Source organism: Saccharopolyspora galaxeae, from assembly GCF_016526145.1.
GTDB classification, from domain to species: domain Bacteria; phylum Actinomycetota; class Actinomycetes; order Mycobacteriales; family Pseudonocardiaceae; genus Saccharopolyspora_C; species Saccharopolyspora_C galaxeae.
The window spans coordinates 115,344-171,972 of the sequence record NZ_JADDUE010000009.1 but is presented as its reverse complement, the minus strand read 5'-3'; the positions used below and the strand labels follow the sequence as shown (position 1 = coordinate 171,972).

The 56,629-nt window shown below is 71.3% G+C and carries 54 protein-coding genes (2 of these 54 only partly in view); 20 read left to right on the top strand and 34 right to left on the bottom strand.

What is annotated here, in order from left to right; all coding sequences use genetic code 11:
• The 9 genes from INP57_RS20950 to INP57_RS20910 form a co-directional block, all read right to left on the bottom strand.
• Nucleotides 1-689, bottom strand: partial view of an acyltransferase family protein gene (locus tag INP57_RS20950; protein ID WP_200071991.1) — the 5' portion only. It extends 496 nt beyond the left edge of the window; only the first 689 of its 1,185 coding nucleotides appear in the window; it begins with the start codon at nt 687-689; its stop codon lies beyond the left edge, outside the window.
• 13 nt (nt 690-702) lie between these two features.
• Nucleotides 703-1,362 carry an HAD-IA family hydrolase gene (locus tag INP57_RS20945; protein WP_200071990.1) on the bottom strand — a complete coding sequence of 220 codons (660 nt, stop codon included), beginning with the start codon at nt 1,360-1,362 and terminating at the stop codon, nt 703-705.
• Nucleotides 1,362-2,141, bottom strand: coding sequence for a TIM barrel protein (locus tag INP57_RS20940; RefSeq protein WP_200071989.1), 780 nt, complete (start codon nt 2,139-2,141; stop codon nt 1,362-1,364). Before INP57_RS20940 ends, INP57_RS20945 begins: the two co-directional genes overlap by 1 nt.
• On the bottom strand, nt 2,138-2,887 hold the full coding sequence (locus tag INP57_RS20935) for an SDR family NAD(P)-dependent oxidoreductase (RefSeq protein WP_200071988.1): 750 nt from the start codon (nt 2,885-2,887) through the stop codon (nt 2,138-2,140). The genes INP57_RS20940 and INP57_RS20935 overlap by 4 nt, the downstream gene beginning before the upstream one ends.
• Nucleotides 2,888-2,908: 21 nt before the next feature.
• Entirely contained in the window at nt 2,909-3,982 is a 1,074-nt protein-coding gene (locus INP57_RS20930; protein ID WP_200071987.1) for an alcohol dehydrogenase catalytic domain-containing protein, read from the bottom strand.
• Nucleotides 3,979-5,001 carry an ROK family protein gene (locus INP57_RS20925; protein WP_200071986.1) on the bottom strand — a complete coding sequence of 341 codons (1,023 nt, stop codon included), beginning with the start codon at nt 4,999-5,001 and terminating at the stop codon, nt 3,979-3,981. The genes INP57_RS20930 and INP57_RS20925 overlap by 4 nt, the downstream gene beginning before the upstream one ends.
• On the bottom strand, nt 4,998-6,173 hold the full coding sequence (locus INP57_RS20920; RefSeq protein WP_200071985.1) for a sedoheptulose 7-phosphate cyclase: 1,176 nt from the start codon (nt 6,171-6,173) through the stop codon (nt 4,998-5,000). Before INP57_RS20920 ends, INP57_RS20925 begins: the two co-directional genes overlap by 4 nt.
• 320 nt (nt 6,174-6,493) lie before the next feature.
• On the bottom strand, nt 6,494-7,669 hold the full coding sequence (locus INP57_RS20915; RefSeq protein WP_200071984.1) for an MAB_1171c family putative transporter: 1,176 nt from the start codon (nt 7,667-7,669) through the stop codon (nt 6,494-6,496).
• A complete protein-coding gene (locus INP57_RS20910) occupies nt 7,669-8,172 on the bottom strand; it encodes an ImmA/IrrE family metallo-endopeptidase (RefSeq protein ID WP_200071983.1) in 504 nt (167 codons plus the stop codon). The genes INP57_RS20915 and INP57_RS20910 overlap by 1 nt, the downstream gene beginning before the upstream one ends.
• A 1,137-nt stretch (nt 8,173-9,309) precedes the next feature.
• Here INP57_RS20910 and INP57_RS20905 point away from each other — a divergent pair.
• The 3 genes from INP57_RS20905 to INP57_RS20895 all read left to right on the top strand — a co-directional run bounded on the left by INP57_RS20905 (nt 9,310) and on the right by INP57_RS20895 (nt 12,402).
• Nucleotides 9,310-10,281: a metal-dependent hydrolase gene (locus tag INP57_RS20905; RefSeq protein WP_200071982.1), complete on the top strand. Its 972-nt coding sequence runs from the start codon at nt 9,310-9,312 to the stop codon at nt 10,279-10,281.
• A gap of 8 nt (nt 10,282-10,289) precedes the next feature.
• The gene (locus INP57_RS20900; protein WP_200071981.1) at nt 10,290-11,354 is read left to right on the top strand and encodes a PDR/VanB family oxidoreductase; all 1,065 of its coding nucleotides are present in this window, start codon (nt 10,290-10,292) and stop codon (nt 11,352-11,354) included.
• A gap of 166 nt (nt 11,355-11,520) precedes the next feature.
• A complete protein-coding gene (locus tag INP57_RS20895) occupies nt 11,521-12,402 on the top strand; it encodes a nuclear transport factor 2 family protein (protein ID WP_200071980.1) in 882 nt (293 codons plus the stop codon).
• A gap of 33 nt (nt 12,403-12,435) precedes the next feature.
• Here INP57_RS20895 and INP57_RS20890 read toward each other — a convergent pair whose 3' ends face one another.
• From INP57_RS20890 to INP57_RS20845, 10 genes are all read right to left on the bottom strand, one after another.
• Nucleotides 12,436-13,899 carry an amidase gene (locus INP57_RS20890; protein ID WP_200071979.1) on the bottom strand — a complete coding sequence of 488 codons (1,464 nt, stop codon included), beginning with the start codon at nt 13,897-13,899 and terminating at the stop codon, nt 12,436-12,438.
• 168 nt (nt 13,900-14,067) lie between these two features.
• Nucleotides 14,068-15,375: an MFS transporter gene (locus tag INP57_RS20885; protein WP_200071978.1), complete on the bottom strand. Its 1,308-nt coding sequence runs from the start codon at nt 15,373-15,375 to the stop codon at nt 14,068-14,070.
• Between the two features lie 205 nt (nt 15,376-15,580).
• Nucleotides 15,581-16,411, bottom strand: coding sequence for a metal-dependent hydrolase (locus INP57_RS20880; protein ID WP_200071977.1), 831 nt, complete (start codon nt 16,409-16,411; stop codon nt 15,581-15,583).
• Nucleotides 16,412-16,851: 440 nt separating this feature from the next.
• Nucleotides 16,852-17,949, bottom strand: coding sequence for a 1,2-phenylacetyl-CoA epoxidase subunit PaaE (gene paaE / locus INP57_RS20875; protein WP_307850207.1), 1,098 nt, complete (start codon nt 17,947-17,949; stop codon nt 16,852-16,854).
• 23 nt (nt 17,950-17,972) lie between these two features.
• A complete protein-coding gene (gene paaD / locus INP57_RS20870; RefSeq protein ID WP_200071975.1) occupies nt 17,973-18,476 on the bottom strand; it encodes a 1,2-phenylacetyl-CoA epoxidase subunit PaaD in 504 nt (167 codons plus the stop codon).
• The gene (gene paaC, locus INP57_RS20865; protein ID WP_200071974.1) at nt 18,470-19,378 is read right to left on the bottom strand and encodes a 1,2-phenylacetyl-CoA epoxidase subunit PaaC; all 909 of its coding nucleotides are present in this window, start codon (nt 19,376-19,378) and stop codon (nt 18,470-18,472) included. Before paaC ends, paaD begins: the two co-directional genes overlap by 7 nt.
• Before the next feature lie 8 nt (nt 19,379-19,386).
• The gene (gene paaB, locus INP57_RS20860; RefSeq protein ID WP_200071973.1) at nt 19,387-19,686 is read right to left on the bottom strand and encodes a 1,2-phenylacetyl-CoA epoxidase subunit PaaB; all 300 of its coding nucleotides are present in this window, start codon (nt 19,684-19,686) and stop codon (nt 19,387-19,389) included.
• A complete protein-coding gene (gene paaA, locus INP57_RS20855) occupies nt 19,683-20,636 on the bottom strand; it encodes a 1,2-phenylacetyl-CoA epoxidase subunit PaaA (RefSeq protein WP_200071972.1) in 954 nt (317 codons plus the stop codon). The genes paaB and paaA overlap by 4 nt, the downstream gene beginning before the upstream one ends.
• Nucleotides 20,637-20,764: 128 nt before the next feature.
• Nucleotides 20,765-22,792, bottom strand: coding sequence for a phenylacetic acid degradation bifunctional protein PaaZ (gene paaZ / locus INP57_RS20850; RefSeq protein ID WP_200071971.1), 2,028 nt, complete (start codon nt 22,790-22,792; stop codon nt 20,765-20,767).
• An 87-nt stretch (nt 22,793-22,879) separates the two neighbouring features.
• Nucleotides 22,880-23,737, bottom strand: coding sequence for a 3-hydroxyacyl-CoA dehydrogenase family protein (locus INP57_RS20845; RefSeq protein ID WP_255520918.1), 858 nt, complete (start codon nt 23,735-23,737; stop codon nt 22,880-22,882).
• A 293-nt stretch (nt 23,738-24,030) separates the two neighbouring features.
• Here INP57_RS20845 and paaI point away from each other — a divergent pair, with 293 nt between their 5' ends.
• The 3 genes from paaI to INP57_RS20830 are packed head-to-tail and all read left to right on the top strand — an operon-like array spanning nt 24,031 to nt 26,395.
• On the top strand, nt 24,031-24,411 hold the full coding sequence (paaI, locus tag INP57_RS20840) for a hydroxyphenylacetyl-CoA thioesterase PaaI (protein WP_200072138.1): 381 nt from the start codon (nt 24,031-24,033) through the stop codon (nt 24,409-24,411).
• Between the two features lie 47 nt (nt 24,412-24,458).
• A complete protein-coding gene (gene paaK, locus INP57_RS20835; protein ID WP_200071970.1) occupies nt 24,459-25,796 on the top strand; it encodes a phenylacetate--CoA ligase PaaK in 1,338 nt (445 codons plus the stop codon).
• On the top strand, nt 25,796-26,395 hold the full coding sequence (locus INP57_RS20830) for a TetR/AcrR family transcriptional regulator (protein WP_200071969.1): 600 nt from the start codon (nt 25,796-25,798) through the stop codon (nt 26,393-26,395). The genes paaK and INP57_RS20830 overlap by 1 nt, the downstream gene beginning before the upstream one ends.
• Here INP57_RS20830 and INP57_RS20825 read toward each other — a convergent pair.
• Nucleotides 26,358-26,957, bottom strand: a complete 600-nt coding sequence (locus INP57_RS20825; protein WP_200071968.1) for an EF-hand domain-containing protein — start codon at nt 26,955-26,957, stop codon at nt 26,358-26,360. The genes INP57_RS20830 and INP57_RS20825 overlap by 38 nt on opposite strands.
• A 942-nt stretch (nt 26,958-27,899) precedes the next feature.
• Here INP57_RS20825 and INP57_RS20820 point away from each other — a divergent pair.
• The 3 genes from INP57_RS20820 (at nt 27,900) to INP57_RS20810 (ending at nt 30,147) form a co-directional block, all read left to right on the top strand.
• The gene (locus tag INP57_RS20820) at nt 27,900-28,199 is read left to right on the top strand and encodes a hypothetical protein (protein WP_200071967.1); all 300 of its coding nucleotides are present in this window, start codon (nt 27,900-27,902) and stop codon (nt 28,197-28,199) included.
• Entirely contained in the window at nt 28,196-29,494 is a 1,299-nt protein-coding gene (locus tag INP57_RS20815; protein WP_200071966.1) for a nucleotide sugar dehydrogenase, read from the top strand. Before INP57_RS20820 ends, INP57_RS20815 begins: the two co-directional genes overlap by 4 nt.
• 119 nt (nt 29,495-29,613) lie before the next feature.
• Nucleotides 29,614-30,147, top strand: a complete 534-nt coding sequence (locus tag INP57_RS20810) for an EF-hand domain-containing protein (RefSeq protein ID WP_200071965.1) — start codon at nt 29,614-29,616, stop codon at nt 30,145-30,147.
• Nucleotides 30,148-30,240: 93 nt separating this feature from the next.
• Here the strand turns inward: INP57_RS20810 and INP57_RS20805 are convergent, their stop codons facing one another.
• Genes INP57_RS20805 through INP57_RS20780 form a run of 6 tightly spaced genes read right to left on the bottom strand, consistent with a single transcriptional unit; the run spans nt 30,241 to nt 35,994 of the window.
• Nucleotides 30,241-30,690, bottom strand: a complete 450-nt coding sequence (locus INP57_RS20805; protein WP_200071964.1) for a DUF6917 domain-containing protein — start codon at nt 30,688-30,690, stop codon at nt 30,241-30,243.
• Entirely contained in the window at nt 30,687-31,670 is a 984-nt protein-coding gene (locus INP57_RS20800) for a Gfo/Idh/MocA family protein (protein WP_200071963.1), read from the bottom strand. The genes INP57_RS20805 and INP57_RS20800 overlap by 4 nt, the downstream gene beginning before the upstream one ends.
• Complete coding sequence (locus INP57_RS20795) at nt 31,664-32,767, bottom strand: Ldh family oxidoreductase (protein ID WP_200071962.1); 1,104 nt, start codon at nt 32,765-32,767, stop codon at nt 31,664-31,666. The genes INP57_RS20800 and INP57_RS20795 overlap by 7 nt, the downstream gene beginning before the upstream one ends.
• Nucleotides 32,764-34,113: a M20/M25/M40 family metallo-hydrolase gene (locus INP57_RS20790; protein WP_200071961.1), complete on the bottom strand. Its 1,350-nt coding sequence runs from the start codon at nt 34,111-34,113 to the stop codon at nt 32,764-32,766. Before INP57_RS20790 ends, INP57_RS20795 begins: the two co-directional genes overlap by 4 nt.
• Nucleotides 34,110-34,988, bottom strand: coding sequence for a sugar phosphate isomerase/epimerase family protein (locus INP57_RS20785; RefSeq protein ID WP_200071960.1), 879 nt, complete (start codon nt 34,986-34,988; stop codon nt 34,110-34,112). Before INP57_RS20785 ends, INP57_RS20790 begins: the two co-directional genes overlap by 4 nt.
• The gene (locus INP57_RS20780; RefSeq protein WP_200071959.1) at nt 34,978-35,994 is read right to left on the bottom strand and encodes a Gfo/Idh/MocA family oxidoreductase; all 1,017 of its coding nucleotides are present in this window, start codon (nt 35,992-35,994) and stop codon (nt 34,978-34,980) included. The genes INP57_RS20785 and INP57_RS20780 overlap by 11 nt, the downstream gene beginning before the upstream one ends.
• A gap of 456 nt (nt 35,995-36,450) precedes the next feature.
• Here INP57_RS20780 and INP57_RS20775 point away from each other — a divergent pair, with 456 nt between their 5' ends.
• Genes INP57_RS20775 through INP57_RS20745 form a run of 8 tightly spaced genes read left to right on the top strand, consistent with a single transcriptional unit; the run spans nt 36,451 to nt 46,747 of the window.
• A complete protein-coding gene (locus tag INP57_RS20775) occupies nt 36,451-37,677 on the top strand; it encodes a DegT/DnrJ/EryC1/StrS family aminotransferase (RefSeq protein ID WP_374220960.1) in 1,227 nt (408 codons plus the stop codon).
• Nucleotides 37,674-38,810, top strand: coding sequence for a DegT/DnrJ/EryC1/StrS family aminotransferase (locus INP57_RS20770; RefSeq protein WP_200071958.1), 1,137 nt, complete (start codon nt 37,674-37,676; stop codon nt 38,808-38,810). Before INP57_RS20775 ends, INP57_RS20770 begins: the two co-directional genes overlap by 4 nt.
• The gene (locus INP57_RS20765; RefSeq protein ID WP_200071957.1) at nt 38,807-39,763 is read left to right on the top strand and encodes a UbiA family prenyltransferase; all 957 of its coding nucleotides are present in this window, start codon (nt 38,807-38,809) and stop codon (nt 39,761-39,763) included. Before INP57_RS20770 ends, INP57_RS20765 begins: the two co-directional genes overlap by 4 nt.
• Entirely contained in the window at nt 39,760-41,109 is a 1,350-nt protein-coding gene (locus tag INP57_RS20760; protein WP_200071956.1) for an FAD-dependent oxidoreductase, read from the top strand. Before INP57_RS20765 ends, INP57_RS20760 begins: the two co-directional genes overlap by 4 nt.
• 52 nt (nt 41,110-41,161) lie before the next feature.
• Nucleotides 41,162-42,754: a class I adenylate-forming enzyme family protein gene (locus INP57_RS20755; protein ID WP_200072136.1), complete on the top strand. Its 1,593-nt coding sequence runs from the start codon at nt 41,162-41,164 to the stop codon at nt 42,752-42,754.
• Nucleotides 42,755-42,756: 2 nt separating this feature from the next.
• A complete protein-coding gene (locus tag INP57_RS20750; RefSeq protein WP_200071955.1) occupies nt 42,757-43,545 on the top strand; it encodes a methyltransferase in 789 nt (262 codons plus the stop codon).
• Complete coding sequence (locus INP57_RS29750; protein ID WP_233627972.1) at nt 43,542-45,143, top strand: CoA transferase; 1,602 nt, start codon at nt 43,542-43,544, stop codon at nt 45,141-45,143. Before INP57_RS20750 ends, INP57_RS29750 begins: the two co-directional genes overlap by 4 nt.
• Nucleotides 45,140-46,747, top strand: coding sequence for a class I adenylate-forming enzyme family protein (locus INP57_RS20745; protein WP_307850192.1), 1,608 nt, complete (start codon nt 45,140-45,142; stop codon nt 46,745-46,747). Before INP57_RS29750 ends, INP57_RS20745 begins: the two co-directional genes overlap by 4 nt.
• A 114-nt stretch (nt 46,748-46,861) precedes the next feature.
• Here INP57_RS20745 and add read toward each other — a convergent pair whose 3' ends face one another.
• On the bottom strand, nt 46,862-47,869 hold the full coding sequence (gene add / locus INP57_RS20740) for an adenosine deaminase (RefSeq protein ID WP_295139695.1): 1,008 nt from the start codon (nt 47,867-47,869) through the stop codon (nt 46,862-46,864).
• A 222-nt stretch (nt 47,870-48,091) separates the two neighbouring features.
• Here add and INP57_RS20735 point away from each other — a divergent pair, with 222 nt between their 5' ends.
• Nucleotides 48,092-48,418 (top strand): putative quinol monooxygenase, encoded by a 327-nt coding sequence (locus INP57_RS20735; protein WP_200071952.1) that lies wholly within the window; start codon nt 48,092-48,094, stop codon nt 48,416-48,418.
• Between the two features lie 123 nt (nt 48,419-48,541).
• On the opposite strand, the gene INP57_RS20730 is transcribed toward INP57_RS20735, so the two are convergent.
• Complete coding sequence (locus INP57_RS20730) at nt 48,542-48,958, bottom strand: CBS domain-containing protein (RefSeq protein WP_200071951.1); 417 nt, start codon at nt 48,956-48,958, stop codon at nt 48,542-48,544.
• A gap of 4 nt (nt 48,959-48,962) precedes the next feature.
• Here INP57_RS20730 and INP57_RS20725 point away from each other — a divergent pair, with 4 nt between their 5' ends.
• Nucleotides 48,963-49,109, top strand: coding sequence for a hypothetical protein (locus INP57_RS20725; RefSeq protein ID WP_200071950.1), 147 nt, complete (start codon nt 48,963-48,965; stop codon nt 49,107-49,109).
• Between the two features lie 110 nt (nt 49,110-49,219).
• Nucleotides 49,220-50,053 carry an SDR family NAD(P)-dependent oxidoreductase gene (locus INP57_RS20720; protein WP_200071949.1) on the top strand — a complete coding sequence of 278 codons (834 nt, stop codon included), beginning with the start codon at nt 49,220-49,222 and terminating at the stop codon, nt 50,051-50,053.
• Nucleotides 50,054-50,108: 55 nt separating this feature from the next.
• Here INP57_RS20720 and INP57_RS20715 read toward each other — a convergent pair whose 3' ends face one another.
• From INP57_RS20715 to INP57_RS20690, 6 genes are all read right to left on the bottom strand, one after another.
• Complete coding sequence (locus tag INP57_RS20715; RefSeq protein ID WP_200071948.1) at nt 50,109-52,649, bottom strand: helix-turn-helix transcriptional regulator; 2,541 nt, start codon at nt 52,647-52,649, stop codon at nt 50,109-50,111.
• A gap of 77 nt (nt 52,650-52,726) precedes the next feature.
• Nucleotides 52,727-53,212, bottom strand: coding sequence for a PTS mannitol transporter subunit IIA (locus INP57_RS20710; protein WP_200071947.1), 486 nt, complete (start codon nt 53,210-53,212; stop codon nt 52,727-52,729).
• On the bottom strand, nt 53,209-53,664 hold the full coding sequence (locus tag INP57_RS29745) for a hypothetical protein (RefSeq protein ID WP_295146469.1): 456 nt from the start codon (nt 53,662-53,664) through the stop codon (nt 53,209-53,211). Before INP57_RS29745 ends, INP57_RS20710 begins: the two co-directional genes overlap by 4 nt.
• Nucleotides 53,661-54,749 (bottom strand): PTS transporter subunit EIIC, encoded by a 1,089-nt coding sequence (locus tag INP57_RS20700; protein WP_200071946.1) that lies wholly within the window; start codon nt 54,747-54,749, stop codon nt 53,661-53,663. Before INP57_RS20700 ends, INP57_RS29745 begins: the two co-directional genes overlap by 4 nt.
• 510 nt (nt 54,750-55,259) lie before the next feature.
• Complete coding sequence (locus tag INP57_RS20695; RefSeq protein WP_200071945.1) at nt 55,260-56,054, bottom strand: PAS domain-containing protein; 795 nt, start codon at nt 56,052-56,054, stop codon at nt 55,260-55,262.
• 341 nt (nt 56,055-56,395) lie between these two features.
• Nucleotides 56,396-56,629 carry the end of an AAA family ATPase gene (locus INP57_RS20690; protein WP_200071944.1) on the bottom strand. The gene runs 2,613 nt beyond the window's last position, so only the last 234 of its 2,847 coding nucleotides appear in the window; its start codon lies off the right edge, out of view; its stop codon occupies nt 56,396-56,398.

Sequence of the window (56,629 nt, the reverse complement as noted above, 5' to 3'; positions counted from 1 at the left end):
GCGAAGTCGAGCACGCGGGTGGCGGGCAGGAAGTACACCAACCAGAACTGCCAGACCGACCCGGGGGAGTTCGCCTCCGGCAGCGCGGGCTCCGCGGGCAGCAGGAACTGCGCCACGACCGCGACGCCGAACACGGCCGCGATCACGCCCGTCGCCGAAGCCCACAACCAGCGGTCCGGAATCCTGCGGATCAGCGGGAGCAGGGCCGGGAAGGACAGGTAGAACAGCAGCTCGCACCCCAGCGACCAGCTCGGCACGTTGACGCTCAGGAAGGTGTAGTAGTCGGGCATCCACGGGTGCACCAGCAGCAGGTTCGCCAGCGCCGTCCCCGCCGCGACGGTGCTGCCGCTGAACAGCAGCATCGCCAGCACCCAGGTGACCAGGTGGTTGGGCACGATCTTCACGAGTCGGCGGCGCCAGAAATCCGTGACGCTGCCCACGACGTCGCCGGACCAGGTCAGCACGAAACCGCTCAGCACGAAGAAGAAGGCGACTCCGATGCGGCCCGCGTCAGCGGTGATCGCGCTGAATGCGCCTGCTTGCGCCGGGTCGCCGAAGAAGGTCCACGGCGGCGTCGTGCAGGAGGCGTGGAAGAAGAACACGAGCAGCGCCGACAGGAAACGCATACCCGTCAGCGACGGCAATCGGGACTTCCGGTCCCGTTCGGTGATCCCCCAGTTTGCGTTCACAGCAGATCTACTCCTATCTGTTCCGGATCTGCACGAGCAGTCCGTCGTGGGTTCGCCGGTCGGTGGTGACCGAACGCAGGTCTTCGACCCGCGGAAGGCCGACCGCGGCCGGCCCGTCGTGGCCCCCGACCACGACCGGGCTCGCTCCGCTGGAGCGCGCGGCCAGCAATCCGGCGGCGGCGTCTTCGAACACGACCGCCTCCGCGGCGGTCGCTCCCAGCCGTTCGGCGGCGAGCAGGTAGCCCTCCGGATCGGGTTTCCCCGATCGGACGTCGTCGGCGCTCACCACGACGCCGGGCAGGTTCAGCCCGGCCGCGGCCATGCGCCGTTCGGCCAGTTCCCGGCCTGCCGAGGTCACGACCGCCCAGTTCGCGGCCGGCAGTTGCGACAACAGCTCCACCGCGCCGGGAACCGGCACGATTCCGTCCACATCGGACACCTCGGAAGCCACTATCCGGGCGGTCTCCGCGGCCGCGTCGGTGGCGCCCGGCAGGTGCCGGGCGACCGTCTCCGCGGTCGGCCGGCCGTGCGCATCGGCGAGCACCGTCGCACCGTCGAGGCCGTGGCGTTCGGCGAAAAGGCGCCAGGTCCGCTCGACGACCGCGGACGAGTCGACGAGCGTGCCGTCCATGTCGAACAGCAGGATCCGGGCGGTGATGACTCGCTGGTCCATCAGAATTCCTCGCTGTTCGGTGCATCGGTGAATCGGGCGGCGTACCGGCGCAACCGGGCCAGATCGCGCCGAAGCCGCGCCGCGTCGTCGTCCCGGTGGTCGTTCTCCAGCACGAGGGCGCCCACATCGGTCCCGGATCGCGCAACGGCCGCGAGCACCCGCGACGCATCTCCGCCCGGGCCGTCCTTCACGTGGATCTGGTCGGCGAGCAGCTCCGGAACGGCCGAGACGAGCCGCACCGGGTCGCCCCCGGCCGCGACCAGGTTGTAGGTGTCCAGCAGCAGGCGGAAGGAATCCGAGCCGACCGCTGTTGCCATCGCCCGCGCTTGCCGGGAGTCGAGCACGTTCTCGCTCGCCAGCAGCAGGCCGCGCGCGGCGGCTTCGGCCGCTGCCCACCGCAGCACTTCGGCGGTACTGCGCAGCGCCGCGGTTCCGTCGATGGCGCTGCGTCGGAAACTCGGCACGAACACGAGGCCGGCGCCGAGCGCGCCCGCCGCATCGAGCGCACGCAGCAGCGTGCTGCGCACAGCGGCATCGCCCGACATCAGGCCGATGTCGTTCATGGCGTTCACGGCCACTGCGAGCACCGCGACCCCGGCCCGGCAGGACGCTTCCCGGATGCGGCCGAGCCGCCCGGGACCGTCGAGCCGCTCGCCACGCCCCGGCCCTCCGAGATCGAGCTGGACGCCGTCCGCGCCGATCCGCCCGGCCAGCTCGACCGCGGCTCCCCCGCGCACCGGCAGTCGCCAATCGACGACGCCGACCAGCGGCGGGCTCACGTGGCCGGCTCCCTGCTCTGCGATTCGGGCAGACCCGCGTGCACGGAGCGCCATGAACCGTCCGGTTGCACCACCAAGTGGTCACCGTGCTGCTCGGTGCCGCGGGTGCGCAGCAGCTCCGCCGCGAGCGGCGCGAAGCAGGCGGGCCGCATGTATTCGCCGTAGTCGAAGTCCGCGGGCCGCCGACGGCGGATCCCGGGAGTGTCGACCATGCCGGAGGGCAGTACCTGCACGACCCGGAGCGCCTCGGCGCTCTCCTCCTGCGCGAGCGAGTCCAGCAAGCTCGCCGCGGCCGACTTGGTGGCCGCGTAACCGGGTCTGCCCGGGCCCGCGTTGTAGACCACCTCCGACGACACCCCCACGAACAGCCCGGGAGCGGCCTCGCGCAGGGCCGCCGACACGGCGGCCACGGTGCGCCACAGCCCGTTGAGGTTCACTTCGAGCTGGTGCAGCCACTCGGATTCGGCCACGTCGCGCAACGGTGCTCGCTTGTCCCCGTAGTGGACGGCGGAGTAGCAGGCCGCGTGCAGCGGTCCTTGCCGGACCACCTCGGCCAGCGCCCGCCTGGTGCCCGCCGGATCGGACAGGTCGATCTGCAGCCAGCCGAGCGCCGCATCGTCCGGACGGCTGCGGCTGGCCACGATCACTTCCGCGCCGGTTTCCGCCCAGGCGCCGGCGATCGCGCGTCCGATGCCGGTCGAGCCCCCGACGACCAACGCGCGCGCCGGCTCGGAAATCTGCGTCATCAAGTGCTCCTCGTGTCGTTGCTACGGGTCGCCGACGCGAACGGCGAGCTTCACCAGGCGTCTGCCGTCGACGATGCGATCTCCGCCGCGGGCGAGATCGCGCATGATTCGTGCTGCGCCGCCGAGTCCGGTCACGTGCGTGATGACGTCCCGATATCGCCCGGGGTCCCGGACGAGTTCGGCTGCGGCCGCGCGTAGGTGCTCCGCGGAAACCCCGCGATGCCCGAACAACCGCACGTGCCCGCCGTTCGGGGCTCGTCCGGTGTACGTGCTCGGCGGATCGGGGAACCCGGTGCGGTTCGCGGCCCTGACCGCGGCCAGGTCGACCCCGGGCAGCTCCGGCACTTCCGCACCGGCGGACAGCCCGCCGACCAGGTCCACCACCAGGCTGTCCGCGGACATGCCCAGCGCGGCGCGGAGGCACTCGACCGTGCCGTCGCGCGGCGTCGCCACCAGAACGGCCACCAATCCGCGCACTGCGCCGAGATCATCGGTTCGGATGTCGGTGTGCGCTCCGGTGAGCCCCGGTTCGGCACCGCGGTGCACGAGCACGGTGCGCACGGCCGGGCCGAGCCAGCGGTGCGCGGCGCGGATCGCCAACCGGCCCACGGTTCCGCCACCGAAGACGACCAACGTCTCCGGGCGGAACCGCTGCAACGCGCTCAGCGCGTACCGCACCACCGAGAGGGGTTCGAGCAATGCCGCCAGTTCCGGCTCCGGGGCCGTTTCCAGCGGGAGCACGAGGCCAGCTTCGACCGCGTCGCGCGGCACCAGAGTGCGCTCTTGCAGCAGGCCGTTCACGTTGTGCCCCAACAGGAAGGACTCGGAGGACGGGTGGGTCGGGTTCACCACGACTTCGGTGCCCGGCCCCGGCCCCGCACCGGCGCCGGCGGAGATCACGGTCGCGATCCCTTCGTGTCCGATCACCTCGGCGGCGTCGTCGCGCAGTCCCCGGAGCATCTGGATGTCCGTGCCGCACAACCCGGCGAACTTGGTGGCGACCAGCAGCTCCCCTGCGGCAGGGCGCGGCGTCGGCCGGAGTTCCACCGCGATCCTGCCGGAACCGCGCACGAGGGCGCGGTGCCGCCCGCTCACCGCTGCCCCGCCGCGGCGATGCCCGCGCCGACCAAGCAGTCGGCCGATTCCGGGCCGGCGATCTCGATGCGCCGCCGCGCCCAGTCCGGCGCCAGTTCACCGGTCAGGTAGGTGCCCGCCCGGTCCAGGTGCTCCAGCACAGCCGTGCGGTAGTGCTCGTCCAAGCCGACTGCGACCCCGCCGGTGAGGACGATTCGATCGAGTTCCGGGTCCAGGCACAGCGCCGTACGCACCACGTCAGCCACCGGTTCGGTGACCACCGACAGCAGCTCGGTCGCCGCCGCATCGGCGCTGTGCAGCGCCGCGGCGAACGCGTCCTCGAACGCCGCGCCGTCCGCGATCCGCTTCCCCAGCAGCGATTCCTGCCACTGACGGGGCCGGTTCAGCCGCAACAGCTCGGCCACCCGTCGGATGCCGGGGCCTGAGCTGAAAGCGGCGAGGTGCGAAGGCGCACCGCAATCGCACCGCAGCCGCAGCGGCTCTCCGCGCATCGCGGCGTGCGCCGGGAGGTGCCCGATCTCGCCTTGCAGGCCGCAATCGTCGACCGCGATCCGGCCGTCCCGTTGGTCGATCACGCGGCACGCGATGCCGGTGCTGATCGTGGCCAGCAGCACCTTCCGGACCGCTGCGAGTACCGGCGAGGCCGCGGCGTGCAGCAGGGCCGCGGTCACGTCGTTGACCACGTGCCATCGCACATCCGGCCGCGCCGCGCGCAGTTCACCGAGGAGGTCCAACGGCTCGGTGCAGTCCCCCCAGAGCGGCGCCGAGGCGTAAACCGCACCGGTCCGGTGGTCCAGGGCCGCGCCGACGGAGACTCCGGCCACCGCATCCGGCCTGGCCGGGACGGCCTGGCAGATCTCCTGCACCAGGCGTGCCCGCAGCTGCTCCGGCGTCGCATCGGGGTCCCGGTAGCGCCCGGGCGAGGCCGCTTCGGTCCGGTCCCGCAGCCCGCCCCGCGGTGTCCAGGTGGCGCTGCGCAGCCGGGTACCGCCGACGTCGACCACCGCGACCGGGTTCATCGGCTCGCCCGCACCAGGCCGGTGCCCGCCGCCGCGCGCACGAATTCCAGCGCCGCGGCCAATTCGCCGTCGTCGATGTCGTTGACGAACACCGCGGAACCGAGCCCGCTGGTCAGCGGTACCCGCTGCGCACCGTCCCGGTGCCGGACCGCGTCCTGCAACGACTCGGCGAGCAGCTCGGTGGTGAACACCGGGTCGGTGGTCGGCAATCCCAGCGCCTGCAGCAGGGCGAGCGCCCGGTCCGCGCCCTCGTGGCCGAGCAGCCCTCGGTTGTGCGCCACGGCCACGCACACCGCCATGTCCACCGCGACCGCCTCGCCGTGCAGCAGCGGCGGGTCCGCGCGCAATTCCAACGACGGGCTGAACGTGTGCCCGTAGTCCACCACCCGCTCCAGCTCGTGCTCCCACAGGTTGGGTTCGAGCTCGTCGAGCATCCCCCCGATGGCGCGGGTCATGATCTCCAGCAGGTGCGGGCCGGCGTCGGCCAGCGTGGCCGCGCTGACTTCGCCGGCCACCGACTCCAGCAGCTCGAACAGCTCGCGGTCCTTGATCAGCGCCATCTTGGCGATCTCGGCCATGCCGTTGTTGATGTGCCGCTGCGGGACCGTGCGCAGGAACTCCGGGTCGATCAGCGCCTTCTCCGGGGCGTAGTAGCTGCCCAGCCGATTCTTGTGCGTCCCGTAGTTGACGCCGGTCTTGACCCCCACTCCGGCGTCGACCTGGCCGATGAGGGTGGTCGGCACCCGCACGTACGGCACTCCTCGGCGGTAGAGGCTGGCGGCCATGCCGGCCACGTCCAGCACGGCACCGCCGCCGATGGCGATGACCTTCTCGGCCCGGCGCAGGATGCCCATCGAGCTCATCGCCTCGGTCGCGGCCACGACCTGCGCGATGCTCTTGGATTCCTCCGAACCGTTGATCACGGTCCAGCTCGTGTCGATCGACCAGGCGTCGAAGTACGCGCGCAGCGCCTCGCCGTAGAGCACGTCCACGGCGTCGTCGATGAGCACCAGGCACCGCGTCGCAACGCCGTCCGCCCCGCACGCCTGCGCCAGTTCCCGGTTCTGCGGCTCCAGCAGTCCCCTCGCGATCACGACTTCGTAGTCGACGGGCTGCCGGGCGCCGACGCGCCAGGTCGTGCTGGTCCGCCCGGATCCGGTGGATTCCGGCATTTTTCCTCCCCAGGAAAGCAATTGTTCGACCGCGGCCGGTGGCGACCCGGTCGGACGCGGCGCTGCGGCTCACCCCAGGCACACCGCATCCGATCGGAGGGACTCCCGACCATGAACGGGACCGGCCGCAGTGCCGGTGCGCGACGACGAGCGGGACGAACCGCCGACCGTCCGGCGGTGTCGAACTCCCCAGTGACGACATCCATGTCAGCTTGCGTCGCTGCGATCGAGACTAGTCACCCCGATATCAACCGTCAACTGAAATGGATGATTTTGAAATTCGCGTCACCTGCCCGAAACCCGCCATCGGCCGGACCGCCTCAGCGGCCGGGTGCGACAACCGCTTGCGGCGCCCGGCCGAGGGCGAACCGCAGCGCGGGTCCGGATCGGTACACCTCTGCGACTTCGAGCAGGAACCGCTCCTCCTCGTCGAGATCGTCCCCACCGGGCAACGCGGACCCCGCGCCGCAGGCGGGGCCGCCACCGGCGCGTTCCAGGACAGCGCGCCGCAACCAGCAGGCCAGCACCACGGCTTCGGGCCGACCGGTCCGGGACGCGCGTTCTGCGGCGTGCGCTCGCGCCGCGGCGGCGAGCTCGGGCGAGCAGTAGTGGCTCAGCACCAGCACCGCATCGCGGATCTCGATGATCAGCCGATACCGGAGCGTTCCGACGGCCGACGGCGAGCGCAGCAGCGCTCGAATCCTGCTCCGCACCTCGGTGCGGTTCACCTCGGGGACGGCACGGATCATGTCCATCCACAATGGATAGATGGCGTGCAGGCCCCGCCGCTTCCGCAGATCCGCGCACACGGCGGACAGCAGCGGAGCGCCCACTCCGATCGCCAAGCAGCACGCCTGCAACCCCGACACCACCGGGCCGAACTCCCGCAATCCCGGATCCCCCACCGCCGCGCCGACTCCCGCCAGCGGAATCCCGACCCCGGCACCCAGCAGGAAACCCGCGGCGTACGCCGACATTCCGAGCCGGAACGGTGGTGGCCCGCCGCTGCGAACCGCCCGCACGCACAGCAGGCCCGCCGTGAGGTCCGCGGCGAAGTGCAGCGGCAGGAATCCGGACCAGTAGCTGCCCAGCACCCCTTCGGCGACCGGACGGCTCCAGAACCCGACCGCGCGCAGATCGGTGAACAGCAGCGCGCTGGCCACCACCGCACCGAACCCGATCGGCAACGACTTCCGCAGCGGAAACCGCAGATATGCGGTGAAGTTGTGCAGCACCAGGCACGACGCGGCCACCGCGACGGAGTTGCGCAGGACGTGCACCACCTGCGGGTCGCCCGACAACTCCCTCAACAGCGCGCATGACAGATCGGTGTGCAGCGCCATGGCCGCCGCGATCCCGCTGCACGTCGCCCAGAACGACCGCATGTCACGCCGCCGCAACGCATCCGGTACCCGCACGAGCAGAGCCAGCCACAGCGCCGCGATGCCGCCGAGTTCCAGTGCCTGCCCGGCCGGGACCGGCAGCTGGTCGATCATCACGACGCCCGGAAGCCCAGCACTCCCCCGACCGCCGGGACCCTTCTCGGCGGCGCGTCCCGGATGCGCCGTCCCAACGCGGTCGCGATCTCCTCGGCCTCCCGCTCCGCGGCATCGGCGGTGCCGTCGTGCGCGCGAGCCAGCAGCCGCTGCACCACCTCCGGGTCCAAGTCGGGCACCAGACTGCGGAATTCCTCCCGCCCCCGGCCCCGCGCCACTCGCTCGTGCGCCAGGATGTGGCCGATCTCGTGCAGCACGATGTGCCGCCGGTGCAGCGCGCTCGTCCGCGGCTCCACGAAGATGTAGTCGGCCTCCGCGGCTTGCACCCACAACCCGTGCGGTCGGCCGACCCCTCCCGAAACCGGAAGCGGCAACACCTCCAGCCGGCGCCCCTTGCGCGCAGCGACCCTCCCCAGCAAGAACTCCGTCGAAAAGCGCGCGGGCAATGCCAGCTCGTCGACGAGTTCGGCGGCCCATCGACGAGAACGTCGGCAGCTCAACATCGGAACACTCCCCCAGTAAATGCCCCTAGATCAGTACCATCTTCACGAACATCGCGGACACCGGTCAATGCAATCTCACTCACAGGGATCAACGCCGCATCGCGGCGGAAACGCAGCGCACCGACCCGGCCGGGAAATCAAGATCACCCGCCTGCGGATCCTGCCGCACCGACCCCGGAGCAGGCCCCGAATTCCAGCGAGAAACCTGCCCGGAACCGGAAACATGATCAAACGTCGCACGATGCGCGAGGCACAATTCACAATCAGTTCATCCTGATTGCGCTTCCCGGTTCGAGCGTGCTCCTGTCGGCAGCGAAGCACCGGCCGCTTTCGGCGCCCGTTCCGGCCGCGCCTTCTGCGTCGTCGCTGCGCGCGAGCCGGGCGCTGCGGCGGCTGCTCAGCCCGGGGTGCCGTACCGCGACACCTTGCGGCGATCGTCGCCCGGCTCATGCCGAGGAGTTCGGCGGCCCGGGTGACGATGATCCCAGGATTCGCCGGGCAGTGGACGATCTCCTCGCGCGCGACGGTCGATCCGGGCCGCATAGCACTTCGGACGCCAAGTGGTGTCGATCGACGACACCGGAAGAACCATTCCCGAAAGCTTTCGCCGCACGGAGATGTCCGTCCGGGCGAACGGGAGGACACCGTGACCCGGCGACCGAATCCGTACGAGTTCCCGACTCGGTTCCTCCTTCGCGCGCACCCGCTGGCTCGGGGGTGATCTTGCCCGTCTACGAGCGGTCAGGCCTTGGCCCGGCGCGCACCGACCGAGATTCCGCGGGTTCGCGGGGCGTGCGTTCGGTGCCGCCGGACGGCCGAAAACGGCCGGTCCCCGGTGGCGGGACGCGCAGCGAGCACGGCACCTGCCGACCGGAGATCCGACCCGCTGAGGAAGGCGACGCACCGCTCACGGCCGGCCCACGCATCCGTGCGCCGAGCTGCGCCTCGATCGCCCCGCACCCGGCGCACGATGCATCGGGCCGAGCGCGCGTTGACAGCGGCGCGCGCAGCGCTGCATAGTGCCACCTCCAGTACCCGTTACTTCCAGTAACAGGTGGCGGCCGCTCGCCGGATCCGGCCCGCGAACCGGTCGAGCGAGCAACGCCCCGCCGAGCCGCACCGCGAGGAGGTCTTGCGATGACGCACGACGAGCACCCACCGAAGTCCGGTGTGGACGATCCGGAGCGCGTTGCGCTGCAGGCGCGGAACGTGCGGTTCGACTGGTCCGAGCTGCCGATGCACTGGATCCCGGACGAGCCGTTCGCCACCCACGTGATCAACGTGCTGCACCTGCTGCTACCCGAGGGCGAGGACTGGTTCGTCGAGGTCTTCAAGCAGGCGCTGCCGATGATCAAGGACGACCGGCTGCGCGAGGACGTGCAGGGGTTCGTCGGCCAGGAGGCCGTGCACGCCATGTCGCACCAAGGCGTGCTGGACCACTTCAACGCCCACGACCTGGACACCGAGCCATACGTGCGCCAGATCGCCTGGATGTTCCGCAAACTCCTCGGCGACCGCGGCCACACCGGCGCGCGCGCCGAGGATTGGGTGGTGGAACGGGTCGGCCTCATCGCGGGCATCGAGCACATCACCGCGTTCCTCGGCCAATGGGTGCTCGACGCGGAAGCGCTCGACCGCGCGCAGGCCGACCCGACCATGCTGGACCTGCTGCGCTGGCACGGCGCGGAGGAGGTCGAGCACCGCTCGGTCGCGTTCGACCTGTTCATGCACCTGGACGGCCGGTATTCCAAGCGGGTGCGGTTCTTCCTGCTCGCACTGCCGCTGTTCTTCACGCTGTGGGCGCGCGGGGCGAAGTTCCTGATCGCGAACGATCCGAAGCTGCGCGGGCGGTTGAAGCCGCGCTGGCGGGACTACTTCCGCAGCGCCCGGCTGGGCCTGCTGCCCGGACCGCGGCAGACCGCCCGGTTGATGGCACCGTACTTCCGGCCTTCGTTCCACCCGTCGCAGCACGGCTCGACGACCAGGGCGGTGTCCTACCTGGCCAGGTCACCGGCCGCGCAGGCCGCGGAGAACCCGGCCGCACCGGCCTCCGAGCGCCCGGCCGCACCGGCCTCCGACCACCCCGCCGCACCGGCCTCCGACCACTGAGCGCCGCGATGTTCACGCCACCACCGGACGTGCACGGACGGGGCCGGCCGGACCGGTTCATGCGCGGCCTCGCCGCGCTGATGTCGGTCTACAGCAAGCTGATCGCCTTCGACCGGCCGCGACCGCCGGTGCGGGCGGTGGACCGCGACCTGCGGTTGGTCGTCGACGACGCGCGCGCCGAAGCGGACGACGTGCGCAGCCTGCGGCTGGTACCTGCGGATGGATCCGCGCTGCCCGCGTGGTCGCCGGGAGCGCACATCGACGTGGTGCTGCCGTCGGGTCGTCAGCGCCAGTACTCGTTGTGCGGCGATCCGGCGGATCGCGGCTGCTACCGGATCGCGGTTCGCCGGATCGCCGACGGCGGCGGGGGTTCGCGCGAAGTGCATGCGGAGCTGGACGTCGGGAGCCGCATCACCGCGCGGGGACCGCGCAACGCCTTCCCGTTCATCCGGGCGCAGCGCTACCTGTTCGTGGCCGGCGGCATCGGCATCACCCCGATCCTGCCGATGGTGCGTGCCGCAGCTGCCGCGGGCAGCGATTGGCGGTTCGTCTATTGTGGACGGTCGCGGGAGTCGATGCCGTTCTTGGACGAGATCGCCCGGCTGGCCCCGGAACGGGTGTGGGTCCGCCCGGACACCGAGTACGGAGTCCCGGTCTCCAGCGGTGAATTGCTGGAGCACGCACCGGAGGACGCCACGGTGTACTGCTGCGGCCCGGTACCGATGATCACCGGTGTGCGGATGGACCTGGCCATCAGCCGGGCTGCCGAGCTGCACTGGGAACGGTTCTCGGCGCCGCCGATCGTCGACGGGAAACCGTTCGACCTGCATCTCGAGCGCACCGGCCGCACGCTGCACGTCCCCGAAGACCGGACGGCGCTGGAGGTGGTGCGAGAAGCGCTCCCCGATGTCGCCTACTCCTGCAGGCAAGGCTTCTGCGGCACCTGCAAGGTGGGCCTGCTCAGCGGCACCGCCGAGCACCGCGACCACGTGCTCACCGACGATGAGCGGGCCGATTCCATGACGATCTGCGTTTCCCGCGCCGAACAGGGCCCGCTGGTGCTCGACCTCTGACGGAGCCTCCGCAACGACCTGTTGGAACCGGCGCAGACTCGCTGCCGGACTGCGCGCACGACGTTCCGCAATCTGCCGCCGACATGCTCTACTACACCGCCGAAGGGCTTCATCACCGCCCGGGCTCACCCACGACCTGAGTCCGCGCCACCCGCGAGGAGACGACGTGGACCACGACAACTCCGCGAACCGATCGATCGCCGAGGCTGCCGTGGCGGCGTTCGCCGCCGGGTGGCGAGCTCCGCACCCGCACGCCTGGGACGACCTGCTCGCCGAAGAAGCGGAGCTGGTCCAGCCGCTGCTGCGGCACCGGGTGGGCAGGCACGCGCTGGCCGAGGAGTACGGGCGGCTGCTCGAGCTCATCCCGGATCTGAGAGGTGAGGTGCTGCGCTGGGCGGCCGAAGGCCGCACCGTGCGGATCGAGCTGCGGCTGACCGGAACGCTCGGCCGGTTGCCGCTGCGGCTGGCGGTCACCGATCAGCTCACCCTCGACGAGGACGGCCGCATCCTGCGCAGGCAGGCCCGGCTCGATCCGCTGCCCGCGGTGGCGCTGCTCGCCCGGCAGCCCGCGGCGTGGCGGCGCTGGTGGAACTCCGGGGTCGGGCCGTTGCTGGTGCGGCGGAAGTTCTTGCCGCACGACCTCGAACACGTGCCCACCCCGCCGCTCGTGCGCGCGCTCGCGTTCGGGCGGCTGCTGTTGGCGGTTTCGGCCTGGGTGGCGCCGCAGCGCTCCGCCCGGCTGGTCGGCCTGGCAGCAGACGGCCCGCGGGAGAACTACCTGATGCGGGTGTTCGCCGGACGCGCCGCGGCCCTCGGGCTTGGCACGCTCACCAGCCGCGGGCGCCGGCAACGCCAGTGGCAGCTGCTCGGGCTGCTGGTGGATCTTTCCGACACCGCCGCGGCCTTCTCCCGCGGAATGTCGATCAGGGCCCGGGTGCTCGGCCTGCTGACGGGCGGTTACGCCGTTGCCGGGATCAGCGCGCTGCGCTCGGAGCCGGAGGACGACTCGGCGCAGGAAGCCGCTCCCGGCCCGGACGAGGTTCGGTAGCGCACGCCCAAGCGCAATCCGCCGGTACCCCGCTCACGCCGACACCGGCGGCCGCGCCATCGACCACGGCGCGGCCTGCTCCAGCTGGGCGGCGAGCCGGATCAGCACGTCCTCGCGCCCGTACGCGGCGACGAACTGCACCCCGATCGGCAAGCCATCGGGATTCCGGTGCAGCGGCAGCGAAATCGCCGGTTGTCCGGTGATGTTGAACGGCACGGTGAACGCGATCTTCTCGCCTACCGCGGCAGCGAGCTCGGCCGGTGCCAGCGCGGTCGGCGCGAGTTCACCGAGCTGCCACGGCGGCGTCGCCAGCGTCGGCGTGACCAGCACGTCCAGCTCCTGCTCCCACAGCGCGGCCGCCTCTCGCGCCCATTGCTGCCAGGTGTGCAAACCGGAGAGCCACTGCGTGGCGGGCGCCGAGCGGCCCACTTCGGCAGTCCGCGCGTTCATCGGTTCCAGCTCACCGAGGTCGATCCGCCTGCCGATGCGCTGCGACCAGCGGTCGACCTCCCAAGCGACGATGGTCCCGAACACGGCGGAAAAACCCTCGAGTATCGCGGGCGAGTCCAGCACCGCTGCCGCGGACGGCTCGACGTGGTGCCCGAGCGACTCCAGCAGTCGCGCGGCTTCATCCACCGCTGCGACGCAATCCTGGTGCGGCTGACCGGCCGCTCCCGGCACCGCGGTGCGCAGCCCGACACGCAGCGCCCCTGGGTCGAGGCCGATTTCTTCCCGGTATGGCCGGGAAGGCGGCGGCGCGGTGTACGGATCGCCGGGCGCCATGCCGCGGATCGTGTCGAGCACCGCGGCGCTGTCCCGCACCGAACGGGTCAGCACGTGCTCGTGGGCCACCGGTCCCCAATATTCACCGTGGCCCGGACCTAGCGAGGTGCGCGCCCGCGTGGGCTTGAGCCCCACCAACCCGCAGCAGCTCGCGGGAACCCGGATCGAACCCGCCATGTCGTTGCCGTGCGCGACCGGCGTCATCCCGGCGGCGACCGCGGCGGCCGAGCCGCCGCTGGAGCCACCGGGCGAACGCGACGGGTCCCACGGGTTGCGCGTCGCGCCGTGCGCGAGCGGTTCGGTGGTGACGCTGGTGGCCAGCTCGGGCATGTTGGTCTTGCCGCAGAACACGAACCCTGCCGCGCGGAATCGCGCCGCCAGGTGCGAATCCTCCGGCTCGGTCCAGCCGTGGTCGCGCAGCACCCGCATCCCACCGTGCAACGGGTCGCCAGCGGAGTGGCACACCATGTCCTTCAACAGCATCGGCACCCCGCGGAACGGGCCTGCGGGCAACTGCGCCGATGCGGCCTGTGCCACCGCTTTCTCGAACAGCGGCGTGACGACCGCGTTCAGCGCGCCGTTGGTTCGCTCGATGCGTTCGATGGCCGCCTCGGCGAGTTCCGAGGGTGTGAGCTCGCCCCCGCGCACCAGCTCGGCTTGCTCCGTCGCGTCCAGCCACGCCAGTTCGTCGTCGCGCACCGAGTCACTAGCCATGTCCATCCTTGCCCCCGAGATCCGATGCCGGTCGCGATCACCTTCGCACAGTTGCCTGCACCGGCTCACGAATCGGCGCAACCCTGCCAGGACAACGGATGGACCCACCTGCCCTGCCGATCACCGGCCCCGCAGCCGCTCGCGGGCGGTCAGCGCGCCGGGCGGCGCTCAGCCGTCCGCTCGGCCCGTCCCGCTTCGACCGGCCGCGGGCATCAGCGCCAGCGCGCCCAGCGACAGCACGCAGCACCCGACGATGTACCAGCTGATGCTCGTGCTGCCTCCGGTGCTGGTCAACAGCGCCGCGGCGATCAGCGGCGCCGGACCGCCCGCGATGACCGACGAGAGCTGGTAACCCAGGCCCGCTCCGCTGTAGCGCACGTTGGTGCCGAAGCTTTCCGCGATCAACGCCGCCTGCGGCCCGTACTGGATGTCGTGCACGATCAGCGACACGACGATGCCGATCAGCACCAGCCCGCCGCTGCCGGTGTTCAGCAGCCCGAAGTACGGGAACGCGTACGCAGCCGTGAGCACGATCCCCAGAGCGTAGATGCGCCTGCGCCCGAACCGGTCGGACAAGTGCCCGAACAGCGGGATGGTGATCAGGCCGATGGCCGCCGCGATCAGCGTGTAGTTGAGGATCTGGCTGCGCGGCATGTCCAGCTCGGTCGTGCCGTAGGTCAGCACGAACGTGATGAACAGGTAGAACGGCGCCTGCTCGGACAGCCGGACGAATGCGGCCGTGAGCACCTCCAGCGGGTGGTCCCGCAGCGCCCGCCACACCGGCATCTTCACCACCGCGCGCTGCTGCTTGACCTCGCGGAAGTCCGGGCTCTCCAGCACGCGCAGCCGGATGTAGAGGCCGACCGCGATGAGCACCACGCTGGCCAGGAACGGAATCCGCCAGCCCCAGACCTCGAATGCGTCCCCGGTGACCGCGCTGACCGCGGCGACGGTGCCGGTGGACAGCAGCAGCCCGATCGGCACACCCATCTGCGGCCAGCTCGCCATCAGCCCGCGGCGGTTCCGCGCGCCCCATTCCATCGACAGCAGCACCGAACCGCCCCATTCGCCGCCGACTCCGATGCCCTGCAGCACCCGGAGCACGACCAGCAGCACCGGTGCGGCGAGCCCGATGGTCGCGTGGCTCGGGACCAGGCCCATCAGCACCGTCGCCACGCCCATCAGCAGCAATGTGCTGATCAGCGTGGCCTTGCGGCCGATGCGGTCGCCGAAGTGCCCGAACACCGCCGCACCGACCGGCCGGGCGGCGAAGCCGACGAACAGCGTGGCGAACGATTCGAGGATGGCCGTGCTCTCGTCCGAGTGCGGGAAGAACACGCTGGGGAAGATCAGCGCTGCGGTGGTGCTGTAGAGGAAGAAGTCATACCACTCGATGGTCGTGCCGACGACGCTGGCGACGACGGCTCGGCGGCGTTGGGTGCGCGGTGTCTCGTCGATGGCCGGCGTTGCGTCCATGTGCGGCCTCCCTGCCCGGAATGGCCACTGAGGATTGCTCCGCCCGGTTGCTTTGTCAACGTACGAAATCCCCGGTTCAGGACGCGAGGAGCGCGCGGCGCTGCTTCCGCGCTCGGTGCACACCGGCTACGAGCAGTTCAAAGCCGTGATCCGCTGCAGCCACCGGGCCGGTCGAGTTCGCTCCGGTCGCGGCGGAGCAGATCGCTCAACCGGTCAGCAGGGTGCTCAGGTCCGGGAGCACCAGCGCCGCCACCAGCACCAGGCAGATCACCTCGATGACCTGCTCGATGCGCTGGCCGGACCGGGAACCCACCCGCCACCGCAGGTTCTTCGGCAGCACGTGCCCGCGCCGCCAGCGGCTGCCCGCGCACTCCGCCGGTCCCGAGCACTGCGAGCATCGGCGGCGCATCGGCCACGTCCACGGGATTCCGCTGCGGGTGGCGGAATCGCCCGCGGAGTGCACGATCATGCCGACCGCGATGGAAACCCCGGCGTACCAGCCGAGTTCGTCCCCTTCCCCGCCGACGAGCAGCGCGAGCGTGATCACCGCGGCGGCCAGCAGCGCCATCCCGTCCCGATGCGTGCGCAACCGGCGGCGCACCCATCCGGGACCGGAGCGGGACAGCGCCGCGATGCCGGGCGCGAGCACGACGATCAGCGTCGCCATCGTCACCCACGGCGTGACCAGCGCGCCGAGCCCGACGAGCAGTCCGGTGGCGACCGCGAAGACCGGTGTGTGCACCAATCCGCGGTGCTCGCCGTCGCCTTTCGGGTCGTGCGGCAGCCGAGTGCGGGCGTACGCGGCACGGGCCAGGCGTTGGAAGGACTTGCCGACCGCGGCGGTGACCGGGCCGCCGGAGCGGTACGCCGTCGTGCCGTCCGCGTCCAGGTCGGGCAGGAGTGCCGCGCCCGCGCCGAGCAGCGCGCCGACCGCCGTGGCCGTGGCGCCGAGTTGCGCGCCGGTCAAGGCCGCGACCGCGTTGCCGGAGAAGGCACCGGCGAGCGCACCGGTGCAGGCGTGCCCGCCCGCTTGCATCGTGGATCCCCCAGGACGTTTTCCAGCTGGTGTGCGAAGCGGCGTCGCTCCCGGTCCCGCACCGCGAAACGGCTCCCCGCCCACGCGGCGGAACCGCGGTCGACCGCTGTGGGCGCCCGCCGCTGCTCTGATCAACATGTCGGGGTTCGTCCCGCGCCGGCACCGCCGGACGGGTGCATTGATCGTCACCGGCGGGCCGCATCCCGGGGCGGCCGTTCGGACGTGCCCGCGGCACCGGCGATGACGAGCAGTTCGCTTGCGAACTGATCGGCTGGACGTGCTCGCCAACGGCTAACTGCACCGGGCGTCTTCACCGGCCCGCTGACGTCACCAGGCGCGAGCGGAAAGCGCGCTACCCGTGCGGCTACCTCGTGCCGAGCGGTCCGCGGCAGTGACCGGGCCGCCGGAGCGGTACGACGCTGTGCAGCGGTCCCGGTGGCTCAGCTGTCGTAGTCCACTGTCACCGCGTCGGAGACCGGCAACGATTGGCAGGTCAGCGCGAAGCCTTCGTCCACTTCGGATTGTTCGAGGGCGAAGTTGCGGCGCATCGCGACCTCTCCCCCGGTGATCTTCGCCCGGCAGGTGCCGCACACGCCGCCTTTGCAGGCGAACGGCAGGTCCGGGCGCGAGCGCTGGGCGGCGTCCAGCACCGGCTCGTCCTTCGGCAGGCTCAGCGTGCTGGTGCGCCCGTCCAGCACGATCGTCACCTCGCTGCACTCGCCGGGCGGAGCCGATTCCTCGTGGCGCACCGGATCCGGCGGCACATCGTCCACGTAGAACAGTTCCTGGTGCACCCGGCCCGGTGCGACCCCCAGTTCCGCGAGCACTTCCCGCGCTGCGGTGACCATTCCGAACGGTCCGCAAAGCCACCAGTGCTCGGTGCCGTCCACCGGGATCAACGCACCGGCCAGCGCCCGCAGCTTGTCCGCGTCGAGCCTTCCGGACATCAGCTCGGATTCCCGCGGTTCCCGCGAAAGCACGTGCACGAGGTCCAATCTGGACGGATGCGCGTCCTTCAGATCCGCGAGCTCGTCGGCGAACATCACCGTGTCGCTGCGCCGGTTGCCGTACACCAGGGTCACCTGCGAATCCGTCTCGCGCAGCAGGCTCGCCGCGATCGAGAGCACCGGCGTGACCCCGGAACCCGCCGCGACCAGCACGTGCCGTCCGCCGCTCGCGAGATCCGGGGTGAAGGAACCGGAGGGCGGCGCCACCTCGATCTCGTCGCCGGCCGCGATCTCGTCGCAAAGCCAGCTCGAGAACATCCCGCCCGGTACCAGCCGCACCCCGATGCGGGGTTTCGCGCCCAGTGGCGCGCAAATCGAGTACGAGCGGCGATGTTCACCACCCGCCTCGGAACGCCGCAGCGTCAAGGACTGGCCGGGCCGGAACGCGAATTCGTCGGCGAGCGCGGCGGGCACGTCCAAGGTCACCGCGACCGCGTCGTCGCACAGCCGGTCCACCGACTCGACGCGCAAGGTGTGGAACGCGCCGCGGCGGGAACCGGCCCGATCGTCCGCAGTGGCCCGTTGATCCACATTAGACAGTGTCTCGGTCACGATCAGATCTCCTTGATGTGCTCGAACGGCTCCGCGCAGGCCGTGCATCGGCGCAGCGCCTTGCACGCGGTGGCGCTGAACCGGGAGAGCTCTTCGGTCTCGGCCGAACCGCAATGCGGGCAGGCGATGCGGCGCGGCGGCGGCGCAAGCGTGAGCGGGACGGGCCCGGCGGCCGCGGGTGCCTCACCCGGCGGCGAGATGCCGTGCTCGGCGAGCTTGCGCCGCCCGTGCTCGGTGATCCAGTCGCTGCTCCACGGCGGATGCAGCGCCGTGCGCACCTCGACGTCCGGGTAACCGGCACCGGTGAGCTTGCGGTGCACGTCGCTGCGCATCTCCGCCATGGCGGGGCATCCCGAGTACGTCGGGGTCAGCGTCACGACCACGGTGCCGTCCGCACCGACCTCGACTCCGCGCAGCACTCCCAGATCCGCCAGGGTCAACATCGGCAGCTCGGGGTCGGTCACCGTCTCGGCGACCTCCCGCGCGCGGTTCACGATCGTCACCACGTCGCCTCCGGGTGCGCCCGCGCCAAGCCCTGCATCTCCGCCAGCAGCGGCACGAGATGTTCGGTGTGCTCGCCCGCGCGGCCGAATTCGCCGCCACGCCCGAATTCGCCGGCACGCCCGAGTTCGTCACCGGCGGGCGGCGTTCCCGGGTGCGGCAAGGTCGCCGCGGCGAACGCTCGCGCCAGCACTTCGTCCACCTCACCACGCACCTCGGCCGGATCCACCCCTACGCCGTCGGCGACCGCGCGCCGCTCGATTTCGTGCGTGTGGAACAGTTCCGCGAGGTGCGGCCGAACCGCGGCGATCCCCTCGCACATCCGCCGATGCGACTCCGCGGTCCCGTCGCCGAGGCGAACGACCCACTGCGCCGCGTAGTCGCGGTGGTAGGTGAGTTCCTTGACGCTCTTGGCCGCGACCGCCGCCAGCACCGGATCACGCGAGTCGACCAGCCGCGCGCACAACGCCAGCCGCCAGCTCGACAGCACCAGCAGCCGGGCCATCTGCTCGGCGAAGTCGCCGCGCGGCAACTCGGCGAGCCGCACGTTGCGGAACTCGGCGGCGTCGCGGAAGTACGCCAGCGAGTCCTCGCCGCGGCCGGACCCGTCGGCCTGCCCGGCTCGCGCCAGCAGCAGCCTGGCCTGCCCGAGCAGGTCCAGCGCGATGTTCGCCAGCGCGACCTCGTCCTCCAGCTCCGGCGCCCGCGTCACCCACTCGCTCAGCCGTTGCGCGGCGATCAGCGCGTCGTCGCCCAGCGCCAGGCAGTAGTGCGCCAGCACCGCCCCGTCCACCCCGTCCGGCACCGAACCGTCCACACCGGACAGCGGATCGTCGAACCCGGTCCCGAACGCCCACCGCGAGTCGTTCTGCTCGGTCAGCGCCTCGTAAGCGTTGTCGAAGGACACAGTGGACCTCACATGTGCGGAACGTCGTCGGGAATGGCGTAGAACGTCGGGTGCCGGTAGACCTTGTCGCCGCTCGGCGCGAACATCGGGTCCTTCTCGTCCGGACTGGACGCGGTGATCGCGTCCGCGCGCACCACCCAGATGCTCACGCCCTCGTTGCGCCGGGTGTAGAGGTTCCTCGCGTTGTGCAACGCCATCTGCTCGTCCGGCGCGTGCAGCGAACCCACGTGCACGTGGTTGAGACCGCGCTTGCCGCGCACGAAGACCTCGAACAGCGGCCAGGACGATCGGGGAGATTCCTCGCTCATGCCGGCTCCTTCCGCGCGGCCCGCTTCGCCGCGTGCGCGGCGGCCGCTTCCCGCACCCACGCGCCGTCCTCGTGCGCGCTCCTGCGCCGGGACATCCGCTCGTCGTTGCACGGCCCGCCGCCGGAGATCACTTCCTTGAGCTCGGCCCAGTCCGGCTCGCCGAACTCGTACCCGCCCGACTCGGCGTCGAAGCGCAACTCGGGATCGGGCAGCGACACCCCGAGCGCGTCGGCCTGCGGCACGGTCATGTCCACGAACTTCTGCCGCAGTTCGTCGTTGGTGTGCCGCTTGATCTTCCAGGCCATCGACTGCTGCGTGTTCGGCGAATCGCCGTCCGGCGGGCCGAACATCATCAGCGACGGCCACCACCACCGGTCGACCGCGTCCTGCACCATCTCCCGCTGGGCCGCGGTGCCGCGCATCATCTGCAGCAGGAGTTCGTAGCCCTGCCGCTGGTGGAACGACTCCTCCTTGCAGATCCGCACCATCGCCCGCGCGTACGGGCCGTACGAGCTGCGGCACAGCGGCACCTGGTTGCAGATCGCCGCGCCGTCCACCAGCCAGCCGATCACGCCGATGTCGGCGAAGTTCAGCGTCGGGTAGTTGAAGATCGACGAGTACTTCTGCCGCCCGGAGATCAGCTTTCCGGTCAGCTCCGCCCGGTCCGCGCCGAGCGTCTCCGCCGCCGAGTACAGGTACAGCCCGTGCCCGGCTTCGTCCTGCACCTTCGCCAGCAGGATCGCCTTGCGCCGCAGCGAGGGCGCGCGCGAGATCCACGCCCCCTCCGGCTGCATCCCGATGATCTCCGAGTGCGCGTGCTGGGCGACTTGGCGGACCAGCGTCTTGCGATAGCCGTCGGGCATCCAGTCCCGCGGCTCGACGCGCTGGTCGCGCTCGATCGTGCCGTCGAAGTGCCGCTGCAGCTCGCCTTCGGCCGTCCCGCTGGTCACCGGCGCTCACCTCCCGCTGTGCGACCGGCCTGCGCGGCCGACCGCTGCTGAAACCGACCAATCGGTCAGTAATTAGTTTCCCGCGGTGCGGCACCCGGGCGCAAGCCCCGAGCGCCGCACCCGCCGGATCAACCCTTGGCGACCAGGGTCAGCACGTCGTACTTGGCGACGGACTCGCCGTCCTGGTTGGTCACGTCCGCGTCCCAGCACACCTCGCCGTAGTCGCCGCCATGGCGCGGAGTGATCCGCTTGGCCGTCAGCGTCACCGTGATCTCGTCGCCCGGGTAGGTCGGCGTGAGGAACCGCAGGTTCTCCAGCCCGTAGTTGGCCAGCACCGGCCCTGGCTCGGGCGAGACGAACAACCCCGCCGCGAACGACACCACCAAGTAGCCGTGCGCCACCCGCCCTTCGAAGAACGGGTTCGCGCGGGCCGCTTCGTCGTCGGTGTGCGCGTAGAAGGTGTCGCCGGTGAACTCCGCGAAGTGCTCGACGTCCTGCAGCGTCACCGCGCGCGGCCCGGACACCACGGTGTCGCCGATGCGCAGCTCCGCCAGGTGTTTGCGGAACGGGTGCACCTCGGTCTCGCTGCGCGCACTGCCCGGCGTCCACTGGCCGGTCACGGCCGTCATGGTGTCCGGATCGGCCTGCACCGCCGTGCGTTGCATGTGGTGCAGCACGCCGCGGATGCCCCCGAGCTCCTCGCCCCCGCCCGCGCGGCCCGGGCCGCCGTGCACGAGCTGCGGCAGCGGGGAGCCGTGTCCGGTGGATTCCTTGGCGTTGTGCCGGTTCAGCACCAGCAGCCGCCCGTGCCGGGAAGCCGCGCCGAGCACCACCTCGCGGGCGAACTCGGAATCCGCGGTGACCACCGAGCCCACCAGGCTGCCCTGCCCGCGCCGCGCCAGGTCAACGGCCTGCTCGACGCCGTCGTAAGGCAGGATCGTGCTCACCGGGCCGAACGCCTCGACCTCGTGCGGTTCGGGCCGTTCCGGGTCGTCGCAGCGCAGCAGCATCGGCGAGATGAACGCGCCGTTCGCGGCGTCCGCGCCGACGGGCTGGGACTCCTCCGGGCCGCCGTAGACCAGCCGACCAGCGGCCAGCAGGGACTTCAGCGAGCGCCGCACCTCCTCGCGCTGCTCCAGGCTCGCCAGCGCGCCCATCCGCACGCCCTCGGCGTCCGGGGCGCCGACGGTGACCTTCGCCAGCTTCTCGCCCGCGGCCGCCACCACGTCGTCCACCAGGTTCGACGGCACCAATGCGCGGCGGATCGCGGTGCACTTCTGGCCCGCCTTCACCGTCATCTCGGTGACCAGCTGCTTGACGTAGAGGTCGAACTCGGCGGTCTCCGGGGTCGCGTCCGGCCCCAGGATCGAGCAGTTCAGCGAGTCCGCTTCCGCGTTGAACCGCACCGCGCGGGAGACCACCGCCGGGTGCGCGCGCAGCCGCTGCGCGGTCGAGGCCGAGCCGGTGAACGACAGCAGGTCCTGATCACCCAAGTGCTCCAGCAGGTCCCCGGCCCCGCCGCACACCAGCGACACCGAACCTTCCGGCAGCAGCCCGGATTCGATGATCAGCTCGACCAGCCGGTGGGTCAGGTAGGCGGTCTGGCTCGCCGGTTTGATCAAGCTCGGCACGCCCGCCAGGAACGCCGGGGCCAGCTTCTCCAACGGCCCCCACACCGGGAAGTTGAACGCGTTGATCTGCACCGCGACGCCCCGCAGCGGCGTGTGCACGTGCCTGCCGAGGAACGTGCCGCCCTTGCCGAGCGGTTCCAGCGGGTCTTCGACGTGCACGGTGTCGTTCGGCAGCTCCCGGCGGCCCTTGCTGGAGTAGGTGAACAGCACTCCGATGCCGCCGTCCACGTCGAACTTCGCGTCGCCGAGCGTGGCACCGGTCCGCGCGGACAGCTCGTAGAGCTCCTCGCGGTGTTCGCGCAGGTACGAGGCCAAGGATTTGAGCAGCGCGGCGCGCTGGTGGAACGTCAGCGCCCGCAGCGCCGGGCCCCCGGTGCCGCGGGCGTGCTCCAGCGCCGCGGCCATGTCGATGCCTGCTGACGAGACGCGGGCGACCTCCTCGCCGGTCACCGCGTCCGGCACCGCGACCCCGTCATCATCGGGGACCTGCCACCGGCCTTGCACGTAACTGGGCAACGCACTCATGAACTTCCTCCGCACGCTTCGAGGTCGGCACTGCATTCATCGGCCGATGGAAGTGTTGTTAAAGCCGCTTTCGCCGCCGCACGAACGTCAATCCGGCCACTCGTGGAACCCGCGGCCGGATTTGCGGCCCAGCTCGCCGCGCTCGACCTTGTCCCGCAACAACTGCGGCGGCGCGAACCGCTCGCCGAGCGTGCCGTGCAGGTAGTCGGCGACCGCCAGCCGCACGTCCAGCCCCACCAGGTCGGTCGAGCGCAGCGGGCCCATCGGGTGCCGGTAGCCGAGCTCCACGGCGGTGTCGATCGACTCGGCGTCGGCCACGCCCTCCTGCAGCATCCGGATCGCCTCCAGCCCGAGCGCCACGCCCAGCCTGCTGGTGGCGAAACCCGGCGAATCCCGCACCACCACGTCCGTGCGGCCGAGCCCGCGCACCCACCCGCTGACGGCCTGCACCGTGTCGTCGGCGGTTTCCGGTGCGACCACGACTTCCACGAGCTTGGAAGCAGGCACCGGGTTGAAGAAGTGCATCCCGAGGAACCGCCGCGGATTCCGCAGCGCGGTGGCGAGTTCCGCGATGGACAGCGAGCTGGTGTTGCTGGCGAGCACGGTCCGCTCGGAAACGGCGCGTTCGGCCGCGGCCAGCACGTCGAGCTTGAGCTCCGGTCGCTCCGGAACCGCCTCCACGACGAGGTCGGCCTCGGCGGGCAGCTCGCCGATGCCGGTCACGACGTGCAGCCGCGCCAGCACCGCTTCCGGATCGTCGTCGAGTTTTCCGCGCCGCACGGCGCCTTCCAGCCCGTCCCGGACGCGCTGCCGCGCGGCCCCGGCCGCGGCGTCGTCGTTTTCGGCCACGTGCACCTCGGTGCCGAGCATCAGGAACACCTGGGCTATCCCGGCGCCCATGCGCCCGCCGCCGAGGATCCCGACCAGTTCCGGTGTGCTGCTCAACGCGAACCCCTTCGTTGCCCGGACGGACGCTGCGCGGCGCCGGACGCCTCCGCCGCAGCGGGTTGACATCGCGACCGGCGCGGCCAACACTCTAGATTAATAACCGACTGTTCGGTCAGTACGCAAGGCTGCGGCGCGGAAATCCCTGCACAGCGGTGCTGCGCAGCGGTACCGGACAGGGGCACCGGACAGCGGTATCGGACAACGGCACTCGGGCCGAGCACTTCGGCCGAGCACTAGGAGGCGGTGGCCACGTGGATCCGGCCGAGCAGGTGGCTAGCGCGACCCGCGCGATGCTGGACGACGACAACGCGAGCAAGACCCTCGGCATCGAGGCGCTGACGGCCGCCGACGGGCACGCCGCGGTGCGCATGACCGTCACCCCGGCCATGGTCAACGGGCACGGCATGGCCCACGGCGGCTACGTGTTCCTGCTGGCCGACACCGCGTTCGCCTGCGCCTGCAACAGCCACGGGCCGGTGACCGTGGCCGCGAGCGCGGAGATCACCTTCGTCGCCGCCGCCTACGAGGGCGACGTGCTGCACGCCGAGGCGGCCGAGCGCACCCGGTTCGGGCGCAGCGGGATCTACGACATCACGGTGCGCCGCGGACCCGCTCCCGGCGATCCGGTGATCGCCGAGTTCCGGGGCCACAGCCGGACTCTGAAGGAATGACGGCGTTCCGCAGCAATGACGGGACTTCGCGGGAAGGGACACACGGCATGACTCGCACGACAACGGTGTCGTCCGGACGTTTCGGCTCCGCGCCGGATCCCGGTGAGCTCGACCCCGCCGAGCGGCTCGGCGCCGACGAGCTCGCCGCCCTGCAACTCGAACGTCTCAAGTGGACGCTGCAGCACGCCTACCGCAACGTTCCCTTCTACCGCGCCAAATTCGACGCCGCCGGAGTGCACCCGGACGACTGCCGCAGCCTCGCCGACCTCGCGAAGTTCCCCACCACCAGCAAAGCCGACCTGCGCGAGAACTACCCGTTCGGCATGTGCGCGGTGCCGCGCGAGCAGCTGCGCCGGGTGCACGCCTCCAGCGGTACCACCGGGCGGCCCACCGTCGTCGGCTACACCGGCGGCGACCTGGACGTGTGGGCGGATGCGGTGGCCCGCTCCATCCGGGCCGCGGGCGGACGACCCGGGCACCTGGTGCACGTTTCCTACGGGTACGGGTTGTTCACCGGCGGGCTCGGCGCGCACTACGGCGCGGAACGGCTCGGTTGCGCGGTCGTGCCCGCATCCGGTGGCATGACCGCCCGGCAGGTCCAGATCATCCGGGACTTCCAGCCCGAGATCATCATGGTCACCCCTTCCTACATGCTCACGCTGATCGACGAATTCCACCGCCAGGGCATCGACCCGCGGGAGACCTCGCTGAAGATCGGCATCTTCGGCGCCGAACCGTGGACCGAGGACATGCGCCGCGAGATCGAGCAGGCGGTGGACATCGACGCGGTCGACATCTACGGCCTGTCCGAGGTGATGGGGCCCGGCGTCGCCGCCGAATGCGCCGAGACCAAAGACGGCCTGCACATCTGGGAGGACCACTTCTACCCGGAGGTGGTGGACCCGGTCCTCGGCGATCCGCTGCCCGCGGGCGAGCGCGGTGAGCTGCTGTTCACCACGCTGACCAAGGAGGCGCTGCCGGTCATCCGGTACCGCACCCGCGACCTCACCAGGCTGCTGCCCGGCACCGCCCGCCCGAACCTGCGGCGGATGGAGAAGATCACCGGCCGCAGCGACGATCTGATCATCCTGCGCGGGGTGAACGTCTTCCCCACCCAGATCGAGGAACTGGTGCTGCGCGCGGACGGCCTGTCCCCGCACTTCCAGATCACCTTGACCCGCAAGGGCCGGATGGACCACATGACGATCCGCGTCGAAGCCGACGAGGACATCACCCCGCAGCAGCGGGCCGCGGCTCCGGAGCTGCTGACCAAGGCGGTCAAGGACGCGGTCGGCATCAGCGCCGAGATCGCCGTGGTCGCCCCGGACACGCTGGAACGCTCGGTCGGCAAGCTCCGGCGCGTCCTCGATCACCGGGAGGGGTGATGCCGGCCCGCACGAACGGCAACCGCGGCCGCCCCGGGTACGACCTGGACTCGGTGCTGCGCACCGCGGCCGCGGTGTTCCACGAGCGCGGCTACGACGGCACCAGCATGGAGTTGCTGGCGAACCGCCTCGGCATCACCAAGTCCGCGATCTACCACCACGTCTCCGGCAAGGAAGAACTGCTGCGGCTGACGGTCGACCGGGCGCTGGACGCGCTGCTCGCGGTGGCCGACGAGCCCGCGGCGCAACGCGGTCCGGCGCTGGACCGGCTGCGGCACGTGCTGCGGCGCAGCGTGCGGGTGCTGGTGGACGAGCAGCCGTTCGTGACGGTGCTGCTGCGGGTGCGCGGCAACAGCGAGGTGGAGCGGCAGGCGCTGGCGCGGCGCCGCGAGATCGACGGGTTCCTCAGCGACCTGGTCGCGGCCGCCGAGCAGGAGGGCGCGATCCGCCCGGACCTCGATCCGGCGCTGACCACCCGGTTGCTGTTCGGCATGGTCAACTCCGTCATCGAGTGGTACCGGCCGGGCACCGGCCTGTCCGCCGAGGAGCTCGCCGAGGCCGTCACGAAGATCGCTTTCGATGGACTCCGGAACGGCTAGCGCCGCCTGCCGGGAAACTGCGCGGGCGGCCGGATATGAGTTCGATGTCCAGCCGGCCGTAGTGGTAGTCGCGCACCGCTTGCAGCATCTGGTTCAGCGACAGCTCACCGCGGCCGTAGTGGTCGATCTTGTCGAAGGCGACGCCGCCGTCGGCCACGCTCATTCCGTGCGCGGACAACCACTTCGCGAATTCGGCGCGGTCGATCCGGCCTTCGTCCTTCTTCGCGCACAATCCGATGACCGCCGTCAGCACCGGCGTGAGCATCCGGTTGAACGCGGCTTCGCCCTGCTCGAAGATGAGGTCTTCGCAAACCCTGCGAAACTGTTGCTCGTTCACGGATCCGTCCGGTCTGGCCCCCGATTCCCCGGCCACCACGTCGAACATCCAGCACAACGCGTTGCGCAGATCCCGGGCGGCCGGCGAGGTGCTGCCCCGGCCGAATGCGCGCACGATCCGATCCGCCTCGTGCTCGAAGTCCGAGCGCCGCAACACCCCTTTGCCGGCGACGTCCCACCGGTCGAAGCGCGCCTTGAGTCGGTCGCTGATGACGGCATTCATCATGGAACTGGCCTTTCTCACTTCAACGCTGGGCGAACCGGCACCGGCGGCCCCGCCGCACCCGACTGCGAACGTTTCGCCAGGACAGGACGGTCACGTCGGCCGCTTTCCGGCGAGCGCGCAGCAAGTTGCGCCCGGCGACGAACGCCGCGAGCGTTCCGGTCGCCGGAAAGCTGGGGAATCAAGGGGATTTCCGTTCCGACTTCGCGTGCAGGGGCCGCCCGCCGAGCCCGCCGAGCCCCGGTCCGGCCCTCGGCGACCGTACCCGCTCCGCGATCGGAGAAGGAGGGTTCACCCGAACTCGGAACCAAGATTCACCACATGGAGTGATCTTGCCATCTGCCGGTTCCGCACCGGCTCGGCGGACGCATTACCCGGAAAGCGTAATACGGTTCCGAGAACGCCTGGTCAGAATACTCAAATGACCAAAGTAGACGGTCCAGAAAACCACTCTTGAGCACTTTCCCCCGCTGCTACGGTCGGCGCAACGCCGGACGCCGAAAGCACGACGGACGTCTTCGGCCATTCGCCGAAAATTTGCGCGTCGAGGGGGAAGATCAGCGTGCGGATCGCGATGCGAAAGCACATTCCGGTGCACTCACACGGCCGCGCGGTGCGGATCACCGGACCGTCCGATGGCTTCGTCCGCGCCTGCCGCAGCGCTTGGCCGCTGCACCCGGCGCGGACGAGGGCGTGCCCGCGGACAGCGGGGCGCGCAGCGGCGGCGGCCCGGCCCGGCGACCGGGTGCCCGCCGGGTCGCCGTCCTCCGGTGCGCGGTCTTGCCGCCACCGGCCCGCCGCGCGAGTCGCCGAATCCACCTCGGCCACCGGTGTCCCTGCGCCCCCGGCCGGGGCAGGCGCGCCGTCCCCGGTGCTCCGCGACTGACGCCGCCGGACGCCGCGCGACCAGTTTCGATCGAAGAAACCGAAGACGAGGAGTTCCACATGCGCCTTTCCCGATCCGCCCCGGTCCTGCTCGCCGCCGCGCTGACCGCGCTGCCCGCCGGAGCGGCCGGCGCAGCCACCGGCCAAGTCACCGTTTTCGAAACCGAGGTCCAGAAGCTGAGCACCTACGACGACCCGGCGGGCTGCCACAAGCTGCCGCCGGCCGCGCACGTGCTGACCAACCAGACGAACGAGCCGGTGCAGATCTACGGCGACCCGTTCTGCCTGACGCCGAGCCTGACCGTGCAACCCGGTCACGGTTCGCACGTCGCGCCCGGCAGCGGCAGCTTCTCCGCATGACACCTCCGTCTGCTCCGGACGGACGTGACGCTGGGACGCCGGTCGATCTGGTGGTCGTGGGACTCGGCTACGTGGGACTCCCGCTGGCCGCGCGAGCCTGCGAGGCGGGTGTGCGCACCATCGGGCTGGACGTCTCCGCGGAGGTGGCGGACGGTCTCAACGCCGGACGCTCGCACGTGGGCGACGTGCCCGATTCCGTGGTCGCCGACATGGTCGCGGCGGGCTTCACGGCCACCACGGCTCCGTCGGTGCTCGCCGCCGCCGACACGATCGTGCTGTGCGTGCCCACGGGGCTGTCCGCATCAGGTGAACCGGATCTGACCGCGGTGCGCGCGGCCGCGCGCACGGTGGCCGGGCGGTTGCGGCCGGGGACGCTGGTGGTGCTGGAGTCGACGAGCTACCCGGGCACCACGGAGGAAGTGGTGCGCCCGATCCTGGAGCACCGCAGCGGATTGCGCGCCGGGGACGACTTCCACCTGGTGTACTCGCCGGAGCGGATCGACCCGGGCAACGCGCGCTTCAGCATGATCAACACGCCCAAGGTGGTCAGCGGGTGCACCCCGTTGTGCGCCAAGCACGGCGTGGCGTTCTACGGGCGGTTCGTCGATTCCCTGGTGGTCTCCCGCGGCACCCGCGAGGCGGAGATGGCCAAGCTGCTGGAGAACAGCTATCGGTACGTGAACATCGCGCTGGTCAACGAGGTGGCGCTGTTCTGCGACCGGGTGGGCATCGACGTGTGGGACGTGCTGCACTGCGCGTCCACCAAACCGTTCGGCTTCGCGCCGTTCCAGCCCGGCCCCGGGGTGGGCGGGCACTGCATCCCGGTCGACCCGAGGTACCTGGAGAGCAAAGCGCGCGACGAGGGCTTCTCGTTCAGCACGCTCTCCTCGGCCCGGGCGGTCAACGAGCAGATGCCGGAGCACGTGGTGGACCGGGCCGCGGCGCTGCTGGCGGGCCAGGGCAAGCGATTGGCCGAGGCGCGGGTGCTGCTGCTCGGCGTGGCCTACAAGCCGGATGTGGCCGACACCCGCGAGTCACCGGCGTACCCGGTCGCGCGCGGGTTGCGGGCCCGCGGCACGTCGGTGGCCTTCCACGACCCCAACGTCTCCCGGCTGCACGTGGACGGGACGGAAGTGCCCAAAGTGGACGGTCTGAATCCCGCGCTGCGGGCGGCCGACCTGGCGATCCTGATGCAGGACCACCGCTGCTACGACCTGGTGCAACTCGCCGCTTCCGGCTGCGTGCTGCTGGACACCCGCGGAAAGGCGGCCGGAGCCGCGGTGACGTTGCTGTGAACCGCTGCGCCGCAGCGGACGAACGAGGCTTTCGCGGAATTTGCCCCCCAAATCCCGCGTGAGGGCCGGAGCCGCGGCTCCGGTGCAAGTGGACAGTACCCGAATGAGAGGAGAGTGCTATGAGCACCGCTCTGGCCACCGAACGGCTCCGCAAGCGCTTCGCCAAGTGGGACATCGACGGCAGCGGCAGCTTGGAGCGCGCCGACCTGGAGAAGGAGGGCGAGAAGATCGCCCAGGCGTTCGGCAAGTCGCCGACCAGCCCGGAAGGGCAGGCCATGCGCTCGGCGTTCACCACCATGTTCGGCTACCTCGCGGACAACGCCGGGATCGGCGCCGACGGCGCGCTGACCGAGGACGACTTCGTGCGCGTCGCGCAGAAGATGATGTTCGAGGACGGCGAGACGGCCTTCGACGGCGTCCTCGGGCCGGTGGTGCGCGGCATCGTGGGCCTGTGCGACAAGAACGCCGACGGCCAGATCAACGGAGCGGAGTTCGCCTCCTGGCTGACCGCGGTCGGCGTGGACCGGTCGCAGGCATCGGGCACGTTCGCCCAGGTCGACGCGAACGGCAACGGTGAGCTCTCGGTGGACGAGCTGCTCGCCGCGGTCCGCGACTTCCACTTCGGACGGTCCGAGATCGAGCTGTTGGGCTGAGCCGGCGACGATCGCGAGAAGGCCGGTGCCCCCTACCTCGCCACGGGGTCACCGGCCTTTTCCTTCGGATCGCCGCCGCTATCGCGCAGCGCGCTACGACACCAGGCTCGCGAGCTGTGATTCACCGGCGCACGCCGGCACGCCCTGGGTGAACGAAAGCGGAGTTTCCGGCTGCAACCCCAAATCGGCCCCGGTCACCACGTGCTCCGTGCGCACGAGGACGTTGTAGTGGTTCGGGAAGTGGCAGGCGTCGAACCCGAGCACGGTGCCCACCAGGTCGCCGCCGATCCAGAACCGGTCACCGCGGTCCAGCACGCCCGCGCACCCGAACTCGGCGAATCCGAGGAACCCCACCCGGTCGATGCGGGCGCCCGGCTCGGCGTCCCGGTGGTCGGTGCTGACCAGCTCGTGCAGTTCGCCGCGGCGCACGCACCGGCTGGCGTGCGGTTCCAGGGACATGCCGCGTTGTTCGCGGCGGTGCAGCAGGATCTTCACCAGCGTCGCGTGCAGCGTCCGCTTGGGGCCGTCCTCTTCCAGGTTCATCGAATGCACTCCTTTCCATGCTCACCGGCGGACCGGTCGTGCACCCGGTAGGTGTCGGCGACCAGTTCCAGCGCGGCCAGCCCGCCGTCCCTGCTGAGGCCGTCCCTGCTGAGGCCGCTACCGCCGCCGCTGCTTCCGCCTGCGCAGCGACCGTTGTCGATGGCCGCGCCGAAGTCGGCCAGGATCCCGTCGTACTCGTGCCACAGCGAGGCTTTGAACCCGTCGTGCCCGGCGAGCATGTCCGCCCGCCGCACGCTGCCGTCCGCGAACCGCAGCTCGACGTCCTTGGTCTCCCCCGGGTGCGACCAGTCGAGTTCCACGATGGCCGGTACGCCGGTGGCCGAGCGCAGCCGCACCACGGCCTGCCGGTCCACGCCGTGCTCGTCGCGGGTCACGGCTGCGTCGCGCACCGATACCTCACCGAGGAACAACCGCACCAGGTCGAACGCGTTCGGACCGTTGTCGGCGACGCATCCACCGCCGCAGCGGACCGGGTCCAGGTACCAGGTGTCGCCGCCGAGGTGTTCCTCGATGCGTTCGAGGTAGCGCACCGTCATCGACTCGATCCGGCCTTCGGCCCCGGCCAGCAGCCGCAGCACGTTGTCGTTGTAGCGGCGGTGGAACGCGGTGAACAGCGTGGTCCGCTCGGCGAGCCCGGCCAGCTCGCGGCCTTCCGCGACGGTGATCGCGAGCGGTTTTTCCACGCACACCGGTAACTCCGCGCGCAGCGCGTCCCGGCACACGCGCGCGTGCGTGTCGTTGGGCGCGGTCACGATCACGGCGTCGAGGTCGGCGGCGTGGAACATGTCGCGGTGGTCGAGGTAGCCGGTCGCGCGCGAGAGGTGCGGGCCCAGAACGGCGGCGTGCACGTCGCAGACGCCGGCGAGTTCCCAGTGCGGCGACCGTTGCACCGCGGCCAGGTAGTAGTGCGCCATCGTGCCGAGTCCGACCACGCCGACGCGCCGCGGCGCGCTCAACATGTCCCCGCTTCCAGTCCCAGCTCGACCAGTTCGCGGTACACCCCGGCGCGGATCGGCACGCCCGCGATCTTGCGCTGCCGCGCCCGTTCCGCTTCGTGCCAGCCCGGGTACCGCACCGGTTCGTCGCCCAGCGGCGGGCATTCCACCAGCGTGCTGAACAGTCCGCGGGCGTCGCCTGCGAAATCCCCGTGCGGGCGCAGCACTCCCGGCGCGATGGCGAGCACGAAGAAACCGATGTCGTCGTCGCGGCCGTGCGCGCCACCGTCGCCCGCCAGCGCTTCCGGGGCCGGGCCGAGACCCGCGCCGGACAACGCCGCGGACAGCAGCTCCACCACCAGTCCGAGCCCGAATCCTTTGTGCGCGCCGGTTTCCGGCTCGCCGCCGAGCCAGCGCAGGTGCGCTTCGCGCCGGTCGAACGCGGCCGGGTCGGTCACCGCTGCGCCGGAGTCGTCGGCCAGCCAACCTTCCGGTACTTCCTCGGCGTTGGCCGCGGCCACCCGCACTTTGCCCGTCGGAACCACGGTCGTGCTCATGTCCAGCAGGAACGGGTGGCCTTCCAGTGCGGGCGCGGCGACGCTGAGCGGGTTGGTGCCGAGCATGCTCAGCGCCCCCAGCGGCGGGCGCGCGATCCGCTGCTCGCCGCAGTTGCTCGCCACGATGCCGATCATGCCGCGTTCGGCGGCGCGCACCGCGTGGAATCCGGCGCAGCCGAAGTGCGTGCCGCCGCGCACCGAGACCAGCCCGATCCCGTGCTCGTCCGCCCGGTCGGCGGCCGAGTCCATGGCGTCCGCGGCGGCCCACAGCCCGAGCGCGCGGCGGGAGTCGACCACCGCGCACGCGCCGAGGTCGGTCAGCACCTGCGGTTCGGCGCCCGGGTCGATCCGCCCGGCCGCCAGCTGCGGCAGGTAGAGCCTGGTGAGGTTGAACATGCCGTGCGACTCGTAGCCGCACAGGTCGCCGTGGCAGAGCGCGGCAGCGGCGGTGGCCGCACGCGCCTGCGGCACGCCGCGTTCGGTGAACAGGCGGGTGACCAGCTCCAGCAGAGCGGTGTGGTCCACGGCGACCTGGTGCCCGGCGTTCTCCGCGAGCGCTGTCATCGGGCGGTCCCCTTTCCGGCATCCGTCGCGGGATGCCTCTCGGTGCGTTGTGCCGGTGCTTCGGTCCTGAGTGGACGCTCGGCTGCGGTTCCCGCGGCGCTTTTCAGCAGCGCCGCGACGGCGGCTGCGAAGTCCTGCAGTTGCGCCAGCTCGGCGTATTCGCCTTCGGCGTGGGCGTTGTTGGTCTCCAGCGAGCCGGGTCCGAGCACGACGGTGCCGGTTCCCGGCCGCTCGGCCATCCAGATGGCGTCGCAGGTGAACGCGGACTCTTCGGCGGGCCAGCCGGGAACGCCCGCGCGTTCGAGCAGTTCGTCCGTCCACGAGTGACCGCCGCGGAGCGCGGGCAAGCCGCGCTTGAGCCATCGGAGCTCGGTGATCGATGCGGCCTCGGCGGCGGTGCGGGCGAATTCCCTGGTACCGCCGAAGGTCCGGGTGAACTCGGAGAGCCCGCGGTGCAGCGAGTCCTCCAAGTCCCGTTCGGCCGCCGCGCCTTCGTCCGACGACTCGTAGGAGAGGTTCAGCAGCAGCCCACCGCTTCCGTAAACCCGGTTGTGCAGCTCGCCGGTGTGCAGTCCCGCGACGCACAACCTCCCGGGCCGCTCCTGCGGGTCGAGCTCTTTCGCCAAGTGCTGCGCCAGGAAACCCAGCAGCACGGTCGCGTTGTGCCCGGCATCGGGACGGTCGTCGATGGCGCCCGCACCGTCGACGCTCAGCATCGCGGTGGCCGAGGCGGTGGATCGGGTCAGGTAGCGCATTCCGGTCGGTTCGCAGAAGACGTTGAGACGCCCGAGGAAACCGGCGTCGACCAGCGGCCTGGTGCCGAAACTTCCCATCGCGCCGCCTTCTTCACCGGCGACGGCCTGCACCAGCACGCCGAGGTCGCGGCCGATCGCCGGTTCGGTGCGGGCTGCCTCGCGGATGCCCGCCAGCAGCGCGACCGCGGGACCTTTCGCGTCGATGGACCCGCGGCCGGTAAAGCGTTCGCCGTCGAAGCACACCGGCTCAAGACCGGCGACCGTGTCCAGATGCACGTTGAACATCACCGTGGACTCCCGCGGAAGCTGCGGGCCGAGCCGCAGCACGAGGTTCGGTTGCCCGGCGAGGAAGTTCTCGTCGGCGGCGGCTTCCCGGACGGTGCGGGGCACTCCGGGCGCGTCGAGCACGCTCGATGGCGCAGCGGCGTGGTGCACCACCCGGAGACCCGATTCCCGTGCCGATTCGGCATAAAATCGTTGGGCTCGGGCGATGTCCGAGGGTTCGCCGCTGCGTTCCAGGGGATTGACGGTGGGCGTGCGCAGCAAGCGCAGCAGCAGTTCGCGGTCCTGCGCCGAGATCAAGCCGGTCATGCGCGTCCGCTGCTTCCTGCGATTCGTGTTGCCGCGCAAGGCATCGAGTCCCGCAGCAGACCTTCCAGGCTCCGTCCCGCCTCGACGAAGCGATCCGCGGCGGACTCCCCCGCGACCACTCCGTCGTGCGGGCGCGCGGACAGATGCGGTTCCAACGACAGCGCCCCGCTGTAGCCGGAATCCCGCAGCAGGCGCAAGCAGTCCGCGACCCGTGCCGAACCGGTCCCCGGCAGCACGTAGGTGGCGTTGCCCGCACTGCCGACAGCGTCTTTGACGTGCACGTGCGCCACGTGCGCCACGACCTGCCCGAGCAGTGCGCAGGCGTCGTACCCGTGCTCGATCCCGTTGCCGGTGTCGAACAACAACCGCAGCGAGGCACCCGCCTCGGCCAGCATCCGCAGCATCCGACCGGCATCGCGACCGGCCCATCCCGCGCAATTCTCGTGCAGCAGCACCACATTCAGCTCGTCCGCCCGCTGCGCCAAGCGCGCCACGCGGTCCAGCACGCGCTCTCGCCACTCCGCTTCCGGCAGCCCGTCGTTCGGGTAGGACATGATCCGCACGTAGCGGGTGCCCAGCTCGGCGGCCCGCGCCGCCAGCACCTCCAGCTCGCGCAGGTCGTCGGCGAACGGCGCGGTCACCGGGCGCGCCCAGTTCCCGATCCTGGAAGCCAGGCACGGCACCGCCAACCCGGCATCGCGCACCGCCGCGCGCAGCCGCCGGAACCGTTGCTCGTCGAGGTCGCCGAGCGCCGCACCGTCCACATTGCGCAGTTCGATGCCGCCGAAGCCGATGCGCTCGATCGCGGCCAGCTGACCGGGAAGATCGACCGCGGCTTCGTCACCGATGCCTGCCAGCAGGTGGTCACCCGGCATGTGCACGACTCCCCTCTGCTCCGGTCCCCTCGGCTCCGGTCGGCAGGCCGCACCGCTTCGCCGCGGTCATCAGCCGCACGACGTCCCCGTGCAGTCCGAAGTGCTCGGCGGTGCGCCCGGCGGCGAAGTCGCGGTAGGCGCGGAGCATGAACGCTGTCAGCGCGTCGTCCGGGAAGACCTCGGGCTCGGCCCCGTCCACGACCAGCTGCGCGTGGTCGTCGTCATCGCTGAGCGGGTAGTGCCCGGTGACCCGGCCGTGCTCGAACTCCAGCGTGATGCTGCGTTCCCGCACGGGCGCGGTCAGGTCCGAACGCAGCTCGCTGAGCACTCCGCTGTCGTGGCGCAGGGTCATCGCCGCCGCGCCCATCCGCGGCGCGACCACGTGCCCGCACCGCATGTCGGAGCACTCGGCGGCAACGAGTCCGGCGGGTCCGGCCAGCCGCAGCACCACCCCGAGCGAGTGCGGCAGTTCCACGTCGAACGCGGTCGGATGCCCGGAGGTCACCAGCGACCGGTGGAACCTGGGTTTGTGCTGGGCGAATCGGATCGATCGCAGCCGGCCGCGGCCGCTACCGGCCAGCAGCCGGGCCAGCCGCGTGGTCAGCGCGGACTCGAGCCAGTGCGCCACCACGGCCAGGTTCAGCCCGTACCGCTCGCGCAACGAGGCGATCTGGGCGTACTCGTCCGAGTCGGCGGCCAGCGGCTTCTCGACGATGATCCGCCGGTAGCCGAGTCCGGCCAGCTCGCGCAGCAGCTCCGGCCTGCGCACCGGCGGGGTGCAGACGTGCACCGCGGTCCGGCTCGGGTCGGCGAGCCCGGCGGCGGTGCGCACCGAGTCGACCACCGTGACCCCGCGCTGCTCGGTGCACGCGTGCTCCATGGGGTCGCAGGCCAGCACCGGGCCGGGCTGGAACAGCTCGCCTGCCGCCGCGCGGGCCTTGGCCAGCACCCGCAGGTGCAGTCCGGCTCCCGCGCGGCCGAGTCCGGCCACGAGTGTGTGCAGCATCGGTGCTCCGTCCTTTTCGGAACCGTTTTCGTCCGTTGTGGACGCAAGCAGGAATGGCCGCACGGAATGGCTTTTCCCTGCGAGCGCACCGTTCGGTGCGCGGCCGCGGGGGACACTAGCGGATTGCCGTTTCCGGATCCATGGGCGGGGTGGGAGCACTTCGCGCAGACGATCACCGGAAAGAGTGAAAGATGCTCGGAAACGGCGGATGTTCTTTCGGCCGATCGGCGCGTTCGGCTAGGTTCTCCGGCCGAAGATCTCCGCCTGAGTCCGCCGCCGGAATGACCCGCGGGCGCAAATGACTCCTATACCCGACACCGGAACGGACGGGGATCGGAAACCCTGGAAACCCCAGCTCGAAAAACCCCAGCTCGAAACGCGCAGCTCGAAACCGAAGGGATCGAAAACCGCACGGTTCGAGCGACGCCAGTCCACAGGAGCCCAGTCCACAGGAGCGTGGTCATCGTGTCCCGCGGCGCGGATTCCGCAGGGGCGCGGGAGGAATTACCGGCCCCGGCCGGTCCCGCGCCGATTCCCTTCTTCACCCAGGCCCGTACCTTCGACCGGCTGTGGCCGCAGATCAGCGCGCGGGTCGAGGAGGTCTTCGACAACGGCAAGTTCTCGCACGGCAGGCAGGTGGCCGAGCTGGAGCGCCGGCTGGCCGACTACACCGGCGCCCGCTTCGCCGTCGCCGTCAACAGCGGCACCGACGCGCTCGTGCTGCTGCTGCGCGCCGCCGGGCTCCAGCCCGGTGACGAGGTCGTGGTGCCCGCCTATTCGTTCGTGTCCACCGCCACCTCGGTGGTGCTGGCCGGGGGGCGCCCCGTGTTCGCCGACATCGACCCGGTGACCTACGCGCTCGATCCGTCCGAAGTGGACCGCGTTGCCGGTCCGCACACGCGATTCGTGCTGCCCGCGCACCTGTTCTGCCAGATGGCGCAGATGAGCGCGCTGTCCCGCGCCGCCGCGCGGCACGGCCTCACGGTGCTGGAGGACAGCGCCGAAGCGATCGGGATGCGCCAGGTCGGCGTGCACGCCGGACTGCACGGGCTCGGCGGAGTGCTGTCGTTCTTCCCCACCAAGACGCTGGGCGCGCTGGGCGACGCGGGGGCGGTGCTCACCGACGACGCCCGGGTGGCCGAGCTGGTGTCCGGGCTGCGCCACCACGGCCGGTTCGGCCGCACCGTGGACAACTTCCCCGGCATCTCCACCGAGACCGCGCTGGTCGGCACCAACAGCAAGATGGACGACATCCAGGCCGCGGTGCTGCTGGCGAAGCTGAACCGGCTGGACGACGACATCGCGCGCCGCGCCCGGCTGGCGGCGGCTTACCGGGAAAGGCTTTCCGGACTGCCGGGAATCGTCGCCCTGCCCCGGGTCGTCGACTCCGGACCGGGTTCCGGCGCGGTTTTCTACGTCTACCTGATCGAAGTGGAAGGCCGGGACGATTTGATCGCGCACCTGACCGAACGCGGAATCGGCACCGAAACCTACTACCCGGTTCCGCTGCACCTGCAGCCCTGTTTCCGCGAACTCGGCCACCGGCCCGGTGATTTTCCCCGCGCCGAAGCCGCGGCGGAACGCGCGCTCGCCCTTCCGCTCTACCCGGATCTGTCCATCCGGGAACTGGACCGGGTGTGCGCTGCGGTTAGCGAGTTCTGCACAGCGAGGAGCGCGCGATGAACCGGGATCTGCCGTTCTTCCCGCTCGATCTGTTCGAAGCGGACCGCAAGGTGCTGCTCGACCTGCTGCGCGAGATCGGGCGCGCGCCGGAGCAGAAGTTCATCCTCGGCGAGCACACCGCCGCGTTCGAGGAATTGCTGCGGGAATCGCTGGGTGCGTCCGATGTGGTCGCCTGCGGCAACGGAACCGCCGCGCTCGGGCTGGTCCTGCGGGCGATGGACGTCGGCCCCGGCGATGAGGTGGTGGTGCCGGCGTTCGGCTGCGCGCCGCTGGCGTCCTCCGTGGTCTCGGTGGGAGCGATGCCGGTGTTCGCGGACGTCGACCCGCGGACCATGGTGGCCGACCCGGACGCCGTGGAGCCGCTGATCAACCACCGCACCAAGGCGATCATGCCCGCGCACATGTTCTCCGTGATGGCGGACATGCCCCGGTTCGCCGAGCTGGCCGACAAGTGGGGCGTGCGGCTGCTGGAGGATTCCGCGGTGGCGCAGGGCGCGGTGCTCGACGGCGTGCCCGCCGGACTCTGGGGCGACGCGGGAGTTTTCTCGTTCGTGCAGGTCAAATCGTTCGGGATGCCGGGTGAGGGAGGTGCGGTCGTCACCCGCGATGCCGAGCTGGGCAGGCGCGTGCGGCTGCTGCGCAACCACGGGCAGCGGGAGCGCTTCGTCTACGCGGAGATCGGCACCAACAGCCGGTTCGACGAGATCCAGGCGGCGTTCCAGCTGCACCGGCACGCCGGTTTCGCCGACCGCCTGCGCCGCCGCGCCGAGATCGCCGAGCACTACACCGAGCGGTTCGCCGCGCTGGCCGACCGGGGCGTCGTGGCACCGCCGCCCGGACGCAACGGCCGCTGCTACTACGTGTACTGCCTGCAAGCCGACGACCGGGACGGGCTGCGCGAGCACTTGGCCGCGCGCGGCATCGGCTCGCACGTGTACTACCCGCTGCCGCTGCCGCGTCAGGTCGCGTTCGCTCCGTACGCCGCTGCGGAGCAGAGCTGGCCGAACGCCGAACGCGCCAGCGCCCGGATCCTGGCGCTGCCGATCCACCCGCACCTGTCCGACACCGACGTGGCCCGCGTCGCCGACGCGGTACGCGAGTTCGCCGCCCACCAGGAGATCGCCGAATCATGACGCTGCCCACCGTGTCCGCCGGAACGCGCGCCACCCGGCCGGAGAGCAAGGCGCGCAGCTACACCCGGCTGGGCAACCTGGACATCTACGACTACTACCTGAGCATCCTGGTGGCTGCTTCGGCCGTGCTGATGGCGCCCGCGGCGCCGGGGACGCTGCCGATGCTGCTGCTGTTCCTGCTCGGCGAGGTCGGCACGGTCGTCGCGCTGGTCGCGTTCGACGACGTGACCGGCTTCCGCGACGGCAGCGACCTGGTCAACTACGGGCCGGACGATCCGCTGCGCAAGAAGCTGCGCAAGCCGCTGGTCGCGGGCACGTTGACGGTGCCGGAGGCGTTGCGGTTCGGCTGGCTCACCGCCGTGGCCGGGGGTCTGCTGTGGACCGCTGCGATCGCGGTGTCCCCGCACACTCCGATGTGGACGGTCGCGATGATCGCGGTGACTTGGGTGTTCGCGCTGCAGTACTCCTACGGTCTCAAGCTCAGCTACCGCGGTTTCCAGGAGGCGTTCCTGGTGGCGCTGGGCGCGGTGCTGGTGCTGGCGCCGCACGCGCTGGCGACCGGCCGGTTCTCCGGGTTCCTCTGCGCGCAGGCCGTGCTGTTCGGCATGGGCGTGCTGATGTTCGGCGTGTACTCCAACACCAACGACGTCGATGGCGACCGGGGCGTGGGCCGGTGGACGGTGGCCGCGCTGACCTCGGTGCGCGGCAACGTGGCGTTCATCGGCGCGCTTTCGCTGGGCGAGTTCCTGATCGGCGCGGTCGCCTCGGCCACCGGAGCCGCGCCGGGGTGGTTCGTGCTGCTGATGCTGCCCGCCACGGCGCTGCGGGCTCGTCAGTTCCACCTGGGTTTCCGGCGCGGCGAGACGATGCGCGCCCGCAAGCTCGGATTCTCGGTGCACCGCACCAGCGTGGCGCTGCTGGTGCTGGCGAACCTGCTGGCTGGGTCGGTATGAGCACGGATCTGGACGTCGCGGTCGTCGGCGCGGGATTGGCCGGGCTGGCCGCGGCCACCGAGCTGCGCCGGGCCGGGCTCGCGGTCCGGGTTTTCGAGTCGGAGCCGCAAGTCGGCGGTCGCACCACCTCGTTCCGGCAGGATGGGTACACGGTGGACACCGGCGCGGAGCAGATATCGCCGCACGGATACCGCGCGACGTGGCGGTTGCTGGAGCGGATGGGCGTGCGGCTCGACGACGTCCCGGTCCTCGGCGGCCCGGTTGCGGTGTGGCGCGATGGGCTGGCGCGGCCGGGAGTCGCCGAACCGCGCGGCATGCTCACCGGTGCCGGTCTGACGCCGCGGGCTCGGCTGGATCTGGCCCGGTTCCAGCTGTGGGCGCGGCGGCGCCGCGCTTGGTTCGACACCGACCACCCGGAGCGTTCCCCGCTGCGCGGCACGACCGTCGCCGAGTTCGCCCGCCGCTACCACCGGGACCTGCACGACTACCTGCTGCAACCGGTCGCGGGCACGTTCTTCGGCTGGAACACGGAGCGCTCCGCGGCGGCTGTCCTGATCGGACTCCTGCTCGCGGTCGGCGACGCGTCGAGCTGGCGAACGTACCGCGACGGCATGGACACCTTGGCGCGCCTGCTGGCGGCCGACCTGGACGTGGCGACCGGCTGCGCGGTGCACGAGGTCGTCGCGGAGCGCGCATCGGCCACCCTGCTGACCACATCGGACACCGTGACGGCGCGCTCGGTGCTGCTGTGCGTACCCGCGCCGGTGGCGGCGATGCTGCACGCGAACCCGCCGGAGGACGAGTCTGCCTACCTCTCGGCCTGCACGTTCCGGCCCGCGCTGAAGGTGAGCTGCCTGCTGGACCGGCCGCTGGCGCCCGCGGGCGCGCGTGCGTACGCGCTGCTGACTCCGGAGGTCGAGGAGGACGTGCTGTCCGCGATCCTCTTCGACCACCAGAAGCATCCGGGACGGGCACCGGCGGGCAAGGGCCTGCTGACGCTGATGCCCGCCGCCGACCTCACGCACTCCCTTGTGGACGCTCCCGACGACGTCGTCGTGGCGCGGCTGACGCACGCGGCCGCGCGCTACCTGCCCGAGCTGCCCGCCGCGAACCGGCGCAACTTCGTGCACCGGTACCGGCACGGCCTGCCGGAGGCCGCTCCGGCGGCGCTGCACCGGCGGCCGCGGTTCATGGCACGCCCGCTCCGTTCCGTCGATTACGCCGGGGACTGGGTGATGCAACGTCCGGCGTCCGAAGGGGCGGTGCGCGCCGGTGCGCTCGCCGCCTCCCGCACCTTGAGCCGCCTGCGCGGCCGGCCGCAAACCGTTGCGCCGCAACGAGCCTGACCGCGATCCATCCCGCACTCCCGGAAAGGAACTGGCGTTGAAACCGCACGACATGGGTGTTCTCTTCGACGAGTGCGCGGACCGGCGCGACTCACCGCGGGTGCACCTGGACCGCCCGTTCGACATCGCACCGCAGGGCGGTACCTGCTACGAAGCCCCGGACCTGGCCGTCCTGGTGCGGCAGGCCGCGGGCTGGCTGGCGGCCGCCGGGGCGGGCCGCGGCGATCGGGTGGCGATCGTCAAGGAGAACCACTGGGACTACGACCTGCTGGCCTGCGCGGCGATCCGGCTGGGTGCCGTTCCCGCGCAGCTTTCCGCGCAGCTGCCGCCGGATTCGGTGGAGTTGCTGCTCAAACGGCTCGAACCGGCGGTGCTGGTGAGCACTTCCGCGGTGCTCGGGGCCGCCGGTGCGCAGGGCACGGACTTGGTCGCGTTCGCCCGCAGCACCGTCGTGCTGGACGGGGACGATCCGGGCGCGGCGGTTCCGGGAACGGCGAGCTTGTCCGAACTGCACGGCCAGGACGCCCCCGCGCCGCGCCGCCGCGACGGGGACGCACCGCTGGTCATCAACCACACCTCCGGGACGACCGGAGTACCGAAGCTGGTGGTGCATTCCGCCCGCACGATCGTCGGTGAATTGGCGCGGTTCGAGGCCATGCCGCTGCCGAAGATCGGTGTGGGCCGGGACGACACGGTGCTCAACGCCAATTCCTTCGCCCACGGGCGCACGTTCTGCTGGACCGGGGTGGTGATGAGCATGGCGCCGCGCGAGCTCGTGGTGCTCGGCGACCAGGACCCGGACCGCGCGGACCCGCTGCTGCGCGCGCATCCGCCGACCATCGTCGAGGCGCTGCCCTCGACCTACGTCCGCTTCCGCCCGCTGACCGACCGATTGGACAACCCGTTCCGCAGGACACGGTTGTTCATCAGCACCTACGACGCGGTGCACCCGCCGACCATCCGCGCCTACCTCGGTGCGACCGCGCGACGTGGTCCGGTGTGGATGCAGGGGTGGGGGCAGACGGAGACGGGACCGTTGACGTTCCGGTTCCACACCCGCCGTTCGCTGCACGATTCCCCGGGCTGCGGCAAGACCCGGGACGTGGGCAGACCGGTTCCGTTCAAGACGCGGCTGCGTGTTGTCGACCCGGACACCTTCGAGCCGGTGCGGCGCGGGCGGCCCGGCCTCGTGCTGGCGCGCACCGCAGCCCGCTGCCAGGACTACGCGGGGGAATCCGGGCGCTGGGCCGCGAAGCGGCACGGCGACTGGTGGAACACCGGCGACATCGGGATGCGCACCCGCACCGGGTCCGTGCTGCTGCTGGATCGGGAGGTCGACCGGGTTCCGGAGCTGAGCTGCCTGGAAACCGAAGACGTGCTGGAGGACCGGCTACCGGTCGCGCAGGAGTGCGTCGTGCTCGGCAGGCCCGACGCACCGCCGCTTCCCGTGGTGGTCACCGTGGACGGACGGCTTTCCGGCGCCGCGTGGCGGCGTGCGACCCGTGGCCTGCCGCCGATGCAGGAGCCGGTCGCGTTGACCTGGGACCGCGTTCCGCGCACCGGCACCGGCAAGGTGCGCAGGCTGGAACTGCTCGAACAGCTCACCGGCAGCACCGACACGGCCGGTTCGGGCAGGTGGACCTAGCGATGACGATCTCGGAGTCCTACGTCTTCGGCGAACAGCACCGCACCGAGCAGAATCGGCTGCTGGCGCGGGCGCACGACCCGATGACCTCGGACCGCCTCGCCTCGACCGGTGTCACCGACGGTTGGGACTGCCTGGACGTGGGCTGCGGCGGCGGCAGTATCGCGCTGTGGCTGGCCGAGCGCGTCGCTCCGACCGGGACGGTGCTGGCCACCGACATCCGCCCTGGCCCGCTCGAATCGCGCCCGGGGCTGCGCGTCGCGACCCATGACGTGGCCGTGGATCCGTTGCCGGAGGCCGGTTTCGATCTGATCGTGGCCCGCTTGGTGCTGCGCCACCTGCCGAAGCGGCAGCAGGTGCTGAACAAGCTGGTGCGCACGTTGAAACCGGGCGGCTGGTTGCAGGTCGACGAGTTCGACACCTCGTACGAGCCGCTGCTGCTGGCCCCGGACGAGCCCGCCGCGCGGCTGTACGAGAAGTTCCTCGCCGCCAAGGAATTCGTGATGCGTTCGTCCGGTGTGGACCCGAAGTGCGGGCGGCGGATCGCGGCGGCGATGCGGGAAGCCGGTTTGGTCGGCATCGACCCGCAGCCGTACGTCCAGGTCCGCCGACCGGGTTCCGCCGACCTGGAGCTGCTGGCGAACCACACCAGGCAGCTGCGCGACGGGCTGCTCGCGGCAGGAATGTCCGAGAACGAGCTCGACGAGCTGCGGGATCTGGTGCGTGCGCCGGACTTCCGGGCATCGTCCAGCGTGCTGTACTCGGTGCACGGGCGGAAGGTGCACGCATGAGCGCGCCGCCGACGGCTCCCGACGTCGCGTCGGTCGTGGCGGCGGGACAGCTGGACGCACTCGGACTGTCCGATCCGGACGTGGAATGCGTGGTGGATTGGTCCGGCCCGGTTCAACTGCCGTTGCACGACGAAGCATCGGTGCAAGCCGCCTGCGGGATCATGCACGTACATGGCCGTGCTGCGGGACGCCCGGTGCCGCTGGCGGTCGACTACGCTTCGACCGTGGCCGGAGTCCTTGCCGCACAAGGAGTTCTGGCCGCCACGATCGCCCGAGCACGCGGCGCTCGGGTGAACTCGGTGCGCACTTCCGTCGCGCAAGCGGCGCTGCTGAGCGTGCAGCAATACCTGGCCGCCGCCACGGCAGACGACCCGCCCGAGGAGGTTCGGGCCGGTCTGCGCCCTCCGTTCACGACAGCGGACGGTGTGCGAATCGAGGTGGAGACGCTCAACGCCGAGGCCTGGCAGCGGTTCTGGCGCGCACTCGGTGCCGCGGACTCCGCGATCGCCCGAGGCTGGTGGCCGTTCCAGCAACGCTTCGCCACCGCCACCTGCGGCCTTCCCGCGGCACTGCACGATGCCGTGGGTGCCGCCACGCACGCCGAAATCCGCACGGCTGCCGAGAAAACGGGGATCAGCGTGCTCCCGGTCCGCGACGAACCCACCGGCCCGATGGATCTGCCTGCCTGCACGCTCACCCACCTGCCGGGATCGCAGCCTCATCGGTTGCCACCTCCCGGTGCCTTGCCGCTCGACGGGATCGTGGTGGTCGAGTCGACCCGCCGGGTGCAGGGACCGGCCGCCGGGCACGTGCTGCGGATGCTGGGCGCGGACGTGGTGCGCATCGAGCCACCGGGCGGCGATCCGATGCGCGGGGTTCCGCCGATGGTGCGCGATCGATCCGCCCGGTACTTGGCGTTGAACGCCGGAAAGCGCGTGGTCGAACTGGACCTGAAGACTCCGGGCGGATGCCGCGGGCTGCGCGAGCTCGTCGCGGAGGCGGACGTGTTCTTGCACAACTGGGCTCCCGGAAAAGCAGCGCAGCTCGGGCTCGATGCGCAAGACCTCGCGAGCAGCAGCCCCGGGCTCGTCTACGCGTGGGCCTCCGGATGGGGCTCGGCGATGGGCACGGATCCACCGCTCGGCACGGATTTCCTGGTGCAAGCCCACAGCGGCCTGGCCGCCGCGATCTCGAAACCGGCGGCGCCGTCATTGATGACGCTGACCGACGTGCTGGGTGGCCTGGTGTGCGCGCAGGGAGTGCTGGCCGCACTGCTGCGGCGGCTGCGCACCGGCTCAGGGTCCAGAGTGGACACTTCGCTGCTGTCCGCGGCCGGAGTCGTGCCGCGGCACCGCACCGATCGTCGTCTGCATCGGACCCGAGATGGTTTCTCCGTGCTCCCCGAAGGATCCACCTCGGACTTCGCGGACCGGCGGGAGATGCCGACGGAAGCGCTGGTTTCCCGCTGCGCCGATGCAGGTCCGCCCGTGGCGCCGGTGTGCACGGATCTCGCGGAACTCGCGGCCGATCCACGATTCCGCCACGCGCTCGGCCACGACGGCCACACCTACGTCCGCACCCCCTGGGAGTTCTCGTGACCTGGACATCGCGCAGCGGCACGGAGATCCGCGACCTCGTACCGTCCGAAGCACGCCGCCGGTGGGTCCGCGACGGCCACTGCCCCGGCCGCGACCTCTACACGCTGTTCCGCGCGCGGGTCGACGCACACCCGCGGCGCGAAGCGGTCATCGACGACGAGCGCACCCTCGACTACGCCGCGCTGGACCGGGAAGTGCGCCGCATCGCCTCGGCGCTGACGGCCGCGGGCGTGCGGGACCGCGACATCGTCGGCATCCGGCTGCCCAACGGCTGGCGCGCAGTGGTGACCGAACTGGCGGTCGCCGCGATCGGCGCGGTGGCGCTGCCCTACCCCGCGGGCCGCGGAATCCGCGACACCGCGGCACTGCTCGGGAAATCCCGCGCCGCAGCGGCCGTGTTCGGGTCCACTTCGGACGCCGACGGAACCACCTGCCTGCCGGACCTGCGGGTGGTGCGGACCTTCGGCGCCGGCGAGGACGGCCCGAGGTCGCTGGACACCGCACCCGCCGGTGCCTGGCAACCGCCCGCGATCGATCCCGAGGCACCGGTCCGGATCCTGGTCACCTCCGGGTCCGAAGCCGAACCGAAGATGATCGCCTACTCGCACGACGCGATGGCCGGTGGCCGCGCCAACTACGTCCGGGCGCTGCACGACGGCTCCGACCCGGTCCGCGCGTTGATGATGATGCCGCTGTCCTCCTCGTACGGTTCCTGCGCGACGCACGTGAGCATCGCAGCGCTCGGCTCGACGCTGGTGCTCATGGAGCGCTTCGACCCGGTGGCCGCGCTGCGGCTGGTGCGCGAGCACCGCCCGACGCACTTGTTCGGCGTACCGACCATGCTGCGCCGCCTGGCCGAGCACCCGCCGGGCCCGGACGAGGACAACACGTGCCTGCGCACCGTCGTTTCCAGCTCGGCGCCGCTTTCGGAAGTCACCGCCGACGCGTGCGCGCGACGCCTGCGAGCCCGCGTGATCAGCGTCTACGGCTCCTCGGACGGCATCAACTGCCACACCGCGCGCACCGGCCTCGACGGCAGCGCGGGCCTGCCCGATCCGGCGGTCGCGCAGCTGCGGATCATCGCCCCGGACGGTCGCCCGCTGCCGCCGGGCGAGCCGGGTGAGATCTGCGCGCGCGGGCCGATGACCCCGCTGAGCTACGTCGCCGCACCCGACCTCGACGCCCGCTACCGCACCCGCGACGGGTGGGTGCGCAGCGGCGACCGGGGCGTGCTCGACGGGCAGGGCAGGCTGCACGTGCTGGGCCGGCTCAAGCAGGTCGTGGTCCGCGGCGGCCACAACATCAGCCCGGCCGAGGTGGAGCTGGAGATCCGCGCGCACCCGGCGATCGTCGACGTCGCCTGCGTCGCCGTGCCGGACGACGACCTGGGTGAACGGTTGTGCGCGTGCGTGAGCCTCGCCGCAGGCTCGGCCGAACTGCAGCTGCCCGCGCTCACCGCGTTCCTGCAGGCCCGGGGGCTGGAGCGGCGGAAGCTGCCGGAAGCGTTGGTGGTGCTCCCGGAGTTGCCGCTGGCCCCCACCGGCAAGGTCTGCCGCCGCACGGTCACCGCGATCGCGGTGCACCGGGCGGTGCCGGTTCCGTGATTCGCCGCGCTCGCCTCGGAACCGCGGGCACGCCACTCGATCAGCCGGGATCGCGCGGAGATCGTTCGCCGCAACGGATATCCGAGGAGTCGTTCACTCCGACGCTCGCGCGGGTCAGTACTCGGCGCGCAGAGCGGTGGTGAGCCGGTCCTTGATCGACAGCGGCGCCCAGCTCGCCCGCACGGCGTTGAGCTGCAGCCGGACCAGGTCGGCGGGGGCGAGTTCGAGTTCGGCGTGCAGCGCCAGCAGGTTGTCGGTGAGGTAGGCGCCGAAGTACGCCGGATCGTCCGAGTTCACCGTCACCGCGAGCTCCGCGGCCAGCATCCGCCCGATCTCGTCGGCCTTCGTCCCGCCGCCGTTCACCCAGCTGTTCGACACCGGGCAGGTGGTGAACCCGGTGCCGCGCCGCTGCGCCTCGGCGACCAGTTCCGGGGATTCCAGGACGTTGCTGCCGTGGTCGATGCGGTCCACTCCGATCTCGTGCAGGCACTGCCGGATGTGCTCGACCGAGTCCTGCTGGTCGATGTCGCAGTGCGCGGTGAGCAGGTAGCCCTCCTGCCGCGCCCGCCGGAACACCTCGGCGAACTTGCGCGGCGGGTTCCCGCGCTCGTCGGAGTCCAGCCCCACGCCGACGATCCATTCCTTGTACGGCAACGATTCCAGCAGCGTCGCCATCGCGTAGCCGGGCTCGTGATCGCGCAGGAAGCACATCACCAGCTGCGCGTGCAGGTCGTGGCGGCGCGCGGCGTCGAGCTGCGCGCGGCGGATGCCGCGCAGCACGGTGCCGAACGGGATTCCGCGGGCGGTGTGCGCCTGCGGGTCGAAGAAGACCTCCGCGTACCGGACCCCTTCGCCCGCCGCGCGCCGCAGGTACGCGGCGGTCAGGTCGTAGAAGTCCGCCTCGGTGCGCAGCACGTCCATGCCCTCGTAGTAGCCGGTCAGGAACGAGGGCAGGTCGTGGAACCGGTAGCCGGCGCGCACCTGCTCGACGGTTTCGAACGGGAACGGGATGCCGTTGCGCTCGGCCAGCCGCAGCTTCAGCTCCGGTTCCAGGGTGCCTTCCAGGTGCACGTGCAGTTCGACTTTCGGCATCGTGCGGACGATTTCGCCGATCTCACGCACGCTGGGTCCTCCCTGCCGGGTGCGCCGTCACCTCCGAACGGTAATGGCTCGGTCACTCGCGGCCACTACGCCGATCAGCGGCTGCGCGAGGATCATTCAGCCCGGGCGGCGTGCTGCCTCCGGCGACGGCGCCTTATCAGGATGTGACAACGGCGGTTCCCTCCGCTGTCCCGCGGCGGCCATCATCTTGGTGTCGTGACCGGCCGAAACCGAGGAGCCCGCGTGATCTTCATCGTCGTCAAGTTCAGCATCCGCCCCGACCGCGCGGAGGAATGGCTCACGCTGGTCGACGAGTTCACGCAGGCCACCCGCGCCGAACCGGGCAACCTGTTCTTCGACTGGGCGCGCAGCGTGGACGACCCGAACACCTTCGTGCTCACCGAAGGTTTCGCCTCGCAGGAGGCGGGCTCGGAGCACGTCAATTCGGAGCACTTCAAGACCGCGATGTCCTGGATCCCGGACGTGATCACGAAGACCCCGGACATCATCAACACCGAGGTGCCGGGCGAGGGCTGGTCGAAGATGGGCGAGCTGGAGCCCCGCGGGTGAGCATCCGCCCCGCGAACCGCCGGGCCGGCTGAACGGCCTGCGCACGAGGAACCCGCCGGGTGCTCGACCCGGCGGGTTCCCCAACGGCCGGTCGGCCCGGCCGAAACGGCGGCTTCCGGTGGCTCACGCCGTGGACAGCGTCTCCACCAGATCCCCGACCTCGTGGTGCGGCAGTGCCTTGGCCACGTCGGACAGCGTGACCATGCCGACCAGGCGCTGCTGGTCGATCACCGGGAGCCTGCGCACCTTGTAGTGCCGCATCGTGGCCAGCACGTCCTCGGCGGTGTCGTCGGCACCCACCGTGGCGGCTTCGGCCTGGTTCAGGTCGCCCGCGGGGAAAGCGCCCGCGTCGCGGCCCTGGCTCAGCACCTTGACCACCAGGTCGCGGTCGGTGACCACGCCCTTGATCTTGTCGTCCTTGCCGCAGATCGGCAGACCCCCGACCCCGAGATCGCCCATCATGCGCGCCGCGTCCGCGGCCGTCTGTTCCGTGTTCACGCACTTCGCGCCTGCGGTCATCATCTCGCGTGCCGTGGTCATGGTCGTGAACCTCCTGAGTCGCCACGTCGGCGTGCGGCCCCGGTCGGCCGAGGCCGCGATCTCCTCATCCCGGGTCTACCCGGGCACCGCGGCCGATACACCCGTGGGCTCGCAGCCGCGGACGCAGCTGGGCGCGGAGTTCACCGGCTGACCGCGGAAGCTCGGTGTGCCAGCCTTGAACGGCAAGCGATCTCCGCGTCCCCCATCACCACGGCGTGCCGCGACGAGATCGACCGAAGACACCGAGGAGCGCGACGGCCGATGACCGAACGCCCGACGATCCTGCTGACCGGTGCCACCGACGGCCTCGGCCACGCGCTGGCGCAACGGCTCGCCGCCGAAGGCGCACGGCTGCTGCTGCACGGCCGCGACCCGGACAAACTCGCGTCCGTCGCAGAGCAGCTCCACCGCGAGCACGGCGAGCGCCCGCGCACCGCGGTCGCCGACATGGCCGAGCTCGCGCAGGTCCGGGAACTGGCCCAGACGGTGCGCGGCGCGACCGACCGGCTCGACGTGCTGATCAGCAACGCCGGGATCGGCGCGAGCGGACCGGGCGGGCGCGAACGGGCCACCAGCGTCGACGGCCACGAGCTGCGGTTCGCGGTGAACTACCTGGCCGGGTTCCTGCTGACGCTGGAACTGCTGCCGCTGCTGCGGGAAACCGGCCGCGCAGGCGGGCGACCGTCGCGAGTGGTCAACGTCGCCTCGGCCGGTCAGCAGGCGCTGGACTTCGACGACCTGATGCTGCGGCACGACTACAGCGGCGGCCGCGCCTACTGCCAGAGCAAGCTCGCGCAGATCATGTCCGGGTTCAGCCTGGCCGAGCTGCTGCCCGCGGAGGAGGTGGTGGTCAACAGCCTGCACCCGGCGACCTACATGCCGACCAAGATCGTGACCGCGGAGCGGATCGACAGCATCGAGGACGGCGTGCGGGCCACCCGCAGGCTCGCGGTGGACGGCGAACTCGCCGGGGTCACCGGCCGGTACTTCGACCGGACCAGCGAGTCGCGGGCGCACGAACAGGCTTACGACCCGCGGGCCCGCGCGGCGCTTTGGGAGCGGAGCCTGGAACTCACCGGGCATCCCGGCGGCTGAGCGCCGGTCCTCGAGCTCGTTCTGCGCGGGTGGCCGGTTGCCCGCCGTCCCGTGCTCACGATTCCCAGGAGGCCGCGAGCAGGGCGAGTTCGGCGCGCCCGGCGAGCCCGAGCTTGCGGTAGATCCGGGTCAGGTGCTTTTCCACCGCCCGCGAACTCACCGCCAGCTCGGTGGCGATGCGCTGGTTGCCGAACCCGGCGGCGACGAGCCGGGCGATGCGCAGTTCCGCGGGCGTCGGCTCGGCGTGCGTCCCGCCGTTGGCGGCGATGTGCACCGCGGAGCGCAGGCCGGGCACGCCGCAGGCCGCGGCGAGCAGCTCGCCGCGACCGGCTTCCTCGGCGGCTTCGGCGGGAGCTGCCGCGCGCAGCCGTTGCCCCAGCAGCAGGTGCGTTTTCGCCGATTCCAACGTGCACGGCGTGCCGCGCAGCACGTCGAGGGCGCGGCGGAAGAAGTCGATGCTCGCTTCGCCGTCGGTGACCGCGCCCCAAACCCGCAGGGCGCGGCCGATTCCGCTCGGCACGCCCCACTGCACCGCCAGGCGATGGTCCTCGGCGATCACCTCGACGGCCGCTTCCGAGCGGCCGAGCCGGTGTTGCAGCAGGCAAACCCAGCTGCGCCACGGCAGCAGGCACGGGTTGCGCCAGCCCGCGCGATCCAGTTCCCGGCCGCATTCCAGCAGGTGCGCCAGCGCGGTTTCGATTTCGTCGCCGATCGCCGCGAGCGCACCGGCGCACAACGACCGCACCCACTCCGGGGATTTCCTGCTGCGATGCCGGGAGAGCACCGGTGCGGCGCGCACCAGGTCGCCGGTGTCCAACATGGACCAAACCAGCGTAACGAGGCAGTCCGCGACCACGGAGGTCAATTCCGGGTCGCAGCGGCGCAGGGTCCGCTCCGCGAGCGCGGCGGCTTCGCTGGGGCGGCCGGAGCGCATCAGCACGAAGCTCCACTGCGCATCGATGATGAGCGTGGCGGCCGAATCCGGCGCGAGCGCACGCACTGCACGCAGCCTGCGCTCGGCTTCGCCGAACTCGTCGGCCATCGCCAGCGCGTGCGCCGCCAGCGGAACCGCACCGAACGCGTCGTCCGCGGGCACCTTGCGCGCCCAAGCCTGCACGCTGTCCACATCGGTCCCGCCAAGTGCGGCCGCGTGCAGCAGGACCGCCGCTCGTTCCGGATCCGCGTCCTCCTGCGGAAGGTCGCGAAAAAGGCTGGCCGTGTCGGTCGTCCACCCGGCTTCGCGCAGCCGCGCGAACCGGTACCGAGCCTCCATCGCTTCGCGGACGTCGCTCGGCAGCTCGTCGTTTCCGCGCAGCCGCCCCAATTCGTCGACCACCGAAGGCGGCGCCGCGCCCAGCAGCGCCAGCGGAATCTCGTTGAGAGCCGCCGACCGCTGCCCGGCCGAGTCGAGACCGGGCACTGCCTGCGCGATGTGCCGCACGGCGGCGGCCGGGTCGCCGGAGCGCTCCGCCCGCGCCAGATCGGTCAGCAGGTCCGCACGATCGGGGCGGGCCAGCAATCCTCGTCGCAGACAGCGGATCGCGGCGGGCTCGTCCCCGCGCCGCAGCGCGGACCGCCCGGCCGCGCGCAACACCTCGACTTCCCATTCGTCGCGCACGACGTCGCAGGTGAGGTGTTCGGCCACCACTTCAGGCGGCTGGTCGTCGGCGTGCAGCGACCGCGCGGCCGCGCGGTGCGCGTCGGCGGCCTCCGCGGCGTCGGACTGCGATGCCACCGCCTCGGCGAACACCGGGTGCACGAAACGCGGGGCGTCCGCTGCGACCACGAGGCCCAGTTCGGCCAGTGCACCGGCCGCGCACTCGGCCGAATGCTGCCGGGCGGCGAGACCGGGCCCCAGCAGCGCGATGTCGCGGGCGGCTGCCCGCACCGGCTCGGGCTGCTCGCGCAACACCGCCAACGCGCGCTCGCCGACCGCCCGCGGGCGCAATGCGCGGAGCAACTCCACATCGGACTCGCACGGACGTCCGCCGGCTCCGCGAAGATCCTGCAGCAATGCGTACACCAGCAACGGTATTCCGGCGGAAATGTCCTGGCACACCCGCACGAATCCGTCATCGCCGCGCTCGCCGAACAGATCTTCCACGACCGCCGAGATCCCGTCCGCGGTCAACGAATCGAGCCGCCTGCACGTGGAGCTCCCCAGCGATGCCGGCCCGTCCGCACCGTCCATTCGAGATGCGACCAGCAGAACCCGCGACGCTGATGACTCCGCCAGCGATTCCAGCCACCGCAACGAATCCGCATCCGCGCGGTGGAGATCGTCGACGATTACCACGACCGGCCCGGTGGATCCGAGCAATTCCCGCCGCAGCGCGGCGAAATCGTCCAGGTCCGGGAAAAGCCGATGCAACAGCCCTGCCGGGACGGCAACGGAACCGGCCACCGCGCGCAACACCCGTGCGCCCTGCTCCCGCGCGATCCGGGCGATCTCGCCGCACAGCGCGGATCTGCCGATGCCTACCGGCCCGGAGAAGACCAGCGTCCCGCCGCTACCCCGCCGCGCCGCCGCGAGCGCCGTCGTCACGAGGTCGATCTCGGCGTCGCGCTCGCGCAGCACTGCCGTCCCGATGCGCAACCGCGATCACCACCCGAACCCGCACGATGCCGATTTCCTTTGCACCGCAACGTATTTCACGGCGTGCATCGGGAGGTTCACCGATCAGCCCGCCCGGACCGCAACAACCGCTCCACCGTCTCGGCGTCCGGCGCCTCGCGGAGCCTCGCGGCGCGCACCGGATCCATCAGCACCTTCGCCAGCGCCGCCAGCAGGTCCAGGTACCCGGCACCGCGCTCCTCGGCGGCTCCGTCCGACTGCCCGGAACCGGCCGCGATCGCCACGCACAACCGCACCAGCGCGCCGTCGCTCCAGCGCACGCCACCGGGGAATTGCAGCACCACCAGCGCAGTGCGGTGCACGTGCTCACCGGATCCCGCGGTGCCGTGCGGAATCGCCACTCCTTCGCCGATGTGCGTGGAGACCGACTTCTCCCGCTCGTGCATCGCGGCGACGTACGGCTCGTCGACCGCGCCCGCCTCCACCAGCGACCGGCCGCACTGCTGCACCGCCTCGAAGTGGTCGGCCGCGCACAACCCGAGCCGGACCGCGGCGGGCCGCGGCGGGTGGTGCTGCGCGGTCATCCGGAGCCGCCCAGGGGACCGCCGTCCCGCACCGCCTGCTCCACCCGGTCGAACACCGGGTCGCCGAGGAAGCTGCGAAAACCCATGATCACCGCCGAGCCGGTGTCCTCCCGGCGCGCCCGCTCCAGCATGGTCTCCTGGCACAGCACCAGATCCGCGTCGTCCGGGATGTGCGTGACCGAGGCCGCGGCCACCGACACGTCGTAGGGCTTGAGCCTGCCCGCGAGCTGGGCGGCGACCATGGCGCTGCTGCCCATCCCCGCGTCGCAGGCGACGATCACCTTGCGCACCTCGGCACCTTCGATCGTGCCCGTCCAGTGCTCCTCGGCAGCGCGCCGCGCGGACCCGGCCGGTTCCGCGACGCGGGAGGACTCCGGGTCCTGCCCGTCCGGTATCCGGGCGGGCCGCGACTTGCCGGTCAGCGCGAATCCGATCGCCCGCCACAGGCTCACGAGACCGCACCTCCTTCCGCGACCCCGGCCGCGGGCTCCCGGCGCAGTTTGAGCAGCAGCGCGGCGACCGCGAACGACACCGCCGCGGAAGCCGCGATACCGGCGATCACGCCGGGGAAACCGCCCTTCGGCGTCACCGCCAGCACCGCCACGACGCTGCCCGGCGACGGCGTGGCGACGACGCCGGCACCGGTCACGCTGAACACGAACACCCCGGCGGCGGAACCGGCGACGGTGGCCAGCAGCAACCGCGGTGCTGCCAGCACGTACGGGAAGTAGATCTCGTGGATGCCGCCGAGGAACTGGATGACCATCGCGCCCGGCGCGCTGGAACGCATCGCTGGCGCCCCGAACAGCGCGACCGCCAGCAGCAGCCCCAAACCGGGCCCCGGGTTGGGTTCGACGAGGAACTCGATGGCCTTGCCGGTGCTCATCGACTCCGAGACGCCGAGCGGCCCGAGCACCCCGTGGTTGACGGCGTTGTTCAGGAACAGCACCTTGGCCGGCTCCACGAACACCGACACCAGCGGCAGCAGGTGCATCCCGATCAGCAGCCGCACCCCCTGGCCGAGGGTGACCGTGGCGCTTTCGATGACCGGGCCGATCGCCAGCATCCCCAGGATCGCCAGCACACCACCGATGATCCCGGCGGAGAAGTTGTCCACCAGCATCTTGAAGCCGGGCGCGACGTGCTTGCCGACCCGCTCGTCGAACTGCTTGAGCACCCAGCCCGCCAGCGGTCCGACGATCATCGCGCCGAGGAACATCGGGATGTCCGCGCCGGTGGCGATGCCCGCGGTGGCCACCGCGCCGACCACCGCGCCGCGCCTGCCGTGCACCTGGCTGCCGCCGGTGTAGCCGATCAGCAGCGGCAGCAGCAGCTTGATCATCGGCTCGTTGAGCTGCGCGAGGTAGGGGTTCGGCAGCCAGCCGGCCGGCGTGAACAGCGCGCTGCACAGTCCCCAGGCGATGAAGGCGCCGATGTTGGGCAGCACCATGCCCGCCAGCCGCCCGCCGAAGCGCTGCACCGCCGCGCGGGCTCTTCGGGCCGGTGCGCCCGGGTCTTGCGTGGCCGTACCCGACATGGTTGTCACTTCCCGTGCTCGCCGACGCCTGTGTCGATCACCGCCCGCTCCGGACTCGGGTGACCGCTGCCCGGTGGGACGCGGTGCGCGCCGGGTCCTGGCGCGGGTCGTGCGGCTGCGGCGCGGCGCCGCCGGGCGAGTTCGCCGGTCGAGGGCTCGCGGCAGCCTCGGGAAAGATAACCGGCCGGGTCTTCGGCTCCGGCGCCCACGTGCGCGCAAGGAGCGGGACGCGGCTCGCGCGGTGCGCAGCCGGCGGGTGCCGCATCGGCAGCGCGGCCGATGGCGGGGCCGCTGATCAGCGTCGATTCGCTGGTGCCGCGCGGTGCTCGCCCGGCCAGGGGTGGCGCGGCGGTGGCGGTCGCGAGCACGTGCGCAGCCCTCCCGTGATGGACGACGACCGGCCGGGTCGTCTCGGGTGAGCGATCTTGCACGGGGGCCGCGGCGTTGGCAAGCGAGCGGGCGACGCGGTCGGGCTCGGGATTTTCGCGGACGGACTGCGATTTTCGTTCGTTACTTCACGAACTCCGGCAGGACTCGCGGGGGCCATTGGCCGAGACCGAGGATGCCCAGCGAGTACCCCTTGGACACGAGCGCGGGACGGTTGCCGACCTTCAGCTTCCGCAGCAGCGTCGCCACGTGGTACTCCACGCCGCCGCGGCTGAGGTAGAGCTTCGTCGCCAGCTGCACGGTCGACTCGCCCGCGGCGACGCCCTCCAGGATTCGCGCGTCGAGTTCGCTGAGCATCTTGTCCGCGCCGCCGGTCACCGCCTGCCGCGGCGGTTCGTCCGGCCGCAGCAGCACCAGCACGGCCTCGGCGCGGCCGGACCTGCTGGGCACCGCGATGCCGGTCAGCTCACCAGCGAAGACGGTGTCCGACCCGGCGCTCGCCGCGTCCGGATCCGGGCGGGCACCCGAGTCCTTCGGCCGCAGCGCCGAGTTCCGCGCCCCGAGCACCGTCTCGTTCGCCGCCGGCTCCGCGCCCTTGCCGCCGACGGCCACCGTGCGCTCGATGAACCGCGGTCCGCGGCCTTCGACCAGCCGCGCGAACTGGTAGCGGAACCGGCCGCGCACGCCCGGGTGCAGGAAGTCCGGGAATTCGCGGCCGAGCACGTCGGCGGTGCCGCGGCCGAACTGCTTGGCGAAATGCCGGTTCGCCTCCAGCACGCGCATTCCCGGATCCAGGCTCGCCATGCACATCCCGGACTGCTCGAACAGCGAGCGGAACAATTTCCGGTAGCCGTCGGCGGACCCGTGTTCCACGTCGTCCGGCTCGTTTCTGGTTCGGATCGTGGCGGCGGCTGCCATGACGGATCATCCATTCCTTCTCCGGCATCACTGCGCGGTCCGCTGCTGCGAGCGATGGGACCACCAGTTTTTCCGCCGCGAAGGCTATGGAGCGAAAACCAACCAAGTCAACACTGAAGGCGGCTGGAGCTTAAGGCTGCGGTCGCCGTGCCTGCGGGTTCGGTGCGGTGCGGACCGGTACGGTTCGGTGGGCTATGAACTGCGGTTTCATCGCGGGCAAGGGCGTGCGGGCGGGCTCGGCGGCGACTGCTCAGCGGGCGCGCGAACCCCACACGCCCGGATCGAAACAAACACAACCCGAATTCGCCGGAACGTCTCCGCGACGTACTGTGTCGTACGGTTCACGCACCGCGCACGGGCCGCTCCGCGGGAATTCTCCGGCGCACCGCCGCGGCGAGCCCGGCACGGCCGTCGACCCCCAATTTGCGGTAAACCGCGCTGAGCCGTTTCTCCACCGCCCGGCGGCTGATCCGGAGTTCATCGGCGATGTCCTGATTGGTGTGCCCGAGCGCGGCCAATCCGGCCACCACTTCCTCGGCCCGGGTCAATTCCGCGGTGTTCGGCGCGGAATGCGG

Bases quoted from the DNA above. Each gene is read 5' to 3' on its own strand.
- INP57_RS20750 (WP_200071955.1), top strand. From the start codon at position 42,757: ATGACGATCTCGGAGTCCTACGTCTTCGGCGAACAGCACCGCACCGAG.
- INP57_RS20905 (WP_200071982.1), top strand. From the start codon at position 9,310: ATGACGCACGACGAGCACCCACCGAAGTCCGGTGTGGACGATCCGGAG.
- INP57_RS20790 (WP_200071961.1), bottom strand. From the start codon at position 34,113: ATGACCGGCTTGATCTCGGCGCAGGACCGCGAACTGCTGCTGCGCTTG.
- INP57_RS20760 (WP_200071956.1), top strand. From the start codon at position 39,760: ATGAGCACGGATCTGGACGTCGCGGTCGTCGGCGCGGGATTGGCCGGG.
- INP57_RS20945 (WP_200071990.1), bottom strand. From the start codon at position 1,362: ATGGACCAGCGAGTCATCACCGCCCGGATCCTGCTGTTCGACATGGAC.
- INP57_RS20785 (WP_200071960.1), bottom strand. From the start codon at position 34,988: ATGCCGGGTGACCACCTGCTGGCAGGCATCGGTGACGAAGCCGCGGTC.
- INP57_RS20800 (WP_200071963.1), bottom strand. From the start codon at position 31,670: ATGTTGAGCGCGCCGCGGCGCGTCGGCGTGGTCGGACTCGGCACGATG.
- paaK (WP_200071970.1), top strand. From the start codon at position 24,459: ATGACTCGCACGACAACGGTGTCGTCCGGACGTTTCGGCTCCGCGCCG.
- INP57_RS20805 (WP_200071964.1), bottom strand. From the start codon at position 30,690: ATGAACCTGGAAGAGGACGGCCCCAAGCGGACGCTGCACGCGACGCTG.
- INP57_RS20830 (WP_200071969.1), top strand. From the start codon at position 25,796: ATGCCGGCCCGCACGAACGGCAACCGCGGCCGCCCCGGGTACGACCTG.
- INP57_RS20825 (WP_200071968.1), bottom strand. From the start codon at position 26,957: ATGATGAATGCCGTCATCAGCGACCGACTCAAGGCGCGCTTCGACCGG.
- INP57_RS20890 (WP_200071979.1), bottom strand. From the start codon at position 13,899: ATGGCTAGTGACTCGGTGCGCGACGACGAACTGGCGTGGCTGGACGCG.
- paaZ (WP_200071971.1), bottom strand. From the start codon at position 22,792: ATGAGTGCGTTGCCCAGTTACGTGCAAGGCCGGTGGCAGGTCCCCGAT.
- INP57_RS20880 (WP_200071977.1), bottom strand. From the start codon at position 16,411: ATGCAAGCGGGCGGGCACGCCTGCACCGGTGCGCTCGCCGGTGCCTTC.
- INP57_RS20695 (WP_200071945.1), bottom strand. From the start codon at position 56,054: ATGGCAGCCGCCGCCACGATCCGAACCAGAAACGAGCCGGACGACGTG.
- INP57_RS20920 (WP_200071985.1), bottom strand. From the start codon at position 6,173: ATGCCGGAATCCACCGGATCCGGGCGGACCAGCACGACCTGGCGCGTC.
- INP57_RS20910 (WP_200071983.1), bottom strand. From the start codon at position 8,172: ATGTTGAGCTGCCGACGTTCTCGTCGATGGGCCGCCGAACTCGTCGAC.
- INP57_RS20815 (WP_200071966.1), top strand. From the start codon at position 28,196: ATGACACCTCCGTCTGCTCCGGACGGACGTGACGCTGGGACGCCGGTC.
- INP57_RS20730 (WP_200071951.1), bottom strand. From the start codon at position 48,958: ATGACCACGGCACGCGAGATGATGACCGCAGGCGCGAAGTGCGTGAAC.
- INP57_RS20900 (WP_200071981.1), top strand. From the start codon at position 10,290: ATGTTCACGCCACCACCGGACGTGCACGGACGGGGCCGGCCGGACCGG.
- INP57_RS20780 (WP_200071959.1), bottom strand. From the start codon at position 35,994: ATGCTGCACACACTCGTGGCCGGACTCGGCCGCGCGGGAGCCGGACTG.
- INP57_RS20810 (WP_200071965.1), top strand. From the start codon at position 29,614: ATGAGCACCGCTCTGGCCACCGAACGGCTCCGCAAGCGCTTCGCCAAG.
- INP57_RS20765 (WP_200071957.1), top strand. From the start codon at position 38,807: ATGACGCTGCCCACCGTGTCCGCCGGAACGCGCGCCACCCGGCCGGAG.
- paaI (WP_200072138.1), top strand. From the start codon at position 24,031: ATGCTGGACGACGACAACGCGAGCAAGACCCTCGGCATCGAGGCGCTG.
- INP57_RS20700 (WP_200071946.1), bottom strand. From the start codon at position 54,749: ATGTCGGGTACGGCCACGCAAGACCCGGGCGCACCGGCCCGAAGAGCC.
- INP57_RS20755 (WP_200072136.1), top strand. From the start codon at position 41,162: ATGGGTGTTCTCTTCGACGAGTGCGCGGACCGGCGCGACTCACCGCGG.
- INP57_RS20885 (WP_200071978.1), bottom strand. From the start codon at position 15,375: ATGGACGCAACGCCGGCCATCGACGAGACACCGCGCACCCAACGCCGC.
- INP57_RS20820 (WP_200071967.1), top strand. From the start codon at position 27,900: ATGCGCCTTTCCCGATCCGCCCCGGTCCTGCTCGCCGCCGCGCTGACC.
- INP57_RS20925 (WP_200071986.1), bottom strand. From the start codon at position 5,001: ATGAACCCGGTCGCGGTGGTCGACGTCGGCGGTACCCGGCTGCGCAGC.
- INP57_RS20795 (WP_200071962.1), bottom strand. From the start codon at position 32,767: ATGACAGCGCTCGCGGAGAACGCCGGGCACCAGGTCGCCGTGGACCAC.
- INP57_RS20935 (WP_200071988.1), bottom strand. From the start codon at position 2,887: ATGACGCAGATTTCCGAGCCGGCGCGCGCGTTGGTCGTCGGGGGCTCG.
- INP57_RS20710 (WP_200071947.1), bottom strand. From the start codon at position 53,212: ATGACCGCGCAGCACCACCCGCCGCGGCCCGCCGCGGTCCGGCTCGGG.
- paaB (WP_200071973.1), bottom strand. From the start codon at position 19,686: ATGAGCGAGGAATCTCCCCGATCGTCCTGGCCGCTGTTCGAGGTCTTC.
- INP57_RS20720 (WP_200071949.1), top strand. From the start codon at position 49,220: ATGACCGAACGCCCGACGATCCTGCTGACCGGTGCCACCGACGGCCTC.
- INP57_RS20915 (WP_200071984.1), bottom strand. From the start codon at position 7,669: ATGATCGACCAGCTGCCGGTCCCGGCCGGGCAGGCACTGGAACTCGGC.
- INP57_RS29750 (WP_233627972.1), top strand. From the start codon at position 43,542: ATGAGCGCGCCGCCGACGGCTCCCGACGTCGCGTCGGTCGTGGCGGCG.
- INP57_RS20770 (WP_200071958.1), top strand. From the start codon at position 37,674: ATGAACCGGGATCTGCCGTTCTTCCCGCTCGATCTGTTCGAAGCGGAC.